At 69.6% G+C, this 55,516-nt stretch carries 56 protein-coding genes and 4 tRNA genes (1 of these 60 cut by a window edge); 12 read left to right on the top strand and 48 right to left on the bottom strand.

Annotation, left to right across the window (positions count from 1 at the left end):
* The 9 genes in view from rplP to rpsJ are tightly spaced (at most 42 nt apart) and all read right to left on the bottom strand, a layout consistent with a single transcriptional unit that may run on beyond the window.
* Nucleotides 1-187, bottom strand: the 5' portion of a protein-coding gene (gene rplP, locus AB0F29_RS18680; RefSeq protein WP_003966953.1) for a 50S ribosomal protein L16. 233 nt of this gene lie to the left of the window's left edge; 187 of the gene's 420 nt are visible here — the first part of the coding sequence; its start codon is at nucleotides 185-187; its stop codon lies off the left edge, out of view.
* Between the two features lie 5 nt (nucleotides 188-192).
* Complete coding sequence (gene rpsC, locus AB0F29_RS18675; protein WP_018510593.1) at nucleotides 193-1,032, bottom strand: 30S ribosomal protein S3; 840 nt, start codon at nucleotides 1,030-1,032, stop codon at nucleotides 193-195.
* The gene (gene rplV, locus AB0F29_RS18670) at nucleotides 1,032-1,379 is read right to left on the bottom strand and encodes a 50S ribosomal protein L22 (protein WP_026290933.1); all 348 of its coding nucleotides are present in this window, start codon (nucleotides 1,377-1,379) and stop codon (nucleotides 1,032-1,034) included. The genes rpsC and rplV overlap by 1 nt, the downstream gene beginning before the upstream one ends.
* A 42-nt stretch (nucleotides 1,380-1,421) precedes the next feature.
* A complete protein-coding gene (gene rpsS, locus AB0F29_RS18665) occupies nucleotides 1,422-1,703 on the bottom strand; it encodes a 30S ribosomal protein S19 (protein WP_103509564.1) in 282 nt (93 codons plus the stop codon).
* 12 nt (nucleotides 1,704-1,715) lie between these two features.
* Nucleotides 1,716-2,552: a 50S ribosomal protein L2 gene (gene rplB / locus AB0F29_RS18660; RefSeq protein ID WP_018510594.1), complete on the bottom strand. Its 837-nt coding sequence runs from the start codon at nucleotides 2,550-2,552 to the stop codon at nucleotides 1,716-1,718.
* 39 nt (nucleotides 2,553-2,591) lie between these two features.
* Entirely contained in the window at nucleotides 2,592-2,915 is a 324-nt protein-coding gene (rplW, locus tag AB0F29_RS18655; RefSeq protein ID WP_007446738.1) for a 50S ribosomal protein L23, read from the bottom strand.
* Nucleotides 2,915-3,565, bottom strand: a complete 651-nt coding sequence (rplD, locus tag AB0F29_RS18650; protein ID WP_003966959.1) for a 50S ribosomal protein L4 — start codon at nucleotides 3,563-3,565, stop codon at nucleotides 2,915-2,917. Before rplD ends, rplW begins: the two co-directional genes overlap by 1 nt.
* 4 nt (nucleotides 3,566-3,569) lie before the next feature.
* Nucleotides 3,570-4,214: a 50S ribosomal protein L3 gene (gene rplC / locus AB0F29_RS18645; RefSeq protein ID WP_003966960.1), complete on the bottom strand. Its 645-nt coding sequence runs from the start codon at nucleotides 4,212-4,214 to the stop codon at nucleotides 3,570-3,572.
* Between the two features lie 14 nt (nucleotides 4,215-4,228).
* Nucleotides 4,229-4,537: a 30S ribosomal protein S10 gene (rpsJ, locus tag AB0F29_RS18640; protein WP_003948644.1), complete on the bottom strand. Its 309-nt coding sequence runs from the start codon at nucleotides 4,535-4,537 to the stop codon at nucleotides 4,229-4,231.
* Nucleotides 4,538-5,206: 669 nt separating this feature from the next.
* Here rpsJ and AB0F29_RS18635 point away from each other — a divergent pair.
* Nucleotides 5,207-7,228, top strand: coding sequence for a PIG-L family deacetylase (locus tag AB0F29_RS18635; RefSeq protein WP_361873670.1), 2,022 nt, complete (start codon nucleotides 5,207-5,209; stop codon nucleotides 7,226-7,228).
* Nucleotides 7,229-7,376: 148 nt separating this feature from the next.
* Complete coding sequence (locus AB0F29_RS18630) at nucleotides 7,377-8,102, top strand: trypsin-like serine protease (RefSeq protein ID WP_228922362.1); 726 nt, start codon at nucleotides 7,377-7,379, stop codon at nucleotides 8,100-8,102.
* 96 nt (nucleotides 8,103-8,198) lie between these two features.
* On the opposite strand, the gene AB0F29_RS18625 is transcribed toward AB0F29_RS18630, so the two are convergent.
* From AB0F29_RS18625 to AB0F29_RS18545, 17 genes are all read right to left on the bottom strand, one after another.
* On the bottom strand, nucleotides 8,199-8,801 hold the full coding sequence (locus AB0F29_RS18625; protein WP_361873343.1) for a response regulator transcription factor: 603 nt from the start codon (nucleotides 8,799-8,801) through the stop codon (nucleotides 8,199-8,201).
* A gap of 150 nt (nucleotides 8,802-8,951) precedes the next feature.
* Nucleotides 8,952-9,377, bottom strand: a complete 426-nt coding sequence (locus tag AB0F29_RS18620) for a hypothetical protein (RefSeq protein WP_361873341.1) — start codon at nucleotides 9,375-9,377, stop codon at nucleotides 8,952-8,954.
* Nucleotides 9,374-9,610: a hypothetical protein gene (locus tag AB0F29_RS18615; RefSeq protein ID WP_361873339.1), complete on the bottom strand. Its 237-nt coding sequence runs from the start codon at nucleotides 9,608-9,610 to the stop codon at nucleotides 9,374-9,376. Before AB0F29_RS18615 ends, AB0F29_RS18620 begins: the two co-directional genes overlap by 4 nt.
* A 127-nt stretch (nucleotides 9,611-9,737) precedes the next feature.
* The gene (tuf, locus tag AB0F29_RS18610; protein WP_018960199.1) at nucleotides 9,738-10,931 is read right to left on the bottom strand and encodes an elongation factor Tu; all 1,194 of its coding nucleotides are present in this window, start codon (nucleotides 10,929-10,931) and stop codon (nucleotides 9,738-9,740) included.
* 157 nt (nucleotides 10,932-11,088) lie between these two features.
* Nucleotides 11,089-13,218 (bottom strand): elongation factor G, encoded by a 2,130-nt coding sequence (gene fusA, locus AB0F29_RS18605; protein WP_018960198.1) that lies wholly within the window; start codon nucleotides 13,216-13,218, stop codon nucleotides 11,089-11,091.
* 38 nt (nucleotides 13,219-13,256) lie between these two features.
* Nucleotides 13,257-13,727 carry a 30S ribosomal protein S7 gene (gene rpsG, locus AB0F29_RS18600; protein ID WP_007445917.1) on the bottom strand — a complete coding sequence of 157 codons (471 nt, stop codon included), beginning with the start codon at nucleotides 13,725-13,727 and terminating at the stop codon, nucleotides 13,257-13,259.
* 2 nt (nucleotides 13,728-13,729) lie between these two features.
* Entirely contained in the window at nucleotides 13,730-14,101 is a 372-nt protein-coding gene (gene rpsL / locus AB0F29_RS18595; RefSeq protein ID WP_003948652.1) for a 30S ribosomal protein S12, read from the bottom strand.
* Between the two features lie 472 nt (nucleotides 14,102-14,573).
* Nucleotides 14,574-18,473, bottom strand: coding sequence for a DNA-directed RNA polymerase subunit beta' (locus AB0F29_RS18590; RefSeq protein WP_361873336.1), 3,900 nt, complete (start codon nucleotides 18,471-18,473; stop codon nucleotides 14,574-14,576).
* 98 nt (nucleotides 18,474-18,571) lie between these two features.
* On the bottom strand, nucleotides 18,572-22,057 hold the full coding sequence (gene rpoB, locus AB0F29_RS18585) for a DNA-directed RNA polymerase subunit beta (RefSeq protein WP_361873334.1): 3,486 nt from the start codon (nucleotides 22,055-22,057) through the stop codon (nucleotides 18,572-18,574).
* A gap of 624 nt (nucleotides 22,058-22,681) precedes the next feature.
* On the bottom strand, nucleotides 22,682-23,065 hold the full coding sequence (gene rplL / locus AB0F29_RS18580) for a 50S ribosomal protein L7/L12 (protein ID WP_265599883.1): 384 nt from the start codon (nucleotides 23,063-23,065) through the stop codon (nucleotides 22,682-22,684).
* An 84-nt stretch (nucleotides 23,066-23,149) separates the two neighbouring features.
* Nucleotides 23,150-23,707 (bottom strand): 50S ribosomal protein L10, encoded by a 558-nt coding sequence (gene rplJ / locus AB0F29_RS18575; protein WP_007445921.1) that lies wholly within the window; start codon nucleotides 23,705-23,707, stop codon nucleotides 23,150-23,152.
* A 273-nt stretch (nucleotides 23,708-23,980) separates the two neighbouring features.
* The gene (locus AB0F29_RS18570) at nucleotides 23,981-24,898 is read right to left on the bottom strand and encodes a hypothetical protein (protein ID WP_361873331.1); all 918 of its coding nucleotides are present in this window, start codon (nucleotides 24,896-24,898) and stop codon (nucleotides 23,981-23,983) included.
* Between the two features lie 170 nt (nucleotides 24,899-25,068).
* Nucleotides 25,069-25,791, bottom strand: coding sequence for a 50S ribosomal protein L1 (gene rplA, locus AB0F29_RS18565; protein WP_007445923.1), 723 nt, complete (start codon nucleotides 25,789-25,791; stop codon nucleotides 25,069-25,071).
* Nucleotides 25,792-25,871: 80 nt separating this feature from the next.
* The gene (rplK, locus tag AB0F29_RS18560) at nucleotides 25,872-26,306 is read right to left on the bottom strand and encodes a 50S ribosomal protein L11 (protein WP_073740413.1); all 435 of its coding nucleotides are present in this window, start codon (nucleotides 26,304-26,306) and stop codon (nucleotides 25,872-25,874) included.
* Between the two features lie 177 nt (nucleotides 26,307-26,483).
* Nucleotides 26,484-27,392 (bottom strand): transcription termination/antitermination protein NusG, encoded by a 909-nt coding sequence (gene nusG / locus AB0F29_RS18555; protein WP_361873329.1) that lies wholly within the window; start codon nucleotides 27,390-27,392, stop codon nucleotides 26,484-26,486.
* A gap of 73 nt (nucleotides 27,393-27,465) precedes the next feature.
* A complete protein-coding gene (gene secE, locus AB0F29_RS18550) occupies nucleotides 27,466-27,753 on the bottom strand; it encodes a preprotein translocase subunit SecE (protein ID WP_018960177.1) in 288 nt (95 codons plus the stop codon).
* A gap of 106 nt (nucleotides 27,754-27,859) precedes the next feature.
* Nucleotides 27,860-27,932 (bottom strand) — tRNA-Trp (locus tag AB0F29_RS18545).
* A 212-nt stretch (nucleotides 27,933-28,144) separates the two neighbouring features.
* On the opposite strand from AB0F29_RS18545, the gene AB0F29_RS18540 reads away from it, so the two are divergent.
* Complete coding sequence (locus AB0F29_RS18540) at nucleotides 28,145-29,371, top strand: pyridoxal phosphate-dependent aminotransferase (protein ID WP_361873326.1); 1,227 nt, start codon at nucleotides 28,145-28,147, stop codon at nucleotides 29,369-29,371.
* A gap of 141 nt (nucleotides 29,372-29,512) precedes the next feature.
* Nucleotides 29,513-30,526: an adenosine deaminase gene (locus AB0F29_RS18535; protein WP_361873324.1), complete on the top strand. Its 1,014-nt coding sequence runs from the start codon at nucleotides 29,513-29,515 to the stop codon at nucleotides 30,524-30,526.
* Here AB0F29_RS18535 and AB0F29_RS18530 read toward each other — a convergent pair.
* Nucleotides 30,519-31,133: a TetR/AcrR family transcriptional regulator gene (locus AB0F29_RS18530; RefSeq protein WP_361873322.1), complete on the bottom strand. Its 615-nt coding sequence runs from the start codon at nucleotides 31,131-31,133 to the stop codon at nucleotides 30,519-30,521. The two genes, AB0F29_RS18535 and AB0F29_RS18530, sit on opposite strands and share 8 nt — an antisense overlap.
* Nucleotides 31,134-31,229: 96 nt before the next feature.
* On the opposite strand from AB0F29_RS18530, the gene AB0F29_RS18525 reads away from it, so the two are divergent.
* Nucleotides 31,230-31,865 (top strand): NAD(P)H-binding protein, encoded by a 636-nt coding sequence (locus tag AB0F29_RS18525; protein ID WP_361873320.1) that lies wholly within the window; start codon nucleotides 31,230-31,232, stop codon nucleotides 31,863-31,865.
* Between the two features lie 46 nt (nucleotides 31,866-31,911).
* Here the strand turns inward: AB0F29_RS18525 and AB0F29_RS18520 are convergent, their stop codons facing one another.
* The 6 genes from AB0F29_RS18520 to AB0F29_RS18495 form a co-directional block, all read right to left on the bottom strand.
* Nucleotides 31,912-32,967 (bottom strand): UDP-N-acetylmuramate dehydrogenase, encoded by a 1,056-nt coding sequence (locus tag AB0F29_RS18520; protein WP_361873318.1) that lies wholly within the window; start codon nucleotides 32,965-32,967, stop codon nucleotides 31,912-31,914.
* A gap of 204 nt (nucleotides 32,968-33,171) precedes the next feature.
* Nucleotides 33,172-33,600 carry a MaoC family dehydratase gene (locus AB0F29_RS18515; protein WP_361873316.1) on the bottom strand — a complete coding sequence of 143 codons (429 nt, stop codon included), beginning with the start codon at nucleotides 33,598-33,600 and terminating at the stop codon, nucleotides 33,172-33,174.
* The gene (locus AB0F29_RS18510; protein ID WP_361873314.1) at nucleotides 33,600-34,052 is read right to left on the bottom strand and encodes a MaoC family dehydratase N-terminal domain-containing protein; all 453 of its coding nucleotides are present in this window, start codon (nucleotides 34,050-34,052) and stop codon (nucleotides 33,600-33,602) included. Before AB0F29_RS18510 ends, AB0F29_RS18515 begins: the two co-directional genes overlap by 1 nt.
* A gap of 122 nt (nucleotides 34,053-34,174) precedes the next feature.
* A complete protein-coding gene (gene rpmG, locus AB0F29_RS18505; RefSeq protein WP_003956487.1) occupies nucleotides 34,175-34,339 on the bottom strand; it encodes a 50S ribosomal protein L33 in 165 nt (54 codons plus the stop codon).
* A gap of 88 nt (nucleotides 34,340-34,427) precedes the next feature.
* Nucleotides 34,428-34,500 (bottom strand) — tRNA-Met (locus AB0F29_RS18500).
* A gap of 45 nt (nucleotides 34,501-34,545) precedes the next feature.
* Nucleotides 34,546-34,618 (bottom strand) — tRNA-Thr (locus AB0F29_RS18495).
* Between the two features lie 255 nt (nucleotides 34,619-34,873).
* Here AB0F29_RS18495 and AB0F29_RS18490 point away from each other — a divergent pair.
* Nucleotides 34,874-36,169: an amidohydrolase family protein gene (locus tag AB0F29_RS18490; protein ID WP_361873312.1), complete on the top strand. Its 1,296-nt coding sequence runs from the start codon at nucleotides 34,874-34,876 to the stop codon at nucleotides 36,167-36,169.
* 34 nt (nucleotides 36,170-36,203) lie between these two features.
* On the top strand, nucleotides 36,204-36,860 hold the full coding sequence (locus tag AB0F29_RS18485) for an SDR family oxidoreductase (protein ID WP_018960168.1): 657 nt from the start codon (nucleotides 36,204-36,206) through the stop codon (nucleotides 36,858-36,860).
* 87 nt (nucleotides 36,861-36,947) lie between these two features.
* On the opposite strand, the gene AB0F29_RS18480 is transcribed toward AB0F29_RS18485, so the two are convergent.
* Nucleotides 36,948-37,029: transfer RNA gene (locus tag AB0F29_RS18480), tRNA-Tyr, on the bottom strand.
* A 162-nt stretch (nucleotides 37,030-37,191) separates the two neighbouring features.
* On the opposite strand from AB0F29_RS18480, the gene AB0F29_RS18475 reads away from it, so the two are divergent.
* The 3 genes from AB0F29_RS18475 to AB0F29_RS18465 all read left to right on the top strand — a co-directional run bounded on the left by AB0F29_RS18475 (nucleotide 37,192) and on the right by AB0F29_RS18465 (nucleotide 39,127).
* Nucleotides 37,192-37,680 (top strand): YajQ family cyclic di-GMP-binding protein, encoded by a 489-nt coding sequence (locus AB0F29_RS18475; protein ID WP_006126857.1) that lies wholly within the window; start codon nucleotides 37,192-37,194, stop codon nucleotides 37,678-37,680.
* A gap of 223 nt (nucleotides 37,681-37,903) precedes the next feature.
* Nucleotides 37,904-38,428 (top strand): methylated-DNA--[protein]-cysteine S-methyltransferase, encoded by a 525-nt coding sequence (locus tag AB0F29_RS18470; protein ID WP_361873309.1) that lies wholly within the window; start codon nucleotides 37,904-37,906, stop codon nucleotides 38,426-38,428.
* A gap of 57 nt (nucleotides 38,429-38,485) precedes the next feature.
* Nucleotides 38,486-39,127, top strand: coding sequence for an alpha-ketoglutarate-dependent dioxygenase AlkB (locus AB0F29_RS18465; protein WP_361873307.1), 642 nt, complete (start codon nucleotides 38,486-38,488; stop codon nucleotides 39,125-39,127).
* Between the two features lie 44 nt (nucleotides 39,128-39,171).
* Here AB0F29_RS18465 and AB0F29_RS18460 read toward each other — a convergent pair whose 3' ends face one another.
* The 14 genes from AB0F29_RS18460 to AB0F29_RS18395 form a co-directional block, all read right to left on the bottom strand.
* Nucleotides 39,172-39,444, bottom strand: a complete 273-nt coding sequence (locus AB0F29_RS18460; protein WP_018960164.1) for a GlsB/YeaQ/YmgE family stress response membrane protein — start codon at nucleotides 39,442-39,444, stop codon at nucleotides 39,172-39,174.
* Between the two features lie 118 nt (nucleotides 39,445-39,562).
* A complete protein-coding gene (locus AB0F29_RS18455) occupies nucleotides 39,563-39,955 on the bottom strand; it encodes a YccF domain-containing protein (RefSeq protein ID WP_265599899.1) in 393 nt (130 codons plus the stop codon).
* Nucleotides 39,952-40,815 (bottom strand): zinc metalloprotease HtpX, encoded by an 864-nt coding sequence (htpX, locus tag AB0F29_RS18450; RefSeq protein WP_018960162.1) that lies wholly within the window; start codon nucleotides 40,813-40,815, stop codon nucleotides 39,952-39,954. The genes AB0F29_RS18455 and htpX overlap by 4 nt, the downstream gene beginning before the upstream one ends.
* A 381-nt stretch (nucleotides 40,816-41,196) precedes the next feature.
* Nucleotides 41,197-41,664 (bottom strand): large conductance mechanosensitive channel protein MscL, encoded by a 468-nt coding sequence (gene mscL, locus AB0F29_RS18445; protein WP_018960161.1) that lies wholly within the window; start codon nucleotides 41,662-41,664, stop codon nucleotides 41,197-41,199.
* A gap of 117 nt (nucleotides 41,665-41,781) precedes the next feature.
* Nucleotides 41,782-43,326 carry an NADH-quinone oxidoreductase subunit N gene (locus AB0F29_RS18440; RefSeq protein ID WP_361873668.1) on the bottom strand — a complete coding sequence of 515 codons (1,545 nt, stop codon included), beginning with the start codon at nucleotides 43,324-43,326 and terminating at the stop codon, nucleotides 41,782-41,784.
* Nucleotides 43,327-43,382: 56 nt separating this feature from the next.
* A complete protein-coding gene (locus tag AB0F29_RS18435) occupies nucleotides 43,383-45,131 on the bottom strand; it encodes an NADH-quinone oxidoreductase subunit M (RefSeq protein ID WP_361873304.1) in 1,749 nt (582 codons plus the stop codon).
* Nucleotides 45,128-47,128 carry an NADH-quinone oxidoreductase subunit L gene (locus tag AB0F29_RS18430; protein ID WP_361873302.1) on the bottom strand — a complete coding sequence of 667 codons (2,001 nt, stop codon included), beginning with the start codon at nucleotides 47,126-47,128 and terminating at the stop codon, nucleotides 45,128-45,130. Before AB0F29_RS18430 ends, AB0F29_RS18435 begins: the two co-directional genes overlap by 4 nt.
* Nucleotides 47,125-47,595, bottom strand: coding sequence for an NADH-quinone oxidoreductase subunit NuoK (nuoK, locus tag AB0F29_RS18425; RefSeq protein WP_361873300.1), 471 nt, complete (start codon nucleotides 47,593-47,595; stop codon nucleotides 47,125-47,127). Before nuoK ends, AB0F29_RS18430 begins: the two co-directional genes overlap by 4 nt.
* The gene (locus tag AB0F29_RS18420) at nucleotides 47,595-48,305 is read right to left on the bottom strand and encodes an NADH-quinone oxidoreductase subunit J (protein WP_361873298.1); all 711 of its coding nucleotides are present in this window, start codon (nucleotides 48,303-48,305) and stop codon (nucleotides 47,595-47,597) included. Before AB0F29_RS18420 ends, nuoK begins: the two co-directional genes overlap by 1 nt.
* The gene (locus AB0F29_RS18415) at nucleotides 48,305-48,904 is read right to left on the bottom strand and encodes an NADH-quinone oxidoreductase subunit I (protein WP_361873296.1); all 600 of its coding nucleotides are present in this window, start codon (nucleotides 48,902-48,904) and stop codon (nucleotides 48,305-48,307) included. The genes AB0F29_RS18420 and AB0F29_RS18415 overlap by 1 nt, the downstream gene beginning before the upstream one ends.
* Nucleotides 48,904-49,872: a complex I subunit 1 family protein gene (locus AB0F29_RS18410; RefSeq protein ID WP_361873294.1), complete on the bottom strand. Its 969-nt coding sequence runs from the start codon at nucleotides 49,870-49,872 to the stop codon at nucleotides 48,904-48,906. The genes AB0F29_RS18415 and AB0F29_RS18410 overlap by 1 nt, the downstream gene beginning before the upstream one ends.
* Nucleotides 49,869-51,191: an NADH-quinone oxidoreductase subunit C gene (locus AB0F29_RS18405; protein ID WP_361873293.1), complete on the bottom strand. Its 1,323-nt coding sequence runs from the start codon at nucleotides 51,189-51,191 to the stop codon at nucleotides 49,869-49,871. Before AB0F29_RS18405 ends, AB0F29_RS18410 begins: the two co-directional genes overlap by 4 nt.
* A complete protein-coding gene (locus AB0F29_RS18400; protein ID WP_361873291.1) occupies nucleotides 51,188-51,856 on the bottom strand; it encodes an NADH-quinone oxidoreductase subunit B family protein in 669 nt (222 codons plus the stop codon). Before AB0F29_RS18400 ends, AB0F29_RS18405 begins: the two co-directional genes overlap by 4 nt.
* Complete coding sequence (locus AB0F29_RS18395; protein ID WP_361873289.1) at nucleotides 51,847-52,353, bottom strand: NADH-quinone oxidoreductase subunit A; 507 nt, start codon at nucleotides 52,351-52,353, stop codon at nucleotides 51,847-51,849. Before AB0F29_RS18395 ends, AB0F29_RS18400 begins: the two co-directional genes overlap by 10 nt.
* A 201-nt stretch (nucleotides 52,354-52,554) precedes the next feature.
* Here AB0F29_RS18395 and AB0F29_RS18390 point away from each other — a divergent pair, with 201 nt between their 5' ends.
* Nucleotides 52,555-53,742, top strand: a complete 1,188-nt coding sequence (locus AB0F29_RS18390) for a sensor domain-containing protein (RefSeq protein WP_361873287.1) — start codon at nucleotides 52,555-52,557, stop codon at nucleotides 53,740-53,742.
* A gap of 212 nt (nucleotides 53,743-53,954) precedes the next feature.
* A complete protein-coding gene (locus AB0F29_RS18385; protein WP_361873285.1) occupies nucleotides 53,955-55,328 on the top strand; it encodes a sensor domain-containing protein in 1,374 nt (457 codons plus the stop codon).
* Nucleotides 55,329-55,516: the final 188 nt, after the last annotated feature.

Genomic DNA, 55,516 nt, shown 5'->3' with positions numbered 1-55,516 from the left:
TGCCGCCACGCTTGATGTGACGGGTCATCGCGATACGAGCGGACTCGATCTGACGGTTCGTCACGTACGCCGGGGTCAGCGCCTGGATGCCGTACTCGCCGAACGCAACCTGCGTGCCACCCTTGGACATACCGCTGCGCTTCGGGTGGTGCTGCTTGCGGTGCTTGACCCTACGGGGGATCAGCATTTCGGTCAGGCCTCCGTTCCGGTGCTCTCAGCAGCCGGAGCAGCGGCGGCGGGGGCGTCGGCCTTGGGGGCCTCGGCTGCCGGCGACTGCTGCGGCTTACGGCCGCGACCGCCACGCTCGCCACCACGGCCGCCACCACGGCCGGCCGGGCGGTCGGTGCCGCCACGAGCCGGACGGTTGCCGGCGCGGGCCGCGGCGTTCTCGGCGCGAACCTCGGCGATGTTCTTGACGTCGCCCTTGTAGATCCAGACCTTCACGCCGATGCGGCCGAAGGTCGTCTTGGCCTCGAAGAAGCCGTAGTCCACGTTGGCCCGGAGGGTGTGCAGGGGCACGCGGCCCTCGCGGTAGAACTCCGAGCGGGACATCTCGGCGCCGCCGAGGCGACCGCCGCACTGGATCTTGATGCCCTTGGCGCCGGCCTTCATCGAGCTCTGCATGCTCTTGCGCATGGCACGACGGAAGGAGACGCGGGAGGAGAGCTGCTCGGCGACGGCCTGGGCCACCAGCTGAGCGTCCACCTCGGGGTTCTTGACCTCGAGGATGTTCAGCTGGACCTGCTTGCCGGTCAGCTTCTCCAGCTCGCCGCGGATGCGATCGGCCTCGGCGCCACGGCGACCGATGACGATGCCCGGACGGGCGGTGTGGATGTCAACGCGGACGCGGTCGCGGGTGCGCTCGATCTCGACCTTCGAGATGCCGGCCCGCTCCATGCCCTTCGTCATCATGCGACGAATGGCGACGTCTTCCTTGACGTAGTCCTTGTACAGCTTGTCGGCGTACCAGCGGGACTTGAAGTCCGTGGTGATGCCGAGCCGGAACCCGTGCGGGTTTACCTTCTGGCCCATTACCGGGTTCCTTCCTTGCTGCTGACGACCACGGTGATGTGGCTGGTCCGCTTACGGATCCGGTAGGCACGGCCCTGAGCACGCGGACGGAACCGCTTCAGGGTCGGGCCCTCGTCCACGTACGCCTCGCTGATGACCAGCGAAGAGGCGTCGGGGTGGTCGTAGTTGTGTGCAGCGTTGGCGATGGCGCTGTCCAGCACCTTGCCAACCGGCACGCTCGCGGCCTGCGGGGCGAAACGCAGGACCGCCTGAGCCTCCGTGGCATCCATGCCACGGATGAGGTCCACCACTCGGCGGGCCTTCATGGGCGTGACGCGGATGTACCGCGCCTGGGCCCTGGCTTCCATGGTTGTCCCTTCGGTGTGAGTCATAGTCGTTTCCACCCCGCGCTAGCGGCGCTTCGACTTCCGGTCGTCCTTGACGTGGCCGCGGAAGGTGCGAGTCGGCGAGAACTCGCCGAGCTTGTGGCCGACCATCGACTCGGTGACGAACACCGGGACGTGGATCTTGCCGTTGTGCACCGCGATGGTGTGACCCAGCATGGCCGGGACGATCATCGAGCGACGGGACCAGGTCTTGATGACGTTCTTGGTCCCCGCGTCGTTCTGTACGTCCACCTTCTTGATGAGGTGGCCGTCGACGAAGGGCCCCTTCTTGAGACTGCGCGGCATCTAAACCCGCTCCTAGCGCTTCTTGTTCGTCTTGCGGCGGCGGACGATGTACTTGTTGCTCGCCTTCTTGGGAGAACGAGTACGACCCTCCTTCTGACCCCACGGCGAGACCGGGTGACGACCACCGGAGGTCTTGCCTTCACCACCACCGTGCGGGTGGTCAACCGGGTTCATCGCGACACCGCGGACGGTCGGGCGAACGCCCTTCCAGCGCATGCGGCCGGCCTTGCCCCAGTTGATGTTCGACTGCTCGGCGTTGCCGACCTCACCGATCGTCGCGCGGCAGCGCGCGTCGACCAGGCGGATCTCACCCGACGGCATACGAAGGTGGGCCATGGTGCCCTCCTTCGCCAGCAGCTGCACGGAGGCACCCGCGGAACGGGCGAACTTCGCGCCGCCGCCGGGCCGCAGCTCGATGGCGTGGATGGTCGTACCGACCGGGATGTTGCGCAGCGCCAGGTTGTTGCCGGGCTTGATGTCGGCGCCCGGACCGTTCTCGACACGGTCACCCTGCGACAGGCCACGGGGAGCGACGATGTAACGCTTCTCGCCGTCCGCGTAGTGCAGCAGCGCGATGCGCGCGGTGCGGTTCGGGTCGTACTCGATGTGCGCGACCTTGGCCGGCACGCCGTCCTTGTCGTGACGACGGAAGTCGATCACGCGGTAGGCGCGCTTGTGGCCACCACCCTGGTGGCGAACGGTCACACGACCGGCGTTGTTACGGCCGCCCTTGCTGTGCAGAGGGCGGACCAGCGACTTCTCCGGCGTGGACCGCGTGATCTCGACAAAGTCGGCGACGCTGGAGCCACGACGGCCCGGGGTCGTCGGCTTGTACTTGCGGATACCCATTTCTCAGTCCTCGTCCGATTCCGGACGACTCGACCTCCGTCAGGAGGTCGGGCCGCCGAAGATGTCGATACGGTCGCCCTCGGCGAGGGTCACGATGGCGCGCTTCGTGTCGGAGCGCTTGCCGAAGCCGGTCTTGGTGCGCTTGCGCTTACCCTGCCGGTTGATCGTGTTGACCCCGGTGACCTTGACCGAGAAGACCGCTTCCACGGCCTGCTTGATCTGGGTCTTGTTGGAGCCGGGCGCGACGATGAACGTGTACTTGTTCTCGTCGAGCAGCGCATAGCTCTTCTCGGAGACCACGGGCTTGACGAGAACGTCACGCGGGTCCGAGTACGTCTTGCTGGTTACGGTCGCCTCGCTCATCAGGCGTCGCTCCCTTCGGTCTCAGCGGTCTGGGGGCCAGACACGAAGGACTCGAAAGCGGCCTGGGTGAAGACCACGTCGTCAGAGACGATCACGTCGTACGTGTTGAGCTGGCCCGGCTCCAGGATGTGCACCTGGGGCAGGTTGCGCGCGGACAGCCACGCGGCCTCGTCGGCGCGGTCGACGACCAGGAGCAGGTTCTGGCGCTCCGAGATCTTGCCGAGCAGCGTCTTGGCGGCCTTCGTGGAGGCGGCACCCTCGACCACGCCGGTGACGACGTGGATACGGGAGTGACGGGCCCGGTCCGAGAGGGCACCGCGCAGGGCGGCGGCCTTCATCTTCTTCGGGGTCCGCTGCGAGTAGTCACGCGGCTGCGGGCCGTGGACGACGCCACCACCGGCGAACTGCGGGGCGCGGGTCGAACCCTGACGGGCGCGGCCGGTGCCCTTCTGGCGGTAAGGCTTCTTGCCACCACCGCGGACTTCGCCGCGGCGCTTGGTCTTGTGCGTGCCCTGACGGGCAGCCGCCAGCTGAGCGACAACGACCTGGTGGATCAGCGGAACGCTGGTCTTGGCGTCGAAGATCTCCGCGGGGAGGTCGACGGTACCGGCCTTGTCGCCTGCCGGCGAAAGGATGTCAATGGTGCTCATTACCTCAAGCCCCCTTGGCCGCGGTACGGACCAGGACGAGGCCGCCGTTCGGACCGGGGACCGCGCCCTTGATGAGGAGCAGACCCTTCTCCGCGTCAACCGCGTGGATGGTCAGGTTCTGGGTGGTGACGCGCTCGTTACCCATACGGCCCGCCATGCGCATGCCCTTGAAGACACGCCCAGGGGTGGCGCAGCCACCGATGGAACCGGGGGAACGGTGCTTGCGCTGGGTGCCGTGCCCGGCGCCGAGGCCCTTGAAGTTGTGACGCTTCATGACACCGGCGAAGCCCTTGCCCTTGCTCTTGCCCGTGACGTCAACCTTGACGCCGGACTCGAACACCTCGGCAGTGACCTCCTGGCCCAGCGTGTACTCGCTGGCGTCAGGGGTGCGGAGCTCCACCAGGTGGCGGCGCGGGGTGACGTCGGCCTTGGCGAAGTGACCCTTGAGGGGCTTGTTCACCTTGCGCGGGTCGATCTCGCCGAAGGCGATCTGGACCGCTTCGTAGCCGTCGCTGTCGTTGGTGCGAACCTGCGTCACGACGCACGGCCCGGCCTTGACGACGGTCACCGGGACGACCCGGTTGTTCTCGTCCCAGACCTGGGTCATGCCGAGCTTCTCGCCCAGGACGCCCTTGATGTTCTTGCTCATCTCGGCCCGTCCCCTCAGAGCTTGATCTCGATGTCGACGCCCGCCGGCAGGTCGAGGCGCATCAGCGAGTCAACCGTCTTCGGCGTGGGGTCGAGGATGTCGATGAGGCGCTTGTGGGTGCGCATCTCGAAGTGCTCGCGAGAGTCCTTGTACTTGTGCGGCGACTTGATGACGCAGTACACGTTCTTCTCAGTGGGCAGCGGCACCGGGCCCGCGACCGACGCACCAGTGCGGGTCACCGTCTCGACGATCTTCTTCGCCGAGGAGTCGATGACCTCGTGGTCGTAGGCCTTGAGCCGGATGCGGATCTTCTGTCCCGCCATGGCTACTAGTAGTCCTGTCTCTCGTAACGCTCTGGAACCCGGGGGTTCTCTGGACTCCTCCTCCGACCCACGCGGTCGGGCGTGTCGCATCCCCTCTACGAAAATCTCCCGAAGGAGATCCCAACCAAGGGGGTGCGGACCCTGAGACCGCGGAACCGGGGGCGGAACACCCACCGGGTGCCTGGCCGGCGCCCTGCGTTGCTTCCCGAAAGATTCCCGTACGTCCGGCCCTGGGGGCCGACGAGTACTGTGGGACTCGCTTCCGGTCCTCCCGGCGGGAGGCGCGCAGCATTGACACTCAACCGAGCAACCTGGTCAGTGTGCCATACGGGGCGCGGGCCTGGCCAATCGAGCCGGGAATCCTACCCCGAGCGAGCGAGTACTCAAACGCGGCCGCGCATCCGGCGGAGCCGAGGGCCTCACGGACCTGCCGGAACTCCCCGTACGGGCCCCTCGGCGTGTTCCCGGTGCGCGAACCCGTGTCCTGACCGGGCAACCCTGCCGCCCCGATCCCCGTCTACTCCCCCGCGGGCAGGGCTCGACCGGCCGACGGCCCGCGCGAAGATCCAGGGAGTACGCAGGACAGGGCGGCCGTTCGCCCGCTGCGGGGGAAGCGGGACGGACGGGGTGCGTGGCGTGGTGGATCGGACTGTGCCGTCCCGGATACGGCTGCCCCGGCGCACCCTCCTCCTCGCGGCCGCCGCGACCGCCGCCACCGCCGGATGCGCCGTGCCGGCTCCGCGGCGGCACGGTCCGGTGCCGGACCCTGCCCCGGGGCTGGCCATAGCGAGCGGTCGGCGGGCGCTGCTGATGCAGGTGCTGGCCCACCCCGACGACGACCTGTACCTGATGAACCCGGACACCCGGCAGGCCCTCGACGCCGGGACCCCCGTGGTCTGCGTCTATCTCACCGCGGGCGACGCCGACGGCCTCAACAAGGTTCCCGGGGCCCCGCGGCCGAAACCCGACCATGCCGCGTACGTCTCCTCCCGCCACCAGGGCCTGCGCCAGGCGTACGCCGAGCTGCTCGGGCTCGACCGGTTCACCCCGTGGCAGAGGTCGGTGCTCACCCTGCGCGGCGGCCACCAGGCCGAGCGGGACGTCCTGGCCGACGGGGCCCGCCGGGTCGAGCTGGTCTTCCTGAACACCGCGATGCACACCGGGCGCGGCCGCCTCGGGCTGCCCGGCCTCTGGGAGGACCGGCGGCTGGTGCTGCGTACCGTCGTCGCCGACGACTCCCCCTTGCAGAAGGCCGGTTCGTATACGTACGAGTCCCTGATCGACGTCCTCGTCGGGCTGCTGGAGCGGTACCGGCCGACTCTCGTGCACACCCTCGACCCGGACCCCGACCTCCGGGACAGCAGTGAGTACGAGCGCCTCCGGGACAGCGAGCAGCGCGGGTACTCCGACCACGCGGACCACACCCCGGCCGGGTGCTTCGCCTGGGCGGCCCTGATCCGCTGGGTGGCGGCGGCGACGGGGCGCGGGGAGCCGGTGCCCGGGTTCGCCGTCGCCTCCTTCCGGGGCTACTACAACCACCACTGGCCCAAGAACCTGCCGCCGGAGGTGCTGGAGCGCAAGGCCGCCCACCTCGTCCCGTACGGCGGCGCGCCCGACTGGGAGTGCGGCAACCCCTCCGGCTGCGGCGACTACAACATCGGCGGCGACCGGCCACTGGCCAGCCGCAAGGGCTGGGTGCGCTCCACCCACCACCGCTACCCGGGACCCCGGGCCCAGGTCGTCTCCGGGGCGGACGGCCGGCTCACCGTCTACGGGGTGCTGGGGCTGCGCGCCGCCCGGTGGCGGGAGAGCGCGCCCGGCAGCGGGGTCATGGACGCGCCGGACGACCTCGGCGGCGGTCCGCTCGCCCCGGTGCTGGGTTCGGCGGCGACGGCGGACGGACGGCACCTGTTGTTCGGGCTGCGGTTCGCGGCGCTCGCCGGGCACGGCTCGGACAACGACCGCGAGATCGTGCTGCTGGAGCAGCGCTCGCCGGGTGGCCCCTTCCGCGCGTGGCAGGGGCTCGGCAACCCGGCCACCGGCGGCGACCACGGACGCCGCGTCGGCGTGCCCGTCGCCGTCGCCGCCCCGGACGGCCGCGTCCACCTCTTCGTACGGAACGCGGAGAAGGGGCTGAGCACCCGGGTCCGGGACGCGGACACCGGACGCTGGAGCGGGTGGCGGGATCTCGGCGGCGGCGAGGTGCAGGACGGTCCGACGGCGGTCGTGGACGCGGCCGGGAGCGTCCACGTGTACGCGGCCGGGCACCATGCCGTGCACCACTGGACCCAGGACGCCCCGGACACGGACGTCACCGCCCGTACCCAGCTCACCGACTTCCCCCTCCCCGCGCACGCGCCGGGCGCACTCCCCGCGCCCGACGGGTCCGTGGAGCTGTACTACCGGCCGGCCGCGCGGGAGCGGCTCGTCGCCGTGCGGGCCGACCGCGCACCCGCGCCCCGCTTCGGCGGGTACGGTCCGGTGACCGCCGCCGCCTCGCCGGGCGGCCCGGTCCTGCTCGGCCGTTCCGCGGCGGGCCGGATCCAGCTGCGGACCGCCGGGGGCACCGCCGTACGGTCCCGGGGTCCGGTCGCCCTGGACGGCGTCGCCCTCCACCTCGGCGCGGCGGGCGGACGGCCCGCCGTCGTGGGGTTCGGGCCGGACGCGGCGCCCTGGGTGTGGCGTCCGTAGCAGCGGAGAGTTTCGGCCCAACTCCCGCCCCATAACACCGTGTTATGCCCAAACGTTAGTACCCCGGCCTCGTCGCGCTCCGGCACCCTGTTGCCCACCATCCCCCACGGACACGCACACCCCAGCGTGTCGCGCGAAACGAGGAATCATGCGTATATCCAGGCTCGTGCCCGCTGCCGCCGCCGCAGCGGCCTGTGTCCTCGCCCTCTTCGCACCGTCCGCCTCGGCCGCTCCCGAGGCCCCGCTCCAGGACGCCCCGCCCCCGACCACCCAGATCATCGGCGGCGGCTACGCCCAGAACGCGCCCTGGGCCGCCCGTCTCTTCTCGAACGGCAGAGAGACCTGTTCGGCGACGATCATCGCGCCGACCTGGATCCTCACCGCCAAGCACTGCGTCACCGGCGGCGGCCTGTCGTTCCGCATCGGCAGCCTCGACCAGCACAGCGGCGGTGTGGTCGCGAACGGCGCCCAGACCTACACCCACAGCTCGGACCTGGCCCTGGTCCGGCTGGACCGCTCGGTGCAGGCCACGTACTCCCGTCTCGGCCAGCCCGGCTCGGTGCGGGTCGGGCAGGGCGTGCAGGTCTGGGGCTGGGGCGCCACCTCGCAGTGCGGCTCCGAGGCCAACTGCCAGTCCCGCTACCTGAAGGTCGCCAACGTGACGGTCACCGGCGGCTGCGGTGACGCGTACGGCGGCTCGGCGATCTGCGCCCGCCGCGGCGACGGCATCACCGCCGGCGGCGACTCCGGCGGCCCGATGACGGCGAACGGCATCCAGGTCGGCGTCGCCTCCACCAGCGACCGGCAGACCACCACCGCGTACACGAACGTCACCGCGTACCGGTCCTGGATCCAGTCGATCGCGGGCGTCTGACCGACCCCACCACCCGGGGCGGCGGGCACCTGACGGACCCGCCGTCCCCGTGAACCGTAGGGCCCCCTTACCTCGCCGCCCTGAGGTACCGGGGCCCTACACCCATCCCTGGTCCTTCGCTATCCGCACGGCGTCGACGAGGGTGCGGGCGTGGAGCTTCCCGACCGCCGACGAGAGCCTGTTGCGGACGGTTCCCACGCTGAGGAACAGGTCGGCGGCGATCTCCCGGGAGTGCGCCCCGCCGGCGGCCAGCCGGAGGGCCTCGGCCTCCTTGTCGGTGAGCGGGCCGGGGTCTGCCCGCTCCTCACCGCGCATCCGGGAGTCGATGACCCGGCCACCCCCGGCGACCCGCCGGATGGCGTCGGCGGTCCGCGCCGGGGTGGTGCTCTTGAGCAGATATCCGGCGGCCCCGGCGGCCAGAGCCCGGCGCAGATGCCCTGGGCGGTCGAGCGCGGTGAGCATCAGCACCCGGCAGGCGGGCAGCCGTTCCACGAGGCCGGCGGCGACCGTGATCCCGTCCGCCCCGGGCAGATCGATGTCGAGCAGCACGACGTCCGGGCCCAGCCTCTCCGCCGCGGCGAACGCGGCGGGACCGTCCGCGGCCTGGCCGACCACCTCGATGCCCAGTTCGGCCGTCAGGAGCGCCGTCAGCCCTGACCGCACCACGTCATGGTCGTCGACCACCAGCACCGTGATCACGGACCTTATTGCCGCAGGCCGCCCGGGTCCTCCGGGCGGCTTCGGAGACCAGCACGCACGGTCCGGGCGGCGGGCGTTCACGTACCCGGTGCGGACCGGTCCGCACCGGTGTGCCGCGGTTCCGGGCCCCGGAACGGCGGCACACCCGTGTCACACGGTGGGCAGAGCCTTCTCCCACGGAGCGAGCTCGTCGTCCGGCCTCATATCCCGCCCGGCGGAGTAGGCGGATGATCCGACCCGGACCTCCAGCCGGTGGGAGGAGAAGAGAAGGAACTTCCGCCTGCTGAGGGTCGCCTTCCCGGAGAAGACCCGGGAGAGGAACGATCCGACATCACCGACGGCCACACCGTCGAAGGTCCAGTCGTCCAGCAGGATCCGCACCGACTCCGCGTCCGGCGCCCCTCCCATGAGGCCGATGTACACATCGGACCCGGCGAGCATGCCGTCCCGGTCCGCGAACCAGCTGCCGTGGTCGGCCTCGCGCTGCTCGAACGCGGTGTTCCGAGCGCCGCAGGCGGCCAGCGCCTCCTCGGCCAGGGTCACCGCAAGCGTCTTCCGTCCGTGCACGTGAGTCATGACAAGAACCTCCCCACTCTCCAGTCCCCATGCCGATTCCTGCCGAACTTGACCTGGAAGACCGTGCGGGCCCTCTTGATGCCGAGCACCTTCTTGAGTCCGACCGCGCTCCAGCCGATGCCGTAGCTCTTCCTGTCGAAGAGTCCCTGGCGTCCGCGGTGGACGTCTCCGAAGAGCCTGCTGCGCCGGCCGAAGAACCTGTCGTTGTTCCAGGACGCCCATCCGTCGCGCACGGCGGGCCGGGCCCCGGCCCCGTGACCCCGGCGGCTCCGCACACGGCGAAGGGCCCCGCACCTCTTTCGAGGTGCGGGGCCCTTCTTGCGGCTCAGTGAGCCACCAGGTCCAAGGACCAAGCAGAAACTACTTGATGATCTTGGTGACCTGGCCGGCGCCCACGGTCCGGCCACCCTCACGGATGGCGAACTTCAGGCCCTCTTCCATGGCGACCGGCTGGATCAGCGCGACGTCCATGAGGGTGTTGTCACCCGGCATGACCATCTCGGTGCCCTCGGGAAGGGTCACAACGCCCGTCACGTCCGTGGTACGGAAGTAGAACTGCGGGCGGTAGTTGTTGAAGAACGGGGTGTGACGGCCACCCTCGTCCTTCGACAGGATGTAGGACTGCGCCTGGAACTCGGTGTGCGGCGTGACCGAGCCGGGCTTGATGATGACCTGGCCGCGCTCGACGTCCTCGCGCTTGATGCCACGGAGGAGCAGACCGACGTTCTCACCGGCCTGGCCCTCGTCGAGCAGCTTGCGGAACATCTCGATGCCGGTGACCGTGGTGGTGGTCTTCTCGGTCTTGATACCGACGATGTCGACGGTCTCGTTGACCTTCAGGACACCACGCTCGATGCGGCCGGTGACGACCGTACCGCGACCGGTGATCGTGAAGACGTCCTCGATCGGCATGAGGAACGGCTTCTCGACGTCACGCTCGGGCTGCGGGATGGACTCGTCGACGGCCTTCATCAGGTCGAGGACGGTCTGGCCCCACTCCTTGTCGCCCTCAAGAGCCTTGAGCGCCGAGACCTTGACGACCGGAAGGTCGTCGCCCGGGAACTCGTACTCGGAGAGGAGCTCACGGACCTCGAGCTCGACGAGCTCCAGGATCTCCTCGTCGTCCACCATGTCGGCCTTGTTCAGGGCGACGACGATGTAGGGGACGCCGACCTGGCGGGCCAGGAGGACGTGCTCCTTCGTCTGCGGCATCGGGCCGTCGGTGGCCGCGACCACGAGGATGGCGCCGTCCATCTGCGCCGCACCCGTGATCATGTTCTTGATGTAGTCCGCGTGACCGGGGCAGTCGACGTGCGCGTAGTGACGCGACTCCGTCTGGTACTCGACGTGCGCGATGGAGATGGTGATACCGCGCTGGCGCTCTTCGGGAGCCTTGTCGATCTGGTCGAAGGCCGAGGCCTCGTTCAGGTCCGGGTACGCGTCGTGCAGCACCTTGGTAATGGCGGCCGTGAGGGTCGTCTTACCGTGGTCGATGTGACCGATGGTGCCGATGTTGACGTGCGGCTTAGTCCGCTCGAACTTTGCCTTCGCCACTGGGGTCCTCCTGAGTGGTTCTGTACGCCTTGCTTCATCGGCGCCAGGTGATCTTTGCTGGGGTGCCGGCGCCGGGGGCATTCCGCACAGTGCTGACGCGCTGTGCGGAATGCCCGCCCGGCTCCGGTGACAAGCCTAAAGCGTGAGCTCGGGAGAGTTACTCGCCCTTGGCCTTCGCGATGATCTCCTCGGCGACGTTCCGCGGAACCTCGGCGTAGGAGTCGAACTGCATCGAGTAGCTTGCGCGACCCGAGGTCTTGCTGCGGAGGTCTCCGACGTAGCCGAACATCTCCGAGAGGGGCACGAGGCCCTTCACGACGCGAGCGCCGCTGCGCTCCTCCATGGCCTGGATCTGGCCACGGCGGGAGTTGAGGTCGCCGATGACATCGCCCATGTAGTCCTCGGGCGTGGTGACCTCGACGGCCATCATCGGCTCCAGGAGCACGGGAGAGGCCTTGCGGGCACCCTCCTTGAACGCCTGCGAACCGGCGATCTTGAAGGCGAGCTCCGAGGAGTCGACCTCGTGGTAACCACCGTCGAGAAGGGTGACGCGGACGCCGACCATCTCGTAACCGGCCAGGATGCCGAACTGCATGGCTTCCTGAGCACCCGCGTCCACCGAGGGAATGTACTCACGGGGGATGCGGCCACCGGTGACCTTGTTGACGAACTCGTACGACGCGTCGCCACCCTCGATGGGCTCAAGGGCGATCTGCACCTTCGCGAACTGGCCGGTACCACCAGTCTGCTTCTTGTGCGTGAAGTCGATGCGCTCGACGGCCTTGCGAATCGTCTCGCGGTACGCGACCTGGGGCTTGCCGACGTTCGCCTCGACGCGGAACTCGCGCTTCATGCGGTCGACGAGCACCTCGAGGTGAAGCTCGCCCATACCACCGATGATGGTCTGGCCGGTCTCCTCGTCGGAGTGCACCTGGAAGGAGGGGTCCTCCTCCGAGAGGCGCTGGATGGCGACACCCAGCTTCTCCTGGTCACCCTTGGACTTCGGCTCGATGGCGACCTGAATGACCGGCGCCGGGAAGTCCATGGACTCCAGGATGACCGGGTTCTTGTCGTCGCACAGCGTCTCACCGGTGGTGGTCTGCTTGAGACCCATGACGGCGATGATGTCGCCGGCGCCCACCGATGCGATCTCCTCACGCTTGTTCGCGTGCATGCGGTAGATCTTGCCGATGCGCTCCTTCTTGCCCTTGACGGAGTTCAGCACCGCGGTGCCGGCCTCCAGGCGACCGGAGTAGATCCGGACGAAGGTGAGCTTGCCCAGGTGCGGGTCGCTCGCGATCTTGAACGCCAGGCCGGAGAACGGCTCGTCGTCCGAGGGCTTGCGCTGGATGACCTTCTCCGGGTCCTTCACGTCGTGGCCCTCGATGGCCTCGACGTCCAGGGGGGAAGGCAGGTAGCGCACGACCGCGTCGAGCAGGGGCTGGACGCCCTTGTTCTTGAACGCGGTGCCACAGAACACCGGGGTGACGGTGACGGAGTCGGCACTGCCCTTCGACGCCAGCGTGATGCGACGGATCGCCTCGTGCAGCTGCTCCTCGGTGGGCTCGGTGCCCTCCAGGTACAGCTCCATCATGTCGTCGTCGTTCTCGGCCACGGCCTCCAGGAGCTTGCCGCGCCACTCGGCGGCCGACTCCTTGAGGTTGTCCGGGATCTCGACGGTGTTGTACATCTCGCCCTTGGCGGCCTCTTCGGGGTACACGAAGGCCTTCATCGACACGAGGTCGACGACGCCGGTGAAGTCCGCTTCGGCGCCAATGGGGAGCTGCATGACGATCGGGGTCGCGCCGAGGCGGTCGATGATCATCTGGACGCAACGGAAGAAGTCGGCACCGGTGCGGTCGAGCTTGTTGACGAAGCAGATACGCGGCACGCCGTAGCGGTCCGCCTGACGCCAGACGGTCTCGGACTGCGGCTCGACGCCGGCCACACCGTCGAACACGGTGACGGCGCCGTCGAGGACGCGGAGCGAACGCTCCACCTCGACGGTGAAGTCGACGTGACCCGGGGTGTCGATGATGTTGATGGTGTGGTCAACATCATTGAGCGGCCAGTGGCAGGTCGTCGCGGCGGACGTGATCGTGATGCCGCGCTCCTGCTCCTGCTCCATCCAGTCCATCGTGGCAGCGCCGTCGTGGACTTCACCGATCTTGTAGCTCACACCGGTGTAGAAGAGGATCCGCTCAGTGGTGGTCGTCTTCCCCGCGTCGATGTGGGCCATGATCCCAATGTTGCGGACCTTGGCCAGGTCAAGCGAAGTGGTGGCCATAAGGCTCAATCTTCTCTCGGTCTCGATGGGGGTAGCGACTACCAGCGGTAGTGCGCGAAGGCCTTGTTGGACTCGGCCATCTTGTGGGTGTCCTCACGCTTCTTGACCGCAGCGCCGAGGCCGTTGGAGGCGTCGAGCAGCTCGTTCATGAGGCGTTCGGTCATGGTCTTCTCGCGGCGGGCGCGGGAGTAACCGACGAGCCAGCGCAGAGCGAGGGTGGAGGCGCGACCGGGCTTGACCTCGATCGGCACCTGGTAGGTGGCGCCACCGACACGGCGGGACTTGACCTCGAGCGAGGGCTTGACGTTCTCAAGCGCGCGCTTCAGCGTGATGACCGGGTCGTTGCCGGTCTTCTCGCGGAGGCCTTCCATGGCGCCGTACACGATCCGCTCGGCGGTGGAACGCTTGCCGTCGAGGAGGATCTTGTTGATCAGCGAGGTGACAAGAGGAGAGCTGTAGACCGGGTCGATGATGACCGGGCGCTTCGGGGCGGGGCCCTTACGAGGCATTCTTACTTCTCCTTCTTGGCGCCGTAGCGGCTGCGGGCCTGCTTGCGGTTCTTGACACCCTGGGTGTCAAGGGAGCCGCGGATGATCTTGTAACGAACACCCGGCAGGTCCTTCACACGGCCACCACGCACGAGCACGATGGAGTGCTCCTGCAGGTTGTGTCCCTCACCCGGGATGTAGGCCGTGACCTCGATGCCGGAGGTCAGACGCACACGCGCGACCTTACGGAGCGCCGAGTTCGGCTTCTTCGGGGTGGTCGTGAACACACGCGTGCAGACGCCACGCCGCTGGGGCGAGCCCTCGAGCGCGGGCGTCTTGTTCTTCTCGACCTTGTCCTGCCGGCCCTTCCGGACCAGCTGCTGGATCGTAGGCACTACTTCTCCGGTTTCTGTGTGCCGTTCGTGAAACTAACCTGGAACATCGCCGACCCACGCGGTCGGGTGTGTCGAATACTGCGGACTTCCGCCCCCAGGGCGTTCGTCGGCACAGATTGCGGTGGCTACTGACGGACTCGCGATGCGGTTGAGGACACGCACCCGAGCCCAGGCACACCCCAGGCACAAGGCTTGAGCGTACCTACCTCACGGAGCTGGGTCAAAACAAATGCTGTCCACGCCGACACGCCGGGGCGTCGGAGCCCTCCGGCCGAAGGCGAAGACCACCCGCGTCCGCCCGTACGCGCAGGTCCGCGCCCCGGAAGGCCCACCGCCCGCCACCCGGCCGCGTCCGGGCCCCCCAGGGCCACTCAGGGCCCGGCAAAGCCCCGCCCCGCACACGCCGGAGGGCGGTCACCCCGTATGTCACGGGGTGACCGCCCTCCGGTCGTTTCAAGCGGCAAGCACTCGCCTACTGGTTGTACGGACCGTAGTCGTAGTCCTCCAGCGGGACGGCCTGGCCGGAGCCGGTGCCGAACGGCGAGTAGTCGATGTCGTCGTAGCCGACGGCCGAGTACATCGCGGCCTTGGCCTCCTCGGTCGGCTCGACCCGGATGTTGCGGTAGCGGGACAGACCCGTACCGGCCGGGATGAGCTTACCGATGATGACGTTCTCCTTGAGGCCGATCAGGGAGTCCGACTTGGCGTTGATCGCCGCGTCGGTGAGGACCCTGGTCGTCTCCTGGAAGGACGCCGCCGACAGCCACGACTCGGTGGCGAGCGAGGCCTTGGTGATACCCATCAGCTGCGGACGGCCGGAGGCGGGGTGACCGCCCTCGGTGACCACACGACGGTTCTCGGTCTCGAACTTCGACCGCTCGACCAGCTCGCCCGGAAGCAGCTCCGCGTCGCCGGACTCGATGATCGTCACGCGGCGGAGCATCTGCCGGATGATGATCTCGATGTGCTTGTCGTGGATCGACACGCCCTGCGAGTTGTAGACCTTCTGGACTTCGCCGACCAGGTGGACCTGGACCGCACGCTGGCCGAGGATGCGCAGCACGTCGTGCGGGTTGGTCGCACCGACGGTGAGCTTCTGGCCCACCTCGACCGGGTCGCCCTCGCCCACGAGCAGACGGGCACGCTTCGAGATCGGGAACGGCGTCTCGTCGCTGCCGTCGTCCGGGGTGACGACGAGCTTCTTGGTCTTCTCGGTCTCCTCGATCCGCACGCGGCCCTTGGCCTCGGAGATCGGGGCGACACCCTTGGGCGTACGGGCTTCGAAGAGCTCGACGACTCGGGGCAGACCCTGGGTGATGTCGTCACCGGCCACACCACCGGTGTGGAAGGTACGCATCGTCAGCTGGGTGCCGGGCTCGCCGATGGACTGGGCGGCGATGATGCCGACCGCCTCACCGATGTCGACCAGCTTGCCGGTGGCGAGCGAGCGTCCGTAGCAGAAGGCACAGGTGCCGACCGCGGACTCACAGGTCAGGACCGAGCGGGTCTTGACCTCCTCGACGCCGGCGCCCACCAGGGCGTCGATCAGGACGTCACCGAGGTCGACGTTGGCAGGCGCGATGACCTTGCCGTCGATGACGACGTCCTCGGCGAGCATGCGGGCGTAGACCGAGGTCTCGACGTCCTCCGTCTTGCGGAGCACGCCGTCGGCGCCCTTGACCGCGATCTTCAGCTTGAGGCCGCGGTCGGTGCCGCAGTCCTCCTCGCGAATGATCACGTCCTGCGAGACGTCCACCAGACGACGGGTCAGGTAACCCGAGTCGGCGGTACGCAGGGCGGTGTCCGCCAGACCCTTACGGGCACCGTGCGTGGAGATGAAGTACTCCAGAACGGTGAGACCCTCGCGGAAGGACGCCTTGATGGGACGGGGGATCGTCTCGTTCTTGGCGTTCGACACCAGACCACGCATACCCGCGATCTGACGCATCTGCATCATGTTTCCTCGGGCGCCCGAGTCGACCATCATGAAGATGGGGTTCGTCTTCGGGAAGTTCGCGTTCATCGCCTCGGCAACCTCGTTGGTCGCCTTGGTCCAGATCGCGATGAGCTCCTGCGTGCGCTCGTCCTTGGTGATGAGACCGCGCTCGTACTGCTTCTGGACCTTCTCGTCCTGCTCCTCGTAGCCCCTGACGATGGCCTTCTTGGCCTCGGGCACGACGATGTCGGAGACGGCCACGGTGACGCCCGAACGGGTCGCCCAGTGGAAGCCCGCCGCCTTCAGGTTGTCGAGCGTCGCCGCCACGATGACCTTGGGGTAGCGCTCGGCCAGGTCGTTGACGATCTCGGAGAGCTGCTTCTTGCCCACCGAGTAGTCGACGAACGGGTAGTCCTCGGGCAGCAGCTCGTTGAAGAGCGCGCGGCCCAGGCTGGTCCGCAGCCGGAAGGTGTCGCCGGGCTGGTACTCCGGCTCACCCTCCTCGGCGACCGGCGGCACCCAGCCACGCGGCGGCATGGTGCCGACCGGGAAGCGGATGTCGACCTTCGCCTGGAGCGACAGCTCGCGGGCGTCGAAGGCCATGGTGGCCTCGGCCGTGGAGCCGAACGCGCGGTCCGTGCCCTTGACGTTGCGGCCCTCTTCGTCCGTGGTGAGGAAGAAGAGACCCAGCACCATGTCCTGGGTCGGCATGGTGACGGGACGACCGTCGGCCGGCTTCAGGATGTTGTTCGAGGACAGCATCAGGATGCGGGCCTCGGCCTGCGCCTCCGCGGAGAGCGGCAGGTGCACGGCCATCTGGTCACCGTCGAAGTCCGCGTTGAACGCGGTGCAGACGAGCGGGTGGATCTGGATGGCCTTGCCCTCGACCAGCTGCGGCTCGAAGGCCTGGATGCCCAGGCGGTGCAGGGTGGGCGCACGGTTCAGCAGCACCGGGTGCTCGGCGATGACCTCTTCGAGGACGTCGTACACGACGGTGCGGCCACGCTCGACCATGCGCTTGGCCGACTTGATGTTCTGCGCGTGGTTCAGGTCCACCAGGCGCTTCATCACGAACGGCTTGAAGAGCTCCAGCGCCATCGCCTTCGGCAGACCGCACTGGTGCAGCTTGAGCTGCGGACCGACGACGATCACGGAACGCGCGGAGTAGTCCACGCGCTTGCCGAGGAGGTTCTGACGGAAACGACCCTGCTTGCCCTTGAGCATGTCGCTCAGGGACTTCAGGGGCCGGTTGCCGGGACCGGTGACCGGGCGACCGCGGCGGCCGTTGTCGAACAGCGCGTCGACGGCCTCCTGCAGCATCCGCTTCTCGTTGTTCACGATGATCTCGGGGGCGCCGAGGTCGAGGAGACGCTTGAGGCGGTTGTTGCGGTTGATCACACGGCGGTACAGGTCGTTCAGGTCGGAGGTCGCGAAGCGGCCACCGTCCAGCTGCACCATCGGACGCAGGTCCGGCGGGATGACCGGCACGCAGTCGAGCACCATGCCCTTGGGCTTGTTGCTGGTCTGCAGGAACGCGGAGACGACCTTGAGGCGCTTGAGCGCACGGGTCTTCTTCTGGCCCTTGCCGGTACGGATGATCTCGCGGAGGCGCTCGGCCTCCTCGTCGAGGTCGAAGGACTCCAGGCGCTTCTGGAGCGCCGCGGCGCCCATGCAGCCGTCGAAGTACGTGCCGAAGCGGTCACGCAGCTCGCGGTAGAGCAGCTCGTCGCCCTCCAGGTCCTGGACCTTGAGGTTCTTGAAGCGGCTCCACACCTCGTCGAGGCGGTCGATCTCGCGCTGCGCACGGTCGCGCAGCTGCTTCATCTCACGCTCGGCGCCTTCGCGCACCTTGCGGCGCACGTCCGCCTTGGCGCCCTCGGCCTCCAGCTCGGCCAGGTCGGTCTCGAGCTTCTTGGCGCGGGCCTCCAGGTCGGAGTCACGGCGGTTCTCGGTCTGCTGGCGCTCGACGGAGACGTGCGCCTCCAGGGACGGCAGGTCGCGGGTACGACGCTCCTCGTCCACGAACGTGATCATGTACGCGGCGAAGTAGATGACCTTTTCCAGGTCCTTCGGCGCGAGGTCCAGCAGGTATCCGAGGCGCGAGGGAACGCCCTTGAAGTACCAGATGTGGGTGACGGGAGCGGCAAGCTCGATGTGGCCCATCCGCTCACGACGCACCTTGGCGCGAGTGACCTCGACGCCGCAGCGCTCACAGATGATGCCCTTGAAGCGGACACGCTTGTACTTGCCGCAGTAGCACTCCCAGTCCCGGGTCGGACCGAAGATCTTCTCGCAGAAGAGTCCGTCCTTCTCGGGCTTGAGCGTGCGGTAGTTGATGGTCTCCGGCTTCTTCACTTCGCCGTGCGACCAGGTCCGGATGTCGTCCGCGGTGGCAAGGCCGATCCGCAGCTCGTCGAAGAAGTTGACGTCGAGCACTTGTCGTCAATCCCTCTTTCGGGGTCTCGTCAAAATCAATGGTCTGAACGGGTCCGGGGAGGGCCGGCCGCCTCGGGATGAGGCGGCCGGCCGGCCCGTCAGACCTCTTCGACGCTGCTCGGCTCGCGCCGGGACAGGTCGATACCGAGTTCCTCCGCCGCGCGGAAGACGTCCTCGTCCGTGTCGCGCATCTCGATGGACATGCCGTCCGAGGACAGCACCTCCACGTTGAGGCAGAGCGACTGCATTTCCTTGATGAGCACCTTGAAGGACTCGGGAATGCCGGGCTCGGGGATGTTCTCGCCCTTGACGATGGCCTCGTAGACCTTCACGCGGCCGGTCACGTCGTCGGACTTGATCGTCAGGAGCTCCTGGAGGGCGTATGCGGCGCCGTAGGCCTCAAGGGCCCACACCTCCATCTCACCGAAGCGCTGACCACCGAACTGTGCCTTACCACCCAGCGGCTGCTGGGTGATCATGGAGTACGGGCCGGTCGAACGCGCGTGCAGCTTGTCGTCGACCAGGTGGTGCAGCTTGAGGATGTACATGAACCCGACCGAGACCGGCTCCGGGAACGGCTCGCCGGAGCGGCCGTCGTAGAGCTGGGCCTTTCCGGAGGGCTGGACCAGGCGGTCGCCGTCGCGGTTGGGGATCGTGGCCTGGAAGAGGCCGGTGATCTCGTCCTCGCGCGCACCGTCGAAGACGGGCGTGGCGACGTTGGTGCCGGGGGCGACCTGGTCGGCGCCGATGTCCCGCAGGCGCTGGGCCCACTCGTCACCGAGGCCGGAGACGTCCCAGCCGCGGCTGGCGAGCCAGCCGAGGTGGATCTCCAGGACCTGTCCCGGGTTCATTCGGGACGGGACACCCAGCGGGTTGAGGATGATGTCGACCGGGGTGCCGTCCTCCAGGAACGGCATGTCCTCGATCGGCAGGATCTTGGAGATGACGCCCTTGTTGCCGTGACGGCCGGCGAGCTTGTCACCATCGGTGATCTTGCGCTTCTGCGCGACGTAGACGCGGACCAGCTGGTTCACGCCCGGCGGCAGCTCGTCGCCCTCTTCGCGGTCGAAGACGCGGACGCCGATGACCTTGCCGATCTCACCGTGCGGCACCTTCAGCGAGGTGTCGCGCACCTCGCGCGCCTTCTCGCCGAAGATCGCGCGGAGCAGGCGCTCCTCGGGGGTCAGCTCGGTCTCGCCCTTGGGCGTGACCTTGCCGACGAGGATGTCGCCGGCGACGACCTCGGCACCGATCCGGATGATGCCGCGCTCGTCGAGGTCGGCGAGGACCTCTTCGGAGACGTTCGGGATGTCCCGGGTGATCTCCTCCGGGCCGAGCTTGGTGTCACGGGCGTCGACCTCGTGCTCCTCGATGTGGATCGAGGAGAGGACGTCGTCCTGCACGAGGCGCTGCGACAGGATGATCGCGTCCTCGTAGTTGTGACCCTCCCACGGCATGAACGCCACGAGCAGGTTCTTGCCGAGGGCCATCTCACCGTTCTCGGTGGCCGGTCCGTCGGCGAGCACCTGGTCGGCCACGATCCGGTCGCCCTCGGAGACGACGACCTTCTGGTTGACCGAGGTGCCCTGGTTGGAGCGCATGAACTTGGCGATGCGGTACGTGGTGTACGTGCCGTCGTCGTTCGTGACGGTGATGTAGTCCGCGGAGACCTCCTGGACCACACCGTCCTTCTCCGCCTTGAGGACGTCACCGGCGTCGGTGGCGCAGCGGTACTCCATGCCGGTGCCGACGAGCGGCGCCTCCGACTTGATGAGCGGCACCGCCTGACGCATCATGTTCGCGCCCATGAGGGCACGGTTGGCGTCGTCGTGCTCCAGGAAGGGGATCATCGCGGTGGCGACGGACACCATCTGGCGCGGCGAGACGTCCATGTAGTCGACCTCCGTGCCGGGCACGTAGTCGACCTCCCCGCCACGGCGGCGGACCAGGACGCGAGGCTCGGTGAAGCGCAGCTCCTCGGAGAGGGTCGCGTTCGCCTGGGCGATGACGTAGCGGTCCTCCTCGTCGGCCGTGATGTAGTCGACGTCATCGGTGACCTGACCGTCGACCACCTTGCGGTACGGCGTCTCGATGAAGCCGAACGCGTTGACGCGGCCGTACGAGGCGAGCGAACCGATCAGACCGATGTTCGGACCTTCGGGGGTCTCGATCGGGCACATGCGTCCGTAGTGGGACGGGTGCACGTCTCGGACCTCGAAGCCGGCCCGCTCACGGGAGAGACCACCCGGGCCAAGAGCCGACAGGCGGCGCTTGTGGGTGAGACCCGACAGCGGGTTGTTCTGGTCCATGAACTGCGACAGCTGGCTGGTGCCGAAGAACTCCTTGATGGAGGCGACGACCGGCCGGATGTTGATCAGGGTCTGCGGCGTGATCGCCTCGACGTCCTGCGTGGTCATGCGCTCACGCACGACGCGCTCCATCCGCGCCAGGCCCGTACGGACCTGGTTCTGGATGAGCTCGCCGACGTTACGCAGACGACGGTTGCCGAAGTGGTCGATGTCGTCGGTCTCGACGACGATCTCCCGGCCGGACTCACCGGTCGTCTCGGTCTCACCGGCGTGCAGCTTGACCAGGTACTTGATGGTCGCGATGACGTCGTCCGAGGTGAGCACCCCGGCGTCCAGCGGCTCATCGGCGCCGAGCTTCTTGTTCACCTTGTAGCGGCCGACCTTCGCGAGGTCGTAGCGCTTCGGGTTGAAGTAGAGGTTCTCGAGCAGCGTCTGAGCGGCCTCGCGCGTCGGCGGCTCGCCCGGACGCAGCTTGCGGTAGATGTCGAGCAGTGCGTCGTCCTGGCCCTGGGTGTGGTCCTTCTCCAGGGTGGCGCGCATCGACTCGTACTCGCCGAACTCCTCCAGGATCTGCTCGGTGCTCCAGCCGAGCGCCTTCAGGAGGACGGTGACGGACTGCTTGCGCTTGCGGTCGATGCGGACACCGACCATGTCGCGCTTGTCGATCTCCATCTCCAGCCAGGCACCCCGGGAAGGGATGATCTTGGCGGAGAAGATGTCCTTGTCGGACGTCTTGTCGATCGAGGAGTCGAAGTAGACACCCGGCGAGCGGACCAGCTGCGACACGACGACACGCTCGGTGCCGTTGATGACGAAGGTGCCCTTGTTGGTCATGAGCGGGAAGTCGCCCATGAAGACCGTCTGGGACTTGATCTCGCCGGTCTCGTTGTTGGTGAACTCGGCCGTGACGAAGAGCGGCGCGGCGAACGTGAAGTCGCGCTCCTTGCACTCGTCGATCGAGTTCTTCGGGGGCTCGAAGCGGTGGTCGCGGAACGTAAGCGACATCGACCCGGAGAAGTCCTCGATCGGTGAGATCTCCTCGAAGATCTCCTCCAGGCCGGACTTGGTGGGGACGTCTTGTCCACTGTCCAGAGCAGCCTCGACGCGAGCCTTCCAGGCGGCGTTGCCCAGGAGCCAGTCAAAGCTCTCGGTCTGCAGCGCGAGGAGGTTCGGAACCTCGAGGGGCTCCTTGATCTTTGCAAAAGAGATGCGCAGCGGGGCGGTGCTGGCACCGTTGTTCGTATTCGCGGTCGAGGCGTTGCGCGAGGCGGCCAAGAGGGGGTCCTTCCGAGGGCTCGGACTCACTACGCGCGTACCGGTCCCACTCTGGCCACAGAGACAAACCGTTCCGAATCGGTCGTAAAACGACCAGGTCGGAGGGGGTCGGCCATCGGTGCTTCAGCGTGGGCATGCCCCTGGTGACGGGCAGGAGGCAGCTAACAGGCAGCGCAAAGGGTCAGTGTAGCCAAGCGGCACACTGATGTCCAGTCGGGGTTCTCAGAGACCCACGTTGCTCTCAACAGCTGTTCTCAACACCTATGTCTAGCCCTAGTCCTCGCGCGGGGTGCGCTCTTCTTTACTGCCCTCTTCACTCTCGATCCATGCCTCGGATACGGATCGAAGTGATGACGCGTCCTGAGAATTGCGCGCCGCGTCCGGTTCGTCAAGGCCCGCCGGTCCGATCGGACCTCCGGGAGCCTTCACCGGCCACCCCCGGGATGCCCGCAGGACGCCCCTGAGGGGCCCGCGAGAGGCGCACGGCGAAGATCACCCTACTCGTCGTCGGCGGAAGAGCAAGGCACCCGCCACGGGCACGCCGAAGGGCGACCACCCGAATGGGTGATCGCCCTTGGCGCGGGCACCTGAGGTGCCCAGGGAGTCCGGAGGACTCCCGAGGTGTTACTTGACCTCGACGGAAGCGCCGGCGGCCTTGAGGGACTCGGCAGCCTTCTCCGCGACGTCCTTGGCGACCTTCTCGAGGACCGGCTTCGGGGTGCCGTCGACGAGGTCCTTGGCTTCCTTGAGACCGAGCGAGGTGAGCTCACGGACGGTCTTGATGACCTGGATCTTCTTCTCGCCGGCACCGGTGAGGATGACGTCGAACTCGTCCTGCTCGGCCTCGGCCTCGGCCGGGGCGCCACCAGCGGCGGGGCCGGCGACGGCGACGGCCGCGGCGGCGGTGACGTCGAACTTCTCCTCGAAGGCCTTGACGAACTCGGAGAGCTCGATGAGGGTCATGCCTTCGAACTGCGCGAGCAGGTCGTCCTGGGACAGCTTCGCCATGATAGGCGTCCTTCCACTATTCGGCAGGTGCCGGATGTATATGTCGGCGGGCGTACGTGGAGCCCGCTGGACCGCTGAGCGAAATTACTCGGCGGCCTCGGCGGGAGCCGGAGTACCGGCACCGCCCTGCTCTTCCTTCTTGGCGCGAAGCGCTTCCGCGGTGCGGACGAACTTCGACGGCAGTGCCTGGAAGAGCTGCGCAGCCTGAGTCTGCTTGCCCTTGAAGGCACCGGCCAGCTTGGAGAGCAGAACCTCGCGGGACTCGAGGTCCGCGAGCTTCTTGATCTCATCGGCGGACAGCGCCTTACCGTCAAGGACACCGCCCTTGATGATGAGGTTGGGGTTGTCCTTGGCGAAGTCACGAAGACCCTTCGCCGACTCCACCGGGTCACCGGTGACGAAGGCAACCGCCGTCGGACCCGAGAACAGGTCGTCCAGCGTGTCGATCCCGGCCTCGTTGGCCGCAATCTTGGTCAGCGTGTTCTTCACCACGGCGTACTGGGCGTTCTCACCGAGCGAACGGCGCAGCTCCTTGAGCTGTGCCACGGTGAGACCCCGGTACTCGGTCAGCACGGCGGCGTTCGAGCTGCGGAACTGGTCCGTCAGCTCGGCTACCGCGGCAGCCTTGTCGGGCCTTGCCATGAGCGTCGGCCTCCTTCCGGGTGATGAGGACCGCTCAGAAGGGGCCGGGAAAGACGAAACGCCCCAGCACAAGTGCCAGGGCGCAGCTCGACCGAACAGAGTCCGGGAGCGTTCCACAGTCACCTGCGCAGGTCGTCCGATCTAGCGGAACCTTCGGTCACCGTCCCTCTGACGAGGCACAGCGACGACCAGCGGTCTTTGGCTTCTTGGTGAGAGTACGCGACCGGATGCGGGACGAGCAAATCCGTCCTCGTCCGTCCCTTGCGGGAGGTGTCAGGCGGTGCCGCCCGGGGTAGCGCCTGGCTGCTTCAGCATCTCCTTGAAGTCCACGGTGTCCGAGGCCGACGGCCTCTCGGAGGGGACCTCGGTGCCGTAGTCGCTGTAGAAGAACGTCGAGTTGAACGCGCCGGTCTTCATCTCGCCGCGCTCGGTCTTCTTCACCAGCAGGTCGTTCTTGTCGACCCAGATGTCGACGGTCTGGGTGGTCACCCCGGCCAGGGCGAGCTGCTCCTTGAACGCGGCCAGCTGCTTCGCGTCCAGGTCGCTGTTCTTCGCGGTCAGGTCGGCCACGTCGACCGTGCCGGAGTAGTGCGTCGCGGGAACCCCGCGGACGTCCTCCTGGCCGACCTTCTTCACGTCGCCGGAGGCCAGGAGCGCCTTCACGCCCTGCTCGGGCGTGCTGTTCTGGATCTGGTCCTTCATGACGTCGCCGGAGGCGCCGCCCAGCTCGGCGAGGTCCTTGTAGGAGTAGCGGATCCAGTGCTTCCCGCCGGTGTTGGCCGCCATGGCGTCGCCCATGTTGGCGTAGTACTCGTCCTTGAAGTAGCGCGCCTGGATCTTTCCGTCGCCACCGGTCTGCTTCAGGGCGTCGCCCATGGTGCCGCCGGTGTACGTGATGGCCAGCTCGCCCGAGAGCCCGTCGGCCCAGCCGATGGCCCCGGACTGCTTCATGGACATGACGCTGCCTATCTCCGCGGTGCCCTCGACCTTCGCCGACTGGGCGCCTCCGGTCTTCTGCTGCACCTGCTTCAGAGCGGCCACGGGGCTCGCCTTGGAGACGGCGCCCGCCTTGCCCTCTCCGGCACCGCCAGAGCCCTTCGAGCCGTCGGAGCCACTGCAGGCCGCTATCGACGTCAGTGCCGCCGCGGCGGCCAGAGCCGTGCCCATGCGTCGTGCCGTGCTCGTCCTCATGTACCCGTCCACCCCTCGTATCGTCCGTCGTTCCCGCACAACACTGGCACAGGGCACTGACAGACATGACTCCTTACGGATACGAGGACGGGCCCCGCACCTCGAAAGGTTGCGGGGCCCGTTCACACAGTGCACGCGTACGACGCGGCTACCGGGTGAGCATGGAAAGCTCAGACGGAGGCCGGGTCCTCCTCGACGAGGAGGTTGCGGGTGCGGTTGGCGTCCAGCGGGATGCCGGGGCCCATCGTGGTGGCCAGGGTGGCCTTCTTGATGTAGCGGCCCTTGGCGGCGGACGGCTTCAGACGGAGGATCTCGTCCAGCGCCGCTGCGTAGTTCTCCACCAGCTTGGTCTCGTCGAACGAGGTCTTGCCGATGATGAAGTGCAGGTTCGAGTGCTTGTCGACGCGGAACTCGATCTTGCCGCCCTTGATGTCGTTGACAGCCTTCACGACGTCGGGGGTGACGGTGCCGGTCTTCGGGTTCGGCATCAGACCACGCGGACCGAGCACGCGGCCCAGGCGGCCGACCTTGCCCATGAGGTCCGGGGTCGCGACGACGGCGTCGAAGTCCAGACGGCCCTTCGCCACCTCGTCGATGAGCTCGTCGGCGCCGACGATGTCGGCTCCAGCGGCTTCCGCGGCCGCAGCACGGTCACCGGTCGCGAAGACCAGGACCCGGGCGGTCTTGCCGGTGCCGTGCGGGAGGTTCACGGTGCCACGGACCATCTGGTCGGCCTTGCGCGGGTCGACACCCAGGGCAAAGGCGACCTCGACGGTGCTGTCGAACTTCGTGGAGGCGGTGTCCTTGGCGATACGGACGGCCTCGAGCGGGGCGTAGTTGCGCTCCCGGTCGATCTTGGCGTCCGCAGCGCGGAGGTTCTTGCTGCGCTTCACTTCTACTCCTGTGGTTTCAGAGTGTGGAGTCGTGGTGCGGACCAGCGCTTGGTCCTACCACTGGGGATTACGGGGCTGAATCAGCCTTCGACCGTGATGCCCATGGAACGGGCGGTGCCGGCAATGATCTTCGACGCGGCGTCGAGGTCATTGGCGTTCAGGTCGGGGAGCTTCGTCGTGGCGATCTCGCGGACCTGGGCGGCCGTCAGCTTGGCGACCTTGGTCTTGTGCGGCTCGCCGGAGCCCTTGTCCACACCCGCGGCCTTGAGGATCAGCTTGGCGGCCGGCGGAGTCTTCGTGATGAAGGTGAAGGAACGGTCGTCGTAGACCGTGATCTCCACCGGCACGACCATGCCACGCTGCGACTCGGTCGCGGCGTTGTAGGCCTTGCAGAACTCCATGATGTTGACGCCGTGCTGACCGAGCGCGGGGCCGACCGGCGGGGCCGGGTTCGCCGCACCGGCGTTGATCTGAAGCTTGATAAGCCCCGTGATCTTCTTCTTCTTGGGAGGCATTGCTCTCTCCGGGTCCTATGAGAGTGTTTCGCCGCCGATTCCGGTCATCCGGATGGAGGCATACCGCACAACGATAACGGGTATAGCTGCGCGACCAAAAACCCAGCAGGTCAGAGCGGCTGCGAAGCCCCTCTGACCTGCTGGGTAGGCATGTGTCCAGAAACCTGGCGGGAAGAGCTAGTTCTTCTGGATCTGGTCGAAGCTGAGCTCGACCGGGGTCTCGCGGCCGAAGATCTCGACGAGGCCCTTGACCTTCTTCGAGTCGGCGTTGATCTCGTTGATCGTGGCCTGCAGCGTGGCGAACGGACCGTCCGTGACGGTGACCGAGTCGCCGACCTCGAAGTCCAGCACCTGGACCTCGACCTTGCGGGACGGAGCCGGCTTGCCCTCGGCCTCGGCGGCCTCGCGGGCGGCCTTCTCCTCGGCCTCCGGGGCGAGCATCTTGACGATCTCGTCCAGGGTCAGCGGGTACGGGTCGTAGGCGTTGCCCACGAAGCCGGTGACGCCCGGCGTGTTCCGCACGACGCCCCAGGACTCGTTCGTCAGGTCCATGCGCACCAGCACGTAGCCGGGGAGCTTGTTCTGCCGGACGTTCTTGCGCTCGCCGTTCTTGATCTGGACGATTTCCTCTTCAGGCACCTCGGCCTGATAGACGAACTCCTCCACGTTCAGCGAGACGGCGCGCTGCTCCAGGTTGGCCTTCACGCGCTTCTCGTAACCGGCGTACGTGTGGATGACGTACCACTCGCCGGGGAGCGTGCGGAGCTCTTCGCGCAGGGCGGCGACGGGGTCGACGGGGGCGGCCGGCTCGGCCTCTTCCTCGTCGGCGCTCTCGTCGTCGGCCTCGTTTTCAGCGGCCTCGTCCTCAGCGGCCTCGTCCGTCTCGGCGGCGTCGTCCTCGTCGGACTCCTGCGCTTCCACGTTCACGGCGGCCTGCTCGGCGGGCTCGCCCGCGACGAGGTCGGCGGCCTCGGCCTGGTCCGGGTCCACGGAGTCAGCAGCCTCAACGATGTCGAGCTCGTCCTTGGCGGACTCGAAGGCGCCAGCCTCGGGCTCGACGGCGTCGTTCAGGTTCGGGTCAGACACGATGGCTGCTTCTTCCTGGATACAAAGGGTGGAACGTGCGAAAGGGGGGCCGGGTCGGACGCCTTCCGCGAGATCAGCCGAAGACGTACTTGATGACCCGGGCGAAGCCCATGTCGAGAACGGTAACAAGACCGATCATGACGACGACGAACACGATCACCACGGAGGTGTACGTCGTCAGCTGGCTACGGGTGGGCCAGACAACCTTACGGAGTTCCGCGACGATCTGGCGGTAGAACAGCGCGAGCCGACCCAGAGGGCCCTTCTTGCCGCGCTTGCCGCCCTTCCGAGTCTTCTTCTTCGACTCGGGAGCTTCATCCTCAGCATCAGGCATGTCGATGGAGCCCACGGCGTCCGTCACGCTACTCACCTGATTCCGGGTCGTGGCCGTGCCGCGCCCGGTGGAGCCGCACGGCTGTGCAATGAAGTACGTACATGCGCACACATCCTGGCGAAGGAGTGTGTAGCAGGGCCGGAGGGACTTGAACCCCCAACCGCTGGTTTTGGAGACCAGTGCTCTACCAATTGAGCTACGACCCTTTGTGGTTTCCACCAACCTACCGCATCTTTCCCGGTGACCGGGTGCAGGAACGGTGCGGCTGGTGAAGGCCAACGACAGGTGAGTGTACGTGTTCAGGGCCGCCGCGTCGAACAGACAGCGACCGACCGGTCCCGTCCGCATGCTGTCCGGCTCCTGTCCGGTCCCTGAAACCCCTGTGCCGACGGCTTTCGCGGTCTGGGAGCATGGGGCCATGAGCGCTGCAACTTCACCGTCCGAGCGCCGGGTTTCGGCCCGCATCGGTGCGATCTCCGAGTCCGCGACCCTCGCCGTCGACGCCAAGGCCAAGGCCCTCAAGGCCGCCGGGCGTCCGGTGATCGGCTTCGGGGCCGGCGAGCCCGACTTCCCGACGCCCGACTACATCGTCGACGCGGCGGTCGAGGCCTGCCGCAACCCGAAGTACCACCGCTACACCCCGGCCGGCGGGCTCCCCGAGCTCAAGGCCGCCATCGCGGAGAAGACCCTGCGCGACTCCGGCTACGAGGTCGACGCCAGCCAGATCCTGGTGACCAACGGTGGCAAGCAGGCCATCTACGAGGCCTTCGCCGCGATCCTCGACCCGGGCGACGAGGTCATCGTCCCCGCCCCGTACTGGACCACCTACCCCGAGTCGATCCGGCTCGCCGGCGGTGTCCCGGTCGAGGTCGTGGCCGACGAGACCACGGGCTACCGGGTCTCCGTCGAGCAGCTGGAGGCCGCGCGCACCGAGAAGACCAAGGTCGTCCTGTTCGTCTCGCCGTCCAACCCGACCGGCGCCGTCTACAGCGAGGCCGACGCCGAGGCCATCGGCCGCTGGGCCGTCGAGCACGGTCTGTGGGTGCTCACCGACGAGATCTACGAGCACCTCGTCTACGGCGACGCCACCTTCACCTCGCTCCCGGCGATCGTCCCCGAGCTGCGCGACAAGTGCGTCGTCGTCAACGGCGTCGCCAAGACGTACGCGATGACCGGCTGGCGGGTGGGTTGGATCATCGGCCCGCGGGACGTGGTCAAGGCCGCGACCAACCTCCAGTCGCACGCCACCTCCAACGTCTCCAACGTCGCCCAGGTCGCCGCGCTCGCGGCCGTCTCCGGCCCACTGGACGCCGTCGCCGAGATGCGCACCGCCTTCGACCGCCGCCGGGGGATCGTCGTACGGATGCTCAACGAGATCGACGGCGTGTTCTGCCCGGAGCCCGAGGGGGCCTTCTACGCCTACCCGGCGGTGAAGGACCTGCTCGGCAAGGAGATCCGCGGCAAGCGTCCGGCCACCACCGTCGAGCTGGCCGCGCTCATCCTGGACGAGGCCGAGGTCGCCGTCGTGCCCGGCGAGGCCTTCGGCACCCCGGGCTACCTGCGCCTGTCCTACGCCCTGGGCGACGAGGACCTGATCGAGGGCGTCTCGCGGATCCAGAAGCTGCTGGGCGAGGCCAAGGCCTGACCGGTCACGTCACCGCTCGAACGAAAGGCGCCCCCGGCCGCTGGAATCCTCCACCGGCCGGGGGCGCTTTTTCGTTCGAGGGGCACCCCTGAACGGGAAAGCGGCTACCGCTCCGGCCCGCCCGTGCGGCAGGATCTCCCAATGGAGCGTGATGTACGTCTGTTGCCAAAGGCCCACCTGCACCTGCACTTCACCGGGTCGATGCGGCCAACCACCCTGCTCGAACTCGCCGACAAGTACGGGGTCCATCTCCCCGACGCCCTGACCGGCGGAGAACCGCCCAAGCTGCGGGCGACCGACGAGCGTGGCTGGTTCCGTTTCCAGCGGCTCTACGACATCGCCCGGTCGTGTCTGCGGTCCCCCGAGGACATTCACCGCCTGGTGCGGGAGAGCGCCCAGGAGGATGTCGCGGACGGCTCCGGCTGGCTGGAGATCCAGGTCGACCCCACCTCGTACGCCCCGCTGCTCGGCGGGCTGATCCCGGCCATCGAGATCATCCTCGACGCCGTGGACAGCGCCGCCAGGGACACCGGCCTGGGCATGCGCGTGGTGATCGCCGCCAACCGGATGAAGCACCCGCTGGACGCCCGTACCCTGGCCCGGCTCGCCGTCCGCTACGCGGACCGGGGCGTCGTCGGCTTCGGGCTCTCCAACGACGAGCGGCGGGGAATGGCCCGCGACTTCGACCGGGCCTTCGCGATCGCCCGCGAGGGGGGCCTGCTGGCGGCTCCGCACGGCGGGGAGCTCGCCGGGCCCTCCAGCGTGCGCGACTGCCTCGACGACCTGGACGCCTCACGCATCGGGCACGGGGTCCGGGCCGCCGAGGACCCCCGGCTGCTGCGCAAGCTCGCCGAGCGCGGGGTCACCTGCGAGGTCTGCCCGTCGTCCAATGTGGCGCTCGGCGTCTACGAGAAGCCCGCCGACGTCCCCCTGCGCACTCTGTTCGACGCGGGCGTGCCGATGGCGCTGGGTGCGGACGACCCGCTGCTGTTCGGCTCCCGGCTGGCCGCCCAGTACGAGCTGGTGCGCCGCCACCACGGCTTCACCGACGAGGAGCTGGCCGAGCTGGCCCGCCAGTCGGTGCGCGGATCGGCGGCCCCCGTGGACGTACGGGGGAAGCTGCTCTCCGGGATCGACGACTGGCTGGCTAGCTGATCCCGGGCAGGCCCTGGGGGCCGATCCCGCCCAGCAGCGTGCGGGCCAGGGAGGCGGCGAACTCGTCCAGGGGCTGCGGGGGCGTGCCGCCGGGGAACGCGGCGTAGGCGAAGGCCCGCTGGGCGCAGGCGCCCAGCAGCAGGGAGGCGGCGGCGTAGGTGTCCGCGTCGGCCCGGACCCGGCCCGCGCCCTGCTCGGCGCGCAGATAGGCGTCGAGCTGCCGGATCGGCAGGTGGGGCCCGGTTTCGAGCCCTCCCACGCCCTCCTCGTGACGGCGCTTGAGCTGAGGTTCGGCGTACAGGGACGCGGCCATGGGAAAGGTCTGCTCGTAGAACAGCGCGGCCACCCGGGCGATCTCGGTGAGGTTGCCCTCGACCCTGCCCTCGCCCGCGCGCAGGTCTCCGAGGAGGTTCCCGAGCCGGGGCAGCCGCTCCGCGAGCACGGTGACGAACAGCTCCTCCTTGCCGGAGAAGTACTTGTAGAGCGCGGCCTCCGAGCAGCCGGCCGCCCGGGCGATCTCCTTGGTGGTGGTCCTGGCGAGGCCGATGGAGAGCATCAGCTCGTGCGCCGCGTCGACGATCCGGACGCGGGCGGGCTTCTGGTCCATGCGTGCTCCAACGGGCCGTGACCCGGAGATCTTGACGTCCGGGTGGGGAGCCACCCACCCTAGAGGTTAGTGAACACTCACCCACCAGGGGGCGCTATGAGAATCACCGTGTTCGGGGCGACCGGCGGCGTCGGTCAGGAGATCGTCGGGCAGGCACGCGCGGCGGGCCACGAGGTGACGGTCGTGGTCCGCGACCCGGACCGGCTCCCGGAGCCGCTGGACCGCGCGGCGCCGCACGCTGTCGTCCGGCTGGACGATCCGGCGGCGGTGCGGGCGGCGGTGGCGGGGCGGGACGCGGTCCTGTCGGGGCTGGGCTCGCGTGGCCGGAAGGCGAACGGCGTCGCCGAACGGCTGACCGGGCGGATCCTGACGGCGATGGAGGCCGAGGGCGCCCGGCGGCTGCTGGTGGTGAGCGCGGTGCCCGTGGGTCCGGAGCCGGTGGGCGACCCCCTGGTGGACCGGCTGACGCGCAGGGCGGTCGGCGCGGTCCTGGCGGAGCTGTACGCCGATCTCGCCCGGATGGAGGCGGCGTTGGCCCGCAGTGCGACGGAGTGGACCGCGGTACGGCCGCCGAGGCTCACGGACGGGCCGCTCACGGGCGTCTACCGGCAGGTCGTGGGCGGTACGCCGCGCGGCAGCCGGTCCATCTCCCGGGCCGACGTGGCACACGCCATGCTCGCGTTGGCCGTGGAACCGGCGGCTGTGCGGCAGGGTGTGGGCATCGCGTACTGACCCCGTACGTCTCCTGCGGGCCGACGCCCCCTACGGCCGACGCCTCCTACAGGCTGACGCCGACGGTCACCGGCTCGTTGACCAGGGTGACGCCGAAGGCCGCGTGCACCCCGGCGACGACCTCGCGGGCCAGGGCGAGCAGGTCCTCGGTGGTGGCCGCGCCCCGGTTGGTGAGGGCGAGGGTGTGCTTGGTGGAGATCCGGGCGGGGCCGGTGCCGTAGCCCTTGGTGAATCCGGCCCGGTCGATCAGCCAGGCCGCCGAGGTCTTGGTGCGTCCGTCCTCGGCGGGGAAGGCCGGAGGTGCCACGTCCGGGCCGAGGCGCTCGCCGACCCGGGTGAGGAAGTCCTGGAACGCGGCCGGTCCGAGGATCGGGTTGGTGAAGAAGGACCCCGCCGACCAGGTGTCGTGGTCCTCCGGGTCCAGCACCATGCCCTTGCCGGCGCGCAGCCGCAGCACGGTCTCGCGGGCGGCCGTCAGCGGGACGCGTTCGCCCTGCCCGACGCCCATGGCCCTGGCCGTTTCGGGGTACTTCAGGGGCGCGGAGAGCCCGGCCGCCTCTTCGAGCTCGAATCGGACACGCAGCACCACGAAGCGGTCGGGTTCGGCCTTGAAGCGGCTGTGACGGTACGAGAACGCGCACTCGGCGTTCGGAATCGTCACCGTCTCCTCGGTGCGCCGGTCGTAGGCGACGACCTCCGTGATGGTGGTGGACACCTCCTGTCCGTACGCGCCGACGTTCTGGATGGGCGTCGCGCCCGCGGATCCGGGAATGCCGGCCAGGCACTCGATGCCCGCGAGGCCCGCCTCGACGGTCCGGGCGACGGCGTCGGTCCACACCTCGCCGGCCGCCAGCTCCAGGGACGTACCCGACAGCGCAAAGCCCTTGGTGGCGATCCGCAGGGCGGTGCCGTCGAAGCCCTTGTCCCCGATGACCAGGTTGGAGCCGCCGCCGATCACCAGCAGCGGGGTGCCGCTCGCGTCGGCCTCGCGCACGGCGGCGATCACCTCGGCGTCGGTCGTGGCGGTCAGCAGCCGGGCGGCGGGGCCGCCGAGCCGGAAGGTGGTCAGGGGGGCGAGGGGGGCGTCGTGGAGTTCCTGCACGGGGACAAGAGTACGGTCCGCGCCCCCGCAGCTCGTGCGGGGCCACGGGCCGTCCCGGGGGCCGGGGCGCCTCCGGCGGACCCGGCCGGGGTCCGCCGGTCACAGCCGGGGCGGGTCAGGCGCCACCGGCTCGACGAGCACAGGTGAGGGGCGCCCCTCCGCAGGAGGAACGCCCCTCACCTCCGGCCACCGCGCCGGTACGTCTCAGGCGAGCCGGACCACGGCCCGGGACATGCCCAGCACCTTCTTGCCGTCGCACAGGGCGACCAGGTCCACCCGGACCAGGTTGTCGTCCAGCTTCGCCGCGACCTTGCCGCTGACCTCGATCAGCGCGCCCTCGTCGTCGTTGGGCACGACGACCGGCTTCGTGAAACGCACCCCGTAGTCGACGACCGCGCCCGGGTCGCCGGCCCAGTCCGTGACCACCCGGATCGCCTCGGCCATCGTGAACATGCCGTGCGCGATCACATCCGGCAGCCCGACCTCGCGCGCGAACTTCTCGTTCCAGTGGATCGGGTTGAAGTCGCCCGAGGCGCCCGCGTACTGCACGAGCGTGGCCCGCGTCACCGGGAACGACCGCGCCGGCAGCTCCGTACCGACCTCGACCGACCCGTAAGAGACCTTCGCCGTCATCACGCCTCCTCGGCGGCGCGTGCCACCAGCTTCATCAACGTCGTGACCACCAGTTCACCGGCCTCGTCGTGCACATCCCCGCGGACGTCCAGAATGTCGTTGCCGGCGAGGGACTTGATGGCCTCGATCGTGGACGTGACCGTCAGCCGGTCCCCCGCCCGTACCGGACGCACGTAACGGAACTTCTGGTCGCCGTGGACGACCCGGCTGTAGTCCAGGCCCAGCTGCGGGTCCCGCACCACCTCTCCGGCGGCCCGGTAAGTGATCGAGAAGGCGAACGTGGGCGGCGCGATCACATCGGCGTGACCGAGCGCACGGGCGGCCTCCGCGTCGACGTACGCCGGATGGGGGTCACCCACCGCTTCGGCGAACTCGCGGATCTTCTCCCGGCCGACCTCGTACGCCGGAGTGGGCGGATAGGTCCGCCCCACGAAGGACTGGTCGAGCGCCATGAGCTCGCTACCTCCTGAGAAACCTGGTGAAAGACGAATAAGGGCACGCCCCCTGCGGGAACGGCCCCCTACAACGACACGAGGCCGCCCCCAGAGGGGACGGCCTCGTGTACGAGCCTGATTCAGCGCGTTTCGCGGTGCGCGGTGTGCGAGTTGCAGCGCGGGCAGTGCTTCTTCATCTCAAGACGGTCCGGGTTGTTACGCCGGTTCTTCTTGGTGATGTAGTTCCGCTCCTTGCACTCCACGCAGGCCAGCGTGATCTTCGGGCGGACGTCGGTGGCAGCCACGTGAGTGCTCCTTGGACGGACGGTGGACGGATGAACGCATAAAAGGGTAGCCGATCGAAGGACCGACCCAGCAATCGGCTACCGTTAGTAGCGGTGACCGGACTTGAACCGGTGACACAGCGATTATGAGCCGCTTGCTCTACCGACTGAGCTACACCGCTTTGATGACGAGCTCCCCCGCCGAAGCGGAGGTTCCCGATCACCAGAGCCCCAATGCGGAATCGAACCGCAGACCTTCTCCTTACCATGGAGACGCTCTACCGACTGAGCTATTGGGGCGAGCGAGGAAGACATTACACGGTCCCCCGCCGGTTGCCCAAATCCGTTTGCGCCGCCCTTTCCGGCCCTCCGTCCGGGGCCGCCCACACCCCCTGATCAGGCCTTGATCCAGGCCGCGTCCACCTCGGGAACGGGCCCGGCCGGCGGCCGGCGCAGGCGCACCGGTACGACTATTCCGCTCCTCCCGGACGCCGCCCCCGGGCGCCCCTAGGGTGTGGTCACTCCGTGTGATCTTGCACCCCTCCCAGGAGCGCGATGCCTGACAGCCAGCCACGGCGGCCCGACGACAACGCGCCCGACAGCGCCGACGCGGCCACCACCGCCGACAGCCCCGCCCTCGTCCTCGGCGGCGCCCGTCTCGCCGATGGCCGAACCGTCGACGTACGCCTGAGCGGCAGCCGGATCGAGGCCGTCGGCACCGCGGGCAGCCTCACCGCCAGCGGCCCCCGCATCGACCTCCGCGGCTATCTCCTGCTCCCCGCCCCTGCCGAACCCCACACCCACAGCGACACCGCCCTCACCGCCGCCGGCGCGGGCCCCGACAGCGCCGGCCCGGCCTCCCACCGCGCCGAGGACATCCAGCGCCGCGCCACCGAGGCCGCCCTCCTCCAGCTCGGCCACGGCGCCACCGCCCTGCGCACCCACGTCCGCGTCGGCGACGTCCAGGGCCTCGCCCCGCTCGAAGCCGTCCTGGGGACCCGGCGCGCCCTGCGCGGCCTCGCCGACGTCATGCCCGTCGCGGTCCCCCGGCTCCTCACCGGCATCGCCGGGGCGGACAGCCTGGCGATGCTCCGGGACGCGGTGAAGATGGGCGCGGCCGTCGTCGGCGGCTGCCCCGACCTCGACCCGGACCCCACGGGCTACACCGAGGCCGTCCTGGAGATCGCGGCCGAGCACGGCTGCCCCGTGGACCTGCACACCGACGGCGACGACCCCGCCCGCCTGGCACGGCTCGCCGTGATGGCCGCGGGCCTGCGCCCCGGCGTCACCCTCGGCCCCTGCGGCGGCCTGGCCCACCTGCCCCTGGACGCCGCGGCCCGGGCCGCCGACCAGCTCGCCGCCGCCGGGATCACCGTGGTCTGCCTGCCCCAGGGCGGCTGCGCCGGCGCGGAGCGCCGCACGACCGCCCCCGTACGCCTGCTGCGCTCCGCCGGCGTACGCGTCGCGGCGGGCAGCGGTGCGCTGCGGGACACGGCCAACCCGGTCGGTCGCGGCGATCCGCTCGAAGCCGCCTACCTCCTCGCCTCCCAGGCGGGGCTCCGCGCCGAACAGGCGTACGCCCTGGTCTCCACGGCCGCCCGCGCGGCCCTCGGCCTGCCCGACGTGCGCGTCGAGGCGGGCTTCCCCGCCGAACTCCTCGCCGTACGCGGCGAACGGCTCTCCGCGGTGCTCTCCCTCGCCTACAGCCGCATCGTCGTCCACGGCGGACGGGTCGTCGCCCGCACCAGCGCCGTACGCGAGTACTGCGACTCCGACGGAGACGCCGCCACGGGGCTCGGCGGACTCCCGCGGCAGGGGCGGCCCGACTCCGGCGCCGGCCCGAGGAACTGAGCGCGACCGGGTTCCCGGGCGTACGGTCGGTGGTATGCGCATTGTCATCGCAGGTGGACACGGACAGATCGCACTGCGGCTGGAGCGGCTGCTCGCCGCACGCGGGGATGAGGCCGTAGGAATCATCCGTAACCCCCAACAGAGTCAGGACCTGACCGAAGCCGGCGCCCAACCCGCCGTGCTGGACCTCGAATCGGCCACCGTGGAGCAGACCGCGGAAGTGCTGCGCGGAGCGGACGCGGCGGTCTTCGCCGCGGGCGCGGGGCCGAACAGCGGTGTCGCCCGGAAGGACACCGTCGACCGCGACGCGGCCGTGCTGTTCGCCGACGCGGCCGAGGCGGCGGGCGTCCGCCGCTATCTCGTCGTCTCCTCGATGGGCGCCGACCCGGACCACCCGGGCGACGAGGTATTCGACGTGTATCTGCGGGCCAAGGGCGCCGCCGACGCCGACGTACGCTCCCGCACCGCGCTGGACTGGACGATTCTGCGCCCCGGCATGCTGACCAACGACGCGGGCACCGGGCAGGTCGTCCTGGCCGCCTCGACGGGCCGCGGCCCGATCCCCCGCGACGACGTGGCGGCCACGCTGCTGGAGCTGCTGGACACCCCGGCGACGGCGGGCCTCACCCTCGAAGCGATCTCCGGGAACGTGCCGGTGACGGTGGCCGTGAAGGACGTCGCGGGCAACTGATCAGCGGCGGGACTCCTGGCGGGAACTCCGCGCCCGGACAACGACGAAGCCCCCGACCGGAAGAACCGGTCGGGGGCTTCGTTCGCGTGGCGGCGCCAGGGTTCGAACCTGGGTAGGCTGAGCCGGCAGATTTACAGTCTGCTCCCTTTGGCCACTCGGGCACACCGCCTCGAACGACGCGTTGGATCTCGTGGTGAGTTCCTTGGCGACGACGTAAACGATACCTGATGGTCAGGGGTGCTCCGCCACCTGATTGATCAGCGGCCGGAGGGGGCGGCGGTGGCTAGGCTTGCGCTGTATCCACAGCATTCGACGCAAGGAGCCACACGTCATGGCCGACTCCAGTTTCGACATCGTCTCGAAGGTCGAGCGGCAGGAGGTCGACAACGCCCTCAACCAGGCCGCCAAGGAGATCTCCCAGCGTTACGACTTCAAGGGCACGGGCGCCTCGATCTCGTGGTCGGGCGAGAAGATTCTGATGGAGGCGAACGGCGAGGAGCGCGTCAAGGCCATCCTCGACATCTTCCAGTCCAAGCTGATCAAGCGCGGAATCTCGCTGAAGTCGCTGGACGCCGGCGAGCCGCAGCTCTCCGGCAAGGAGTACAAGATCTTCGCCACGATCGAGGAGGGCATCTCCCAGGACAACGCCAAGAAGGTGGCGAAGATCATCCGCGACGAAGGCCCCAAGGGCGTCAAGGCGCAGGTCCAGGGTGACGAGCTGCGGGTCAGCTCGAAGAGCCGGGACGACCTCCAGGCCGTGCAGGCGCTGCTGAAGGGGCAGGACTTCGACTTCGCGGTGCAGTTCGTGAACTACCGGTGATCAACCGCTTCGATCCGCACGGGCGTTGCCGGATCGCTTGAGCCGAACTGAAGCCGAACTGGGCTGAGCTGAGCACAACGGGGGCACACCGCCGAGGCCGACCTCGACGGCGTGCCTCTTCGTGTGCCGGGCCCCGGGGCGCGGGTGCCATGTCCGAATACCGCCGGTGAGGGCACGGTGAGCGGGCGCAGACTGGCCGTACCGACCGGGGAAGTGAGAAGACATGACGACGACGGTGTACACGCGGGTGGAGAGCCCGCTGGGTGAGCTGCTGCTGGTCGGCGAGACAGTGGCGGACGGGCCGGATGCGGCCGGTGCGGCTAGTGCCCTGCTGTGCTCGGTTTCGATGCCCGGTCAGAAGGGCGGCGCGGTCGTCCAGGACGGATGGCTCCACGCTCCCGAGGCGTTCGCTGAGGTCGCCCGGCAGTTGGAGGCGTACTTCGCGGGGCGCTCGACGCGGTTCGACGTGCCGCTGGCGGAGGGAACGGGCACGGAGTTCCAGCGGCGGGTCTGGGCGGTGCTGGAGTCGATCCCGTACGGGAGCACGGTGTCGTACGGGGAGGTCGCGGCGCTGGTCGGGGCCTCCGGTGCGGGGGTGCGGGCGGTGGGCACGGCGATCGGGCGCAATCCGTTGCTCGTCGTGCGGCCGTGTCACCGGGTGATCGGGGCGGACGGGGCGCTGCGCGGGTACGCGGGCGGGCTGGAGCGGAAGAAGCTGCTGCTGGGGATCGAGGGCGGGGCGGGCTGAGCCGTGGCGCCAGGGCTTCCGCCGTCCTCGGACGGCCTGTTCCGGCGGGAGCGGAGGGTGGTCGCGCCGGGGGCCGTCCATGTTCCGGAGTGGCTGCCGGTGGAGCGGCGGGCGGAGTTGGTCGCGGCGTGCCGTCAGTGGGCGTCGGGGCCGGTCCCGTTGCGGCACACGGTGCTGCCGGGCGGTGGGGTGATGTCGGTGCGGACGGTGTGTCTGGGGTGGCACTGGCAGCCGTACCGGTACGCGCGTACGGCTGACGACGTGAACGGCGCCAGGGTGGCCGCGTTCCCGGACTGGCTGGGCGACCTGGGGCGGGCGGCGGTGGCCGAGGCGTACGGGGACGAGGATGCGGCGGAGGCGTTCGCACCGGATACCGCGCTGATCAACTTCTACGACGACACCGCGCGGATGGGGATGCATCAGGACAAGGAGGAGCGGTCGAGCGCTCCTGTGGTGTCGTTGAGCATCGGGGCGAGGTGTGTGTTCCGCTTCGGGAACACGGAGGGACGCGGGCAGCCCTACACGGATGTGGAGTTGGCGTCCGGGGATCTGTTCGTCTTCGGCGGGCCGTCGCGTTTCGCGTTCCACGGGGTGCCGAGGGTGTACGCGGGACCGGCCGACCCGGCAGCGGGGCTGCGGGCCGGCCGGTTGAACATGACGTTGCGGGAGACCGGGATGACGTCACGGGACGTGCGGTAGGGCGCGGTGCGCGTGCCGTTCACGGGTCCCCGCGTCCGCCCCGGTCAGCGGCGTTCGCGGGAGTTGCCGAACAGCAGCCGGTAGGCGATGAGCAGGACCAGAGAGCCGGCGACGGCGGCGATCCAGGTCGCGGTGTCGTAGAAGTCGTTGCTGATGGGGCGGTCGAGGAACTTGCTGGAGAGCCAGCCTCCGACGAAGGCCCCGGCGATGCCGATCAGGGTGGTGCCGATGATGCCGCCCGGGTCGCGTCCCGGGAGGAGGATTTTCGCTATGACTCCGGCGAGCAGCCCGAGAATGATCCAACTGATGATGCCCATGTCGCCGCACCTACCCCTTGCTTCGTCCTGGAATCCAAGACGTCACGGGCAGGTGTTCGGTTGCCCCGGGGCCGACCGGGTCCGGGCCAGGCCGGGCCGGGGCCGGGATCTCGCCGGGCTACCGGGCGGCGAAGGGCTGGTCCGTGCGGACGATCTCCTTGCCGAAGGGCATGAGGGAGACGGGGATCAGCTTGAAGTTGGCGATGCCCAGGGGAATGCCGATGATCGTGATGCACAGCGCGATGCCGGTGGTGATGTGGCCGAGGGCGAGCCACCATCCGGCGAGGATCAGCCAGAGAACGTTCCCCACGCAGGAGGGCGAGCCCGCGTCCCGGCGGTCGACGACGGTGTAACCGAACGGCCAGAGGGCGTAGACGCCGATCCTGAAGGCGGCGAGCCCGAAGGGGATGCCGATGATGGTGATGCAGAGCAGGAGGCCCGCGAGCAGGTAGCCGAGGAACATCCAGAATCCGCAGAGGATCAGCCAGATGACGTTCAGGATGGTTTTCACGGGCGATGACCTGCCATCTGTTCTAGTCGGGCGATCCGCTCCGCCATCGGCGGGTGGGTGGAGAACATCTTCGCCATTCCCTGGCCGGGACGGAACGGGTTCGCGATCATCATGTGGCTCGCGGTCTCGATCCTGGGTTCGGGCGGCAGCGGGAGCTGTTTCGTCCCCGCGTCGAGCTTGCGCAGGGCACTGGCGAGGGCCAGGGGGTCGCCGGTGAGCTGGGCCCCGGAGGCGTCGGCCTCGTACTCCCGGGAGCGGCTGACGGCGAGCTGGATGACGGAGGCGGCCAGCGGCCCCAGGATCATGATCAGGAGCATGCCGAGGAGACCGGGCCCCTCGTCGTCGTTGGAGCGGCCCACCGGGATGAGCCAGGCGAAGTTGACCAGGAACATCACGACGGAGGCGAGGGCTCCGGCGACGGACGAGATGAGGATGTCCCGGTTGTAGACGTGGCTCAGCTCGTGGCCGAGGACGCCGCGCAGCTCGCGTTCGTCGAGGATCTGGAGGATGCCCTCGGTGCAGCAGACTGCGGCGTTGCGCGGGTTGCGGCCGGTGGCGAACGCGTTGGGCGCCTGCGTCGGGGAGATGTAGAGGCGCGGCATGGGCTGACGGGCCGCGGTGGAGAGCTCGCGGACGATGCGGTAGAGCTGCGGCGCCTCGAACTCGCTGACGGGTCGGGAGCGCATGGCCCGCAGGGCGAGCTTGTCGCTGTTCCAGTACGCGTAGGCGTTGGTGCCGACGGCTACCAGGAGCGCGACGACGAGACCCGTACGTCCGAAGAAACTGCCGATGACGATGATGAGTGCGGACAGTCCCCCGAGGAGTACGGCGGTCTTCAGCCCGTTGTGCCGGCGGTGCACGGTACGCCCTCCAAGTGGTGCAGCAGGGGAACCCTTTGCATGGTGGTGCTCCACTCCCCAGTGGAGCCTCCTGTACTGGTCAACGCCAGGCGAGAGGAGCTAGTTCCCTTGTGCGTGCGGCCGGAGGGCGGGGCGGTGCCGCGTGTTCGCGCCGGTCGGGCGCTCGGCCCCGTACGGAGTGGCGCTGGTCCGTACGGGTGGCGGGGGCCCTCGTGGGGCGACGGTCCTACGGGTGTTCGTGCGCCGTTGCTCGGTCAGTGGCCGCCGTGCGGTCGGTGTTGCCGCGCGGAGGTCGGTGCCGTGGTGCGGTCGGTGGCCGCCGCGCGGTCGGTGCTGCTGTGCGGGTCAGTGGCCGCCGTGCGGTCGGTGTCGCTGTGCGGGTCAGTGCTGCTGTGCGGGGAGCTTGGCGAGGGAGAGCGCCTCGGGGTCGGGCTCGACCTCGCTGGTGCAGTGCCCGCAGCGGGAGGCGACGGCGGGGATCTCGCTGAAGCAGCGCGGGCAGTCGCGGAGGGCGGCCTTGATGTTGACGGCCTCCTCCTCTTCTTCCTTGGTGAAGCGGTTCTGCACCTTGGCCATGGGGACCACGACGCAGAAGTACAGCACCGCGGCGGTGATCAGGAAGGCGATCGCGGCGGCGATGAAGAGGCCGTACGGGAACACGACGCCGTCGATTTCGTAGGAGGCCTTGCTGAAGTCTCCCGTGCCGCGCGTGGCGAGGCCGATCAGCGGCGTGATGAAGGCGTTGCTGAAGCCCGTGACGACGGCGGTGAAGGCGGCCCCGACAGCGAGACCGATCGCCATCGAGATGACGTTCCCGCGCAGGATGAAGTCCTTGAACCCGTTCAGCACTGCTCTCTCTTTCCTCTTGCTCCCGACACGTCCACGCCGATTACGTGACGTATGCAGCCAAGACCATGCCCTGCGGCGGGGGCCGTGGGCAAACCGATCTTCCGGGGCCGGAGGGCTTCAGAAGAGGCTGACGGAGGCGAAGCGCAGGACGGCCTGCGGGACCCCGGAGAGCAGGATTCCGGCGGTGGCGGTGAGCACGATCGCCGTGGTGAGCGGGGTGGGGGTCCGGTGGCGGCGTGGCGGAACGGAGGCCGTGGTTCCGGTGGCGGTCCCGGTGGTTTCCGGGGCGCCCTCGGGCTCCCGGAAGAGGATCGCGGTCCACTGAAGGTAGTAGTAGAGAGCGATCACCACGTTGACGGCCATGACGACGGCGAGCCAGCCGAGGCCCGCGTCGACGGCCGCGGAGAAGACGGTGACCTTCGCGAAGAGCCCGATGATGCCGGGCGGCAGTCCGGCCAGGCAGAGCAGGAAGAACCCGAGGGCCAGGGCCGCGAGCGGACGGGTGGCGTACAGCCCCCGGTAGTCGGAGAGCCTGTTGCCGGGGTGGGTACGGGCGACGACGGCGGCGACAGCGAACGCGCCCAGGTTCACGACGGCGTACATGAGGGCGTACGCCACGGTGGAGCCGATCTGGTCGTCGCTGGAGTACGCGGCGGCGGCGATCGGGACCAGGAGATAGCCGGCCTGGGCGACCGAGGACCAGGCGAGGAGGCGGACGGCGCTGCGGGCGCGGGCGGCGTTCTGGCGGAGGGCCGCGACGTTGCCGACGGTCATGGTGAGGGCGGCGAGGACGGCGAGTGCGGGCCCCCAGACGTCGGCGTAGGAGGGGAACGCGACGACGGTGACCAGAATGAGCCCCGAGAACCCGACGGCCTTCCCCACGACGGAGAGATACGCGGCGATCGGGAGGGGCGCGCCGACGTAGGTGTCGGGGACCCAGAAGTGGAAGGGCGCGGCGGCGGTCTTGAAGGCGAAGCCGACGAGAGTGAGGGCGACGCCGGTCTTGGCGAGGGTGTCGAGCACCGGGGGCACGTCGTCGAGGCGGGTGGCGATCTCGGTGAGGTGCAGGGTGCCGGTGGCCGCGTACACGAAGCTGACGCCGAGCAGCATGACGGCGGTGGCGACGACGGAGGAGAGGAAGAACTTCAGCGCCGCCTCGGAGGAGCGCCGGTCGCCGCGCACGATGCCGACGAGGGCGAACGCGGGCAGCGAGGCGACTTCAAGGGCGACGACGAGCGTGGCGAGGTCGCGCGAGGCGGGCAGCAGAGCGGCCCCGGCGGCGGAGGCCAGGAGCAGGAACCAGTACTCCCCCGCCGGCAGTTTCCGGGTGTCGTCGAGCGAGAGCAGGACGGTGAGGAACGCGCCGCCGAGGACGAGGGCCTGGATGACGAGGGTGAAGTGGTCGGCGGTGTAGCCGCAGGCCTGGGTGCCGGTGGTGACGCAGAAGGTGGCCCGGTCCCCGGCGCGCAGGGGGATCAGGAGCGCCAGGGCGGCGGCGAGGGCGGTGAGGGCGCCGTAGCCGAGGAGTCGCTTGCGGTGCGCGGGCAGGAACAGGTCGGCGACCAGGACGACCAGGGCGGCCAGCGCGGTGAGGGTGGGGGGCGCGATGGCGAGCCAGTCGATGGACTGGACGAGGCTGGGGGCATCAGCCGCGACGAGGATGCCGGCGGCGTCGCCCGTGCCGGAGGCCGGGCCGGGGGTGGTGCTGAGGGCCTCGGTCACGACTTGCCTCCTGCGAGGAGCTGCTGCACGGCCGGGTCGGTGAGGCCGAGGAGGACGGCGGGCCAGAGGCCGGCGAGGACGGTGAGCGCGGCGAGCGGGGTCCAGGTGGCGGCTTCGTACGTCTGGATGTCGGCGAGCTGCGGGGTGGTGGATGCTGCGGGCCCGGTGCCGGCGGCCTCGGACGGCTGGAGGCCGGACGGCTGGAGGCCGGACGGCTGGAGGCCGGACGGCTGAGGGCCGGACGGCTGGGGGCCGGAGGCTGCTTGCGGGCTGTCCGCCGCCCGCAGGGCCCGGTCGTCGGGTGACAGCCGGGGGTGGGGCGGGTGCTCGCCCATGCAGACGCGGCGGACGACGATGAGCATGTACGCGGCGGTGAGCAGGGTCCCGAACGCCCCGATGGCCATGAAGGTGCGGAACGCGGGGCGGCTGAGGCCTTCGGCGGGGCTGTACGCGCCGAACAGGGTGAGCATCTCGCCCCAGAATCCGGCCAGCCCGGGGAGGCCGAGCGAGGCGATGGCGGCGAAGGCGAGCAGGGCGCCGAGGCGGGGCGCCCGGCCGTAGAGGGCGGCCCCGGTCGCTCCGGCGAGGGTGTCGAGGTCGGCGGTGCCGTAGCGGTCTTTGACGGCGCCGACCAGGAAGAACAGCAGGCCGGTGATGAGGCCGTGGGCGATGTTGGCGAAGAGCGCGCCGTTGACTCCGGTGGGGGTCATGGTGGCGATGCCGAGCAGGACGAAGCCCATGTGGCCGACGGACGAGTAGGCGATGAGCCGCTTGAGGTCGCCCTTGGCGCCGGTACGGGCCAGGGCCAGGCAGGCGAGGGAGCCGTAGACGATGCCGACGACGGCGAACGCGGCGAGGTAGGGCGCGAAGGTCCGCATGCCGTCGGGCGCGATCGGGAGCAGGATCCGGACGAATCCGTACGTTCCCATCTTCAGCATCACGCCGGCGAGGAGCACCGACCCGACGGTGGGGGCGGCCGTGTGGGCGTCGGGGAGCCAGCTGTGCAGGGGCCACATCGGGGTCTTCACGGCGAGGCCGAGGCCGATCGCGAGTACGGCGATGACCTGCACTGATGTGGTGAGGCCCCGGCCGTTGTCAGTGGCGAGTGCCACCATGTCGAAGGTGCCGCTCTTCAGCCCGATGAGGAGGATGCCCAGCAGCATGACGACCGAGCCGAGCAGGGTGTAGAGGATGAACTTCCAGGCGGCCGCCTGCCGTTGGCCGCCGCCCCAGCGGGCGATGAGGAAGTACATCGGGATGAGGACCATCTCGAAGGCGAGGAAGAAGAGCAGCAGGTCGAGGACGGCGAAGGTGGCGAGGGTGCCCGACTCCAGGACGAGGACGAGGGCGACGAAGGCCTTCGGTGAGGGGCCCGCGGGCAGCTTGAAGTAGCTGTACAGCGCGCAGAGGAAGGTCAGCAGGGCGGTCAGGAGCAGGAGGGGGAGCGAGATGCCGTCGATGCCGAGGTGGATGCGGACGTCGAGCGCCGGGATCCAGCTGATGTCGGTGGTCGCCTGCATCGTGGCGGGGTGGTCGTGGTCGAAGCCGACGGCCAGGACGATCGCGGCGATGAGGACGGCGCCGGTGATGGTCACGCCGTGGCGGAGCACGGCCTGGTCGGGGTTCTTCCCCTTGAGCCCGGGCGGGGCGGGGAGCAGGGCCGCGACGGCGCCGAGGAGCGGGGCGACGACGACGAACGCCAGGAGGAACTGCATCACGGACGCACTCATATCGATCACGGTCACGACCCCGCGTTGACGTTGGCGAAGACGACGGCGGCGATCGCCAGGACGAGGGACCCGGCGAGCAGGGCGCCGGCGTAGGTCTGCACGTTGCCGGTCTGGGCCCGGCGGACGGCGGTGCCGAGGAGGCGCGTGACGGCGCCCGATCCGTTGACGTAGGTGTCGACGACCTCGCGGTCCAGGAAGCGGACGAGGCGGGCGGCACCCTGGACGGGCCGGACGAACAGCACCGTGTACAGGGCGTCGAGGTGGAAGCCGGTGGCCGCGTGGCGGTGCAGCCGCCCGAGGAGAAGCCTGCCGGGGTCGGCCGGGTCGGGGGCGTCCGCGATGGTGCCGTAGACGGCGGTGTGGGACGTCATGGCCTCGGCTTCGACGAGGGCGGGTTCGACACCGGGGTGGGCGGCGACGGCGCCGATGGGGGTGCGGGCGGCGAGGGCGGCGGTGTGCCGCCACGCGCCGTAGGTGACAAGACCGCCGATAAGCGTGACGCCGGTGGAGAGGACGGCGGTGGTGAGCGACGGCGTGAGGCCGTGCCCGTCGAACCAGTCGCCGATCATGCCGACGGTGAGGCCGAAGGCGATGGTGGGTACGGCCAGGATCCACAGGACGGAGGTCATGGCGGCGGGCTGCTTGCCGTGGTCGGGGAGTTCCGCGCCGCGCCCGCGGAAGGCGAGGAGCCAGAGGCGTACGGCGTAGGCGGCGGTGAGGACGGCGGCGAGGAGCCCGGCGACCAGGATCGTCCAGCCGGCGGCGGCCGGGGCGACGCTCCGGTCTCCGAGGGCGGTGTGCTCGGCGGCGACGAGCACGGCTTCCTTGGAGAAGAAGCCGGCGAACGGCGGGATGGCGGCCAGCGCGAGGAGCGCGACGGTCATCGTCCAGAAGGCGTCCGGGATGCGGCGGGCGAGGCCTCCCATCCGGGACATGGCGGCAAGCGAGTTGGTGCCCGCGGCGTGGATGACGACGCCCGCGGCGAGGAAGAGGACCGCTTTGAACGCACCGTGCGAGATCAGGTGGAAGACGGCCGCGCCCCGGTCACCGACGGCCAGGGCGCCCGACATGTAGCCGAGCTGGCCGATGGTCGAGTAGGCGAGGACGCGTTTGATGTCGTCCTGGGCGAGGGCGGCGAGCCCGGACCCGATCATCGTGACGGCGGCCATCACGGCGAGCACGACGAGCGCCGCGCCGGAGGCCGCGAAAACGGGCAGCAGACGGGCCACGAAGTAGATGCCGGCCGCGACCATCGTCGCGGCGTGGATGAGCGCGGAGACGGGGGTGGGGCCGGCCATCGCGTCGGGCAGCCAGGTGTGCAGGGGGAATTGGGCCGACTTGCCGGCGATGCCCGCGAGGAGCAGCAGGGCGATGACGGTGGGGTGATCGAGTCCGCCGTTGCCGACGGCGGCGAGGATCTTGGTGATGCGGAAGCTGCCGGTATCGGCGGCGAGCGCGAACAGACCGATCAGGAAGGGGACGTCGCCGAGCTTGGTGACCAGGAAGGCCTTGAGGGAGGCGGCCCGGGCCTCGGGGGTCTCCCAGTAGTGGCCGACGAGGAAGTACGAGCAGATGCCCATGATCTCCCAGCCGACCAGGAGCACCATCAGGTCGCCGGAGTAGACGACCAGGAGCATCGCGGAGGTGAAGAGGGAGACGAGGGCCGCGTAGGAGGGGTAGCGGGCGTCGTCGCGGAGGTAGGCGGTGGAGTAGAGCTGTACGCAGGTGGCGACGACGGTGACGAGGACGGCGACCAGAACGGCGAAGCCGTCGAGGTGCAGTGCCAGGTCGATCGGGACCGAGCCGGTGGGCGTGAGCTGGGTCGCGGCGTCGATGGCCCGGCCGCCGCCCTGGCGGACGGCGACGATCAGGGCGAGCACGGCCGCGGTGAGGGTCGGGAGGATCGCCAGCGGGCGGACGAATCCGGGGGCGGTGCGGCCGGCGGCGAGCCCTGCGACGGCCCCGAGGAACGGGAGGAGGGGAACGAGGGCGGCGAGGGTCGTCGTGGTCACGTGGTGGCCTCTGCCTTCTTCGTCTTCCCTGTTCCCCCGTCGGCCCGGCCGGAGGTCGGTTCGGCGCCGTCGGTGTCGGTGTCGGTGTCGGTGTCGGTGTTGGTGTCGGTGTTTTCGGCGCTGTCGGTCTCAGCGGTGTCGGGGAGCGTCTCGGCGGCGTCCGTCTCGGCGGTGTCGCGGAGCCGGTCGATGTCGGAGGTGCCCCGGTTGCGGTAGACGGCCAGGACGATCGCGAGGCCGATGCCGATCTCGGCGGCGGCGATGGCGATGGTGAAGAGCGTGAGCGCCTGGCCGGAGTGGAGGGTGTCGCGGAGCCAGACGTCGAAGGCGACGAGGTTGAGGTTGACGGCGTTGAGCATCAGCTCGACGGACATCAGGACCAGGATCGCGTTGCGGCGGGCGAGGACGCCGTAGAGGCCGACGCAGAAGAGGAGGGCGGCGAGCACAGCGGGATAGGCGAGGTGCATCAGCTCTGCTCCTCGTGGCCGGGTGAGGTGGGTGAGCCGGGTGTGCCGGGTGAGGTGGGTGAGGTGGGTGGGCCCGGCCTCACGGGCCCGGGCTTGGCCGTCCCTTTGGTGCCGGGGCGAACGGTGGTGTCCGTGTCGCGTTTGCGGGACAGGACGATCGCGCCGACGAGGGCGGCGAGCAGCAGGACGGAGAGCGCCTCGAAGGGCAGCACCCAGTTCCGGAACAGGAAGGCGCCGGTGACCTCGGTGGAGCCCTGGGCCGGCCCGTCGAGGTCGATCCAGGTGGAGCGGAAGGCGTCGGCCACCACCCAGACGAGGGCTGCCGCCGCCGCGGCGGCCACCCCGAGGGCGACCCACCGATTGCCCGAATCGGCGTCCGGGGAACGGCCGATGGGGGCCCGGGTGAGCATCAGGCCGAAGAGGAGGAGGACGACGACGGAACCGACGTAGATCAGCACCTGGACCCAGGCGATGAACTCCGCGGTGAGCAGGAGGTACTCGACGGCCAGTCCGCCGAGCGCCACGACGAGCCAGAGCGCGGCGTGCACCAGCTGCTTGGTCGTGACGGTGATGACGGCGGCGCCGAGGGTGACGAGGCCGACGAGGAGGAACGCGATCTCGACGCCGGACGGGGAGAGGAAGCCGGGGTGGTCGCCGGCAGTGGTGGCGGTGGTGCCCACGGTGGCGGCGGCCGTGGCGTTGAGCAGCATCACGGAGTTCCTCCCGTCTCGTCTGCCCGTTCCTGCCGGCTCCGCTGCTCCTGCTGTTCCCGCTGCTCCTGTGCGCGTTGGGCGGCGAGCTTGTCCGCTCCCTTGCGGGCTGCGGCGATCTCCTTCGGTTCCTCGGCCCCGGGGTCGAGCGCGGGCGGCTCCGGCACGGTCCACATCCACTCGCGGAGCTTGTCGCGCTCGTGGGTGAGTTCGTGGATGTCCGTCTCCGCGTACTCGAACTCGGGCGACCAGAACAGTGCGTCGAAGGGACACACCTCGATGCAGATACCGCAGTACATGCAGAGGGAGAAGTCGATGGCGAAGCGGTCGAGGACGTTCCGGCTGCGCTCACGGCCGCCGGGAGCGGCGGGCGGCGACGTCTCTTTGTGGGAGTCGATGTAGATGCACCAGTCGGGGCACTCACGGGCGCAGAGCATGCAGACCGTGCAGTTCTCCTCGAACAGCCCGATGACGCCGCGGGAGCGGGGAGGAAGCTCGGGCTGGGTGTCCGGGTACTGCGCGGTGACGGTCTTCCTCGTCATCGTGCGCAGGGTGACGGCAAGACCCTTGGCCAGGCCGGATCCGGGGATCGGGGGCATCAGTTGATCGCCACCTTCACGATGCCGGTGAGCGCGATCTGCGCGAGGGCGAGCGGGACGAGGGTGGTCCAGGCGAGCTTCTGCAACTGGTCCTCACGCAGACGCGGGTAGCTGACGCGCAGCCAGATGACGACGAACGCGAGAAGGGCGGTCTTGAGGATGGTCCAGATCCAGCCGAGTCCGTCGGCGCCGAACGGGCCGTGCCAGCCGCCGAGGAACAGGACGGTGGTCAGCGCGCACAGGACGACGATGCCCGCGTACTCGGCGAGGAGGAACAGGGCGAAGCGCAGACCGGTGTACTCGGTGTACGCGCCGAAGATGATCTCGGAGTCGGCCACCGGCATGTCGAACGGCGGGCGCTGGAGTTCGGCGAGACCGGCCACGAAGAAGACCAGCGCGCCGACGATCTGCCAGGGCAGCCACCACCACTCGAAGGCGTCGAGGATGCCGGTGAGCGAGACCGTCCCGGCCGCCATGGCCACGGAGGCGGCGGTCAGGAGCATCGGCAGCTCGTAGGAGAGGAGCTGCGCGGCGGTACGGAGGCCGCCGAGGAGGGAGAACTTGTTGGCGGAGGCCCAGCCCGCCATGAGCGAGCCGAGGACGCCGATGCCCATGACGGCGAGCACGAAGAAGATGCCCGCGTCGACGGCCTGGCCGACCGCGCCGTCACCGGGGCCGACGGGGATGACCACGAGGACGAGGAGGTACGGGAGGAGGGCGACGGCGGGGGCGAGCTGGAAGACGCGGCGGTCGGCGGCGGCCGGGACCACGTCCTCCTTCTGCGCGAACTTCACACCGTCCGCGACGAGCTGGGCCCAGCCGTGGAAGCCGCCTGCGTACATGGGGCCCAGGCGGCCCTGCATGTGAGCCATCACCTTGTGTTCCGTCTGGCCCACGAGGAGGGGGGCGACCAGGAACACGACGAAGACGACGGCCAGACGGAGGGCGACGTCGAGAGCGTCGTTCACTCGGGATCGCCTCCGGCGGGGTGGTCCGGGGCGGGCCGCTCAGGGGCCGGGGCCGGCTTGTCGGGGGTGGGTTCGTCGGGGGTGGGTTCGTCCGTGGGTGCGGGTCCGCCCGCGGACTCGGCGGGCTCACTGGGGGAGGTTTCGCCGGCGGTGGGGCCGCTGCGCGGGGCTTCTCCCCTACCCGCCCCTTCCCGAACCGGGGGCTCCGCCCCCGTACCCTCGCTCCTCAAACGCCGGAGAGGCTGAGAAGACGCGTCCGGAGTCTCGGACTCCGGGCTCTCCGGTTCACCGAAGGCCGGTTGGGCGTCGTGCCACGGTGCGTCCGTGCTGCGCGCCCGGGGCGGTGGCCCTGGGGCGCCCCCGGGCGCGGCCGGGGGCGGTTGCTGGCTTGCCGAGCCCTCGGACGCCGACCGGGAGCGGCGCGGGCGGGTCGTCGGGGGTGCCTGCGGGGGCGTGCCCGCCGTCGGTTGCGTGGTCGTCGGAGGTGTCTCCGAGGACGTCTTCGGGAGCGTCTTCGGGGGCGCGGATGCATCCGGCGTAGCGGGAGTCTCCGCGCCGGTTGCCGTGGGAGTCACCGCGGGTGCCTCCGGGTCGCTCGCTGTGGGGCGTTGTGCCGCCGAGCCCTCGCCCGCGGTGCGGGTGCGGCGGGGCGGGCGGTCGGTCGCGGGGCGGGCCGCTCGGCCCGGGCGGGCGGCGGCCGGGGGGAGTTGGCCCTTCAGGGGGCCCCATTCGTTCGGGTCGGGCACCCCGGGCGGGAGCATCGCGCGGCGTTTGGGTCCGGTGTGGCCCTCCGCCGGCTCCCCCGGTTCCTTCGCCCCGGGCCAGGCCTTGGCGACGCGCGCGGCCAGGACGAAGTCCTTGCGCAGCGGGTGGCCCTCGAAGCCTTCCGGCAGGAGCAGCGGTACGAGGTGGGGGTGACCGTCGAACGCGACGCCGAACATTTCGTGCGTCTCGCGCTCGTGCCACGCGGCGCCCGCGTAGACGTCGATGGCGGTGGGCAGGGCCGCCGCGTCGTGCGGCACGGTCGTGCGGACCATCAGCCGCCGCACCGTACCCGTGCCCAGGGCCGCGACATGGGCGCAGACACGGAAGCCGGTGCCCCGTTCGTCCACGGCGCTGAGCCAGTCGAAGTAGCTGCACCCGAGCTCGTCGCGGGCCGTCCGCAGCGCGGTGAGCCAGGCGGCGGCGGGGACGTCGACGGTCAGCAGGTCGTACGCGGACTCCGCCGTGGCCTCTTCGCCGAACAGGTCGGTGACCGCGTCCGGCAGCCGGTCGTAGGCGTCGGCCGCGGATCCCGTGTGCTGGTCGCCGTCGCTCATCGCCGCTCCTCTTCCTGTGCCGAGGCCGGTGCCGTCGGGGCGGCCACCAGGCCGCTGCGCAGGGCATCGGTGGACGGCCCCCCGCCCTCGGCCCCGGTGGCGTACCGCTCGGCGAGGGATTCGCGCGCGATCTTCTCCTGGAGCTTGAGAATGCCCTGGAGCAGCGCCTCCGGCCGGGGCGGGCAGCCGGGTACGTACACATCGACGGGGATGATCTGGTCGACGCCCTTGGTCACCGAGTACGAGTCCCAGTAGGGGCCGCCGCAGTTGGAGCAGGCGCCGAAGGAGATGACGTACTTCGGCTCGGGCATCTGCTCGTAGAGCCGCTTCACCGCTGGGGCCATCTTGTCCGTCACCGTGCCGGACACGATCATGAGGTCGGCCTGGCGGGGGCCCGGGGCGAACGGGATCACGCCGAGCCGGATGAAGTCGTGGCGCGCCATGGACGCGGCGATGAACTCAATGGCGCAGCAGGCGAGTCCGAAGTTGAAGACCCAGAGGCTGTAGCGGCGGCCCCAGTTGAGGACGACCTTCATCGGCTCCGGTGCGAGCCGGGAGAGCACGCCGAGGCGCTTCGGCTCGGGGAGGAGGACCGGGTCGGACGAGGTCGGGGTCGGGGGCGCGGGCTGCTGCGACGCGGGGGTCGGCCGGCTCGTCAGGCCCATGCGAGGACGCCCTTCTTCCATGCGTAGAGCAGTCCCACGGCCAGGAAGCCGAGGAAGATGAACATTTCGACCAGGGTCGTCGCGCCGTATCCGGGCGCCGCGAACACCGTGGCCCACGGGAACAGGAAGATGGAGTCGACGGCGAAGATCACGTACAGGAACGCGTAGACGTAGTAGCGGACCTGGGTGTGCGCCCAGCCCTCGCCGACGGGGTCGACGCCGCATTCGTAGGTGAGGAGCTTCTCCGGGGTGGGGACGACGGGGCGCAGCAGCCGTCCGGCCCCGAAGGCCACGGCGACGAACAGGACGCCGACCAGGGCGAGCAGGCCGATGACCGAATAGCTCTGGAAGTACTCCGAGGCGAGTGCGGTGGTTCCGGCGGGTCCGTCCACCGGAACTCCGGATACCCCGGAGACCCCGGACGCGCCGGATGCCCCAGCCGCGTCGGTCATGCCCACCGCGTCCGCCACGCCGGTCACGTCCGTAACGTCGGTCACGTCCGCCCCTCGCTCCCTCGTCGTCCGCATCTGTCCCGTGTATCTGTCCCGTGTACCTGCTTCTGTTCTGTACGCACGGGAGTCTAGGGCCTGATAAACGGAGCGTAAGCAGCCGCGTCGGGCATCAGGTGGGGTTATCCCTACTTCACCCCACCCATGAGCCCCATGGTGTGCGCGGGTGCGGCCCGGCAGGCTGTGTGTATGACCATGAGCCCTTCCGTGCCGGATCCCGACCGGCTGCCGCCCGCCCGCTTCGCCCTCGACCGGTGGGCCTGGCGGGAGGTCGCGTATCTGCTCGCCAATCTGCCGTTGGCCGTCGTCGGGTTCGTCTACACGGTGGTCGTGATCGCTGTCGGCGCCGGGCTCTCCGCCACCGTGATCGGGCTGCCACTGCTGGTCGGCGGGCTCCAGGGGGCGCGGCTGCTGGGCCGGATGGAGCGGTGGCGGGCGCGGCGGATGCTCGGCGTACGGGTCGAGGAGCCGAGTCCGCTGGCGCGCGGCCACCAGGGGCAGGGGTTCTTCGTCCGGCTGTGGGCGGGGCTCAAGGACCCGGTGGGCTGGCGGGCGTTGTTGTACGGGTTCATCCGACTGCCGTGGGGGGTGCTGACCTTCGCGGTGACACTGGCGAGCCTGTTCGTCCTGTGGCCGGTGCTGCCGTTCATCACGCGGGGGTTGACGACGGTGGACCGGGCGATGGCACGCGGGCTGCTGTCGCCCTCGGACGAGCTGGAGCGGCGCATCGCCGAGCTGGAGTCGGACCGGGGCGTGGTCGTGGACACCGCCGCCGCCGACCTCCGCCGCATCGAGCGCGACCTGCACGACGGCGCCCAGGCCCGCCTGGTCGCCCTCGCCATGGGGCTCGGCCTGGCGAAGGAGAAGCTCACCGACGACCCCGAGGCCGCGGCCCGCATGGTCGACGAGGCCCACGGCGAGATCAAGGTGGCCCTCCAGGAGCTGCGCGACCTGGCTCGCGGAATCCACCCCGCCGTCCTCACCGACCGGGGCCTGGACGCCGCGCTCTCCGCCATCGCTTCCCGGTGCACGGTTCCGGTCAAGGTGTCGGTGGGGCTTCGGGGGCGGCCGGCGGAGGCCATCGAGGGCATCGCGTACTTCACCGTCTCGGAGCTGCTGCAGAACGTGAGCAAGCACAGCGGTGCGCGGTCGGCCACCGTCGACGTGTGGCGTTCGGCGGACCGGCTGATGCTCCAGGTCACTGACGACGGCGGGGGCGGGGCCCGGATGGGCGGCGGTACGGGTCTCGCGGGGCTCGCCGAGCGGCTCGACGCCGTCGACGGGGTGTTCGTCCTGGACTCGCCGGAGGGCGGGCCGACGACCGTCACCGCCGAGCTGCCCTGGCGCGACCGGGCCGCAGCGCGGCCGGCCGCCTGACAGCCCGACGCCCGGGGTGGGGAAAACCCCCGGGCGAATACGGAGAGGGACCTCATGGCGGGGAAGGCCGCCGGCCAGGACCCTTGAGGGAGAACGGTCCGGGGCGGCGGGCCGCCTCCGGCACCATCACGGCGCAGGCGCCACGGACAAGCCCACCGCCCCACGCACAGCCCACTGAGAGACTTCAGACAGAGACGGAACGGACGGGACTCATGGCCACGGCATACGGACCGGACACGCGGGACCGGCAGCATCAGGGTTCCGGCCCCGGCTTCGGGGCGAAGACCCCAACGAAGTCCCGGGCGAAGCATCTCCTCCCGGCGCCGCTGCGTGCGCCGCTGGAGGCCCGTGCCTGGCGCGAGCTGCTCTACGCCCTGCTGAGCTTCCCGCTCGCCACGACCGCGTTCGTCTTCGCGGTCACCATGACGTCGCTGAGCGCGGGCCTGCTGGTCACCTTCATCGGGATACCGGTCCTCGCCGCCGGTCTCGCCGTCTGCCGGGGCTTCGGTGCACTGGAGCGGCACCGGGCGCGCGGGCTGCTGCGGGTGGAGGTCGCGGATCCGGAGCGGGTGCGGGGGAAGACCGGCGGCCCGTTGTCCTGGATGGGCGCGGTCCTCAAGAGCGGGGTGTCCTGGCGGCACCTGCTGTACACGCTGCTCCACTTCCCGTGGGCGACGTTCACATTCGTCGTCGCGATCACGTTCTGGACGTACGGCCTGGCGGCGCTGACGTACCCGCTGTGGTTCTGGCTCTTCCCGGTGTTCGGGGGGCAGGACGGTCTCCAGCTGTACGGGGACCGCACCCACCAGGAGTATCTGGACTCGCCGGGCGAGCTGGCGGTGACCGGGGCGGTGGGCCTGGCGCTCGTGCTGGCCGCGCCGTGGATCGTGCGGGGGCTGCTGTCGGTGGACCGGCTGATGGTCACCGGTCTGCTGGGGCCGTCCCGGCTGGCCACCCGGGTGTCCGAGCTGGAGTCGGACCGGGGCGTGGTCGTGGACACCGCCGCCGCCGACCTCCGCCGCATCGAGCGCGACCTGCACGACGGCGCCCAGGCCCGCCTGGTCGCCCTCGCCATGGATCTGGGTCTGGCGAAGGAGAAGCTCACCGACGACCCCGAGGCCGCGGCCCGCATGGTCGACGAGGCCCACGGCGAGGTGAAGGTGGCCCTTCAGGAGCTGCGCGATCTGGCCCGGGGGATCCACCCCGCCGTCCTCACCGACCGGGGCCTGGACGCCGCGCTCTCCGCGATAGCCTCGCGCTGCACCGTGCCCGTGACGGTCGAGGTGGACCTGGACTCGCGGCCCGCGCAGGCGATCGAGGGCATCGCGTACTTCACCGTCTCCGAGCTGCTCCAGAACATCAGCAAGCATGCCCGTGCGACCCGGGCCACGGTCGACGTGTGGCGGGCGGCCGACCGGCTGATGCTCCAGGTCACCGACAACGGCCGGGGCGGGGCGTCACCGGCCTCGGGCGGCGGTCTGGCGGGGCTGACGGAGCGGCTGGACGCCGTGGACGGGGTCCTCGTGGTCGACTCCCCGGCCGGCGGCCCGACGACGGTCACGGCCGAGCTGCCCTGGCGCGGCTGACCCCGGGCGCGGCGTCTCGCGCCTCTCCCACCGGTCTCCCACCAGTCTCCCTCCCGCACCATTCCCTACTCCTCCCTGCTCCTCCCTGCTCCGCCACCTCCCTGCCCCCTCACTTCCCCCCTAGTCCCCTCGCCCGCGGTCGTACGCCCCTTCGCCCGGCCTCCCGGTCCGGCAACGGGGCGTACGAC

Origin of the sequence: Streptomyces sp. NPDC026589, from assembly GCF_040638385.1 — a bacterium.
In the GTDB taxonomy this organism is placed as follows: domain Bacteria; phylum Actinomycetota; class Actinomycetes; order Streptomycetales; family Streptomycetaceae; genus Streptomyces.
Note: the sequence above shows the minus strand (reverse complement) of the source record. Positions and strands in the feature narration are given on the sequence as shown.

What these genes read in the sequence shown, in the direction of transcription:
- rpsC (WP_018510593.1), bottom strand. Translation starts at nt 1,032, where the DNA reads ATGGGCCAGAAGGTAAACCCGCACGGGTTCCGGCTCGGCATCACCACG.
- rplV (WP_026290933.1), bottom strand. Translation starts at nt 1,379, where the DNA reads ATGGAAGCCAGGGCCCAGGCGCGGTACATCCGCGTCACGCCCATGAAG.
- rpsS (WP_103509564.1), bottom strand. Translation starts at nt 1,703, where the DNA reads ATGCCGCGCAGTCTCAAGAAGGGGCCCTTCGTCGACGGCCACCTCATC.
- rplB (WP_018510594.1), bottom strand. Translation starts at nt 2,552, where the DNA reads ATGGGTATCCGCAAGTACAAGCCGACGACCCCGGGCCGTCGTGGCTCC.
- rplW (WP_007446738.1), bottom strand. Translation starts at nt 2,915, where the DNA reads ATGAGCGAGGCGACCGTAACCAGCAAGACGTACTCGGACCCGCGTGAC.
- rplD (WP_003966959.1), bottom strand. Translation starts at nt 3,565, where the DNA reads ATGAGCACCATTGACATCCTTTCGCCGGCAGGCGACAAGGCCGGTACC.
- rplC (WP_003966960.1), bottom strand. Translation starts at nt 4,214, where the DNA reads ATGAGCAAGAACATCAAGGGCGTCCTGGGCGAGAAGCTCGGCATGACC.
- rpsJ (WP_003948644.1), bottom strand. Translation starts at nt 4,537, where the DNA reads ATGGCGGGACAGAAGATCCGCATCCGGCTCAAGGCCTACGACCACGAG.
- AB0F29_RS18630 (WP_228922362.1), top strand. Translation starts at nt 7,377, where the DNA reads ATGCGTATATCCAGGCTCGTGCCCGCTGCCGCCGCCGCAGCGGCCTGT.
- AB0F29_RS18620 (WP_361873341.1), bottom strand. Translation starts at nt 9,377, where the DNA reads ATGACTCACGTGCACGGACGGAAGACGCTTGCGGTGACCCTGGCCGAG.
- fusA (WP_018960198.1), bottom strand. Translation starts at nt 13,218, where the DNA reads ATGGCCACCACTTCGCTTGACCTGGCCAAGGTCCGCAACATTGGGATC.
- rpsG (WP_007445917.1), bottom strand. Translation starts at nt 13,727, where the DNA reads ATGCCTCGTAAGGGCCCCGCCCCGAAGCGCCCGGTCATCATCGACCCG.
- rplL (WP_265599883.1), bottom strand. Translation starts at nt 23,065, where the DNA reads ATGGCGAAGCTGTCCCAGGACGACCTGCTCGCGCAGTTCGAAGGCATG.
- rplJ (WP_007445921.1), bottom strand. Translation starts at nt 23,707, where the DNA reads ATGGCAAGGCCCGACAAGGCTGCCGCGGTAGCCGAGCTGACGGACCAG.
- AB0F29_RS18570 (WP_361873331.1), bottom strand. Translation starts at nt 24,898, where the DNA reads ATGAGGACGAGCACGGCACGACGCATGGGCACGGCTCTGGCCGCCGCG.
- rplK (WP_073740413.1), bottom strand. Translation starts at nt 26,306, where the DNA reads ATGCCTCCCAAGAAGAAGAAGATCACGGGGCTTATCAAGCTTCAGATC.
- AB0F29_RS18540 (WP_361873326.1), top strand. Translation starts at nt 28,145, where the DNA reads ATGAGCGCTGCAACTTCACCGTCCGAGCGCCGGGTTTCGGCCCGCATC.
- AB0F29_RS18535 (WP_361873324.1), top strand. Translation starts at nt 29,513, where the DNA reads ATGGAGCGTGATGTACGTCTGTTGCCAAAGGCCCACCTGCACCTGCAC.
- AB0F29_RS18530 (WP_361873322.1), bottom strand. Translation starts at nt 31,133, where the DNA reads ATGGACCAGAAGCCCGCCCGCGTCCGGATCGTCGACGCGGCGCACGAG.
- AB0F29_RS18525 (WP_361873320.1), top strand. Translation starts at nt 31,230, where the DNA reads ATGAGAATCACCGTGTTCGGGGCGACCGGCGGCGTCGGTCAGGAGATC.
- AB0F29_RS18515 (WP_361873316.1), bottom strand. Translation starts at nt 33,600, where the DNA reads ATGACGGCGAAGGTCTCTTACGGGTCGGTCGAGGTCGGTACGGAGCTG.
- AB0F29_RS18510 (WP_361873314.1), bottom strand. Translation starts at nt 34,052, where the DNA reads ATGGCGCTCGACCAGTCCTTCGTGGGGCGGACCTATCCGCCCACTCCG.
- AB0F29_RS18490 (WP_361873312.1), top strand. Translation starts at nt 34,874, where the DNA reads ATGCCTGACAGCCAGCCACGGCGGCCCGACGACAACGCGCCCGACAGC.
- AB0F29_RS18485 (WP_018960168.1), top strand. Translation starts at nt 36,204, where the DNA reads ATGCGCATTGTCATCGCAGGTGGACACGGACAGATCGCACTGCGGCTG.
- AB0F29_RS18475 (WP_006126857.1), top strand. Translation starts at nt 37,192, where the DNA reads ATGGCCGACTCCAGTTTCGACATCGTCTCGAAGGTCGAGCGGCAGGAG.
- AB0F29_RS18470 (WP_361873309.1), top strand. Translation starts at nt 37,904, where the DNA reads ATGACGACGACGGTGTACACGCGGGTGGAGAGCCCGCTGGGTGAGCTG.
- AB0F29_RS18460 (WP_018960164.1), bottom strand. Translation starts at nt 39,444, where the DNA reads ATGGGCATCATCAGTTGGATCATTCTCGGGCTGCTCGCCGGAGTCATA.
- nuoK (WP_361873300.1), bottom strand. Translation starts at nt 47,595, where the DNA reads ATGCACCTCGCCTATCCCGCTGTGCTCGCCGCCCTCCTCTTCTGCGTC.
- AB0F29_RS18420 (WP_361873298.1), bottom strand. Translation starts at nt 48,305, where the DNA reads ATGCTGCTCAACGCCACGGCCGCCGCCACCGTGGGCACCACCGCCACC.
- AB0F29_RS18415 (WP_361873296.1), bottom strand. Translation starts at nt 48,904, where the DNA reads ATGCCCCCGATCCCCGGATCCGGCCTGGCCAAGGGTCTTGCCGTCACC.
- AB0F29_RS18405 (WP_361873293.1), bottom strand. Translation starts at nt 51,191, where the DNA reads ATGAGCGACGGCGACCAGCACACGGGATCCGCGGCCGACGCCTACGAC.
- AB0F29_RS18400 (WP_361873291.1), bottom strand. Translation starts at nt 51,856, where the DNA reads ATGGGCCTGACGAGCCGGCCGACCCCCGCGTCGCAGCAGCCCGCGCCC.
- AB0F29_RS18390 (WP_361873287.1), top strand. Translation starts at nt 52,555, where the DNA reads ATGACCATGAGCCCTTCCGTGCCGGATCCCGACCGGCTGCCGCCCGCC.
- AB0F29_RS18385 (WP_361873285.1), top strand. Translation starts at nt 53,955, where the DNA reads ATGGCCACGGCATACGGACCGGACACGCGGGACCGGCAGCATCAGGGT.